A 57,671-nucleotide genomic window follows, 5' to 3' on the forward strand; every position below is an offset into this window, starting at 1 on the left:
AATACTTGTGCTAATTGGGCAGCAAATAATTAGGCCAGTAGATTGATTATATTGTTTTGAAGATAATACAAAAGTAGGGCGATATTTACCAATTTCTTTGCCTTTAGTCGGTTCAAAATCAAGCCATATGATGTGATTTCGATCAGGGATATAGGGCTTAGGCATAATTTTGTTACTCTATCTCGCTTGCTAAAGGCGATGCAAGTAAATCAGCATGTGCTTTTTCAGGAGATAAGTCATCTAATAGTTCAGACTCAGTGAAAGGAAGTTGCCTACATTTTTCAGCTTTTGTAACTGTAAATCCATTCTCAGTTACTTCAATTTCAACTTTAGTGCCTTCTTTGAATTTCGGTAACTCACGAATAATACCAGAGATACGTAATCCAAGGCCATTTCCCCATTTTTGAATTTTTGCATGCGTAGTCATGATATTTATTCCAATATTTTATTTGATATTAATAAGTATACACTATGTATACACTTAATTTCAATCGATGATAAAAAATATTGTAAATCATATATATTGATAAATAAAATAATTATTTATTTTTTAACGTTATACTTATTTTTGCCTTTGTCGAGTAATACACTCATTTCCATTTAGAATATTTTAAGGTAAATTGCTGATTATATCAGTGGTATGACAGATCAATTTTTATTTAAAATGCATCGCAGATTATTTGGTGTTAACGAACAAAATACATTTGATGTTATAGGGTAGTTTTTTATTTAGATGGAAGATGAAATAATAAAATTGGATGGTGGCCAGAGGCAGAATCGAACTGCCGACACGAGGATTTTCAGTCCTCTGCTCTACCGACTGAGCTATCTGGCCGATGTGACGTATTAAACCGAATTCTTATAGCTAGGTCAAGCGCTTTTTGAAGAATTTTTCATAAAAAATTATCTTCGGCTCTGGGCATATTGAATTGACTCTATTATAATGCCGAGCACAAAATATTAAAAAATATGTTTTAATAAAATTTGCTATAAAATGAGGAGAAAAAAATGGCAGTAGAACGTACTTTATCAATTATCAAGCCTGATGCAGTTGCAAAAAATGTAATTGGTGAGATTTATAGCCGCTTTGAAAAAGCAGGTTTAAAAGTTGTTGCATCTAAAATGATGTACTTATCAGAAAGAGAAGCATCTCAGTTTTATGCGGTACATAAAGAACGTCCGTTTTTTAATGACTTAGTGAAATTTATGATCTCAGGCCCTGTCATGGTGCAAGTACTAGAAGGTGAAAATGCAATTTTGAAAAACCGTGAGTTAATGGGAGCTACTAACCCTAAAGAAGCAGCACCTGGAACAATTCGTGCTGACTTTGCTGATAGCATTGACGCTAATGCGGTTCATGGTTCTGATGCACAAGAAACTGCTTCTAATGAAGTTGCTTTTTTCTTTGCTGAGCATGAATTGTATACGCATTAATCAGCAGGAAATAAAAAAGCTTAAAAAGGTTAAATCGAGTGTTGACAATAGGAACTCGCACCGTATAATGACTTTCAGTTTCGCGGGAATAGCTCAGCTGGTAGAGCACAACCTTGCCAAGGTTGGGGTCGCGGGTTCGAGTCCCGTTTCCCGCTCCAATGTGAGCAAATGATTTGAGTGAGCGAAACTTGGAAGTTTAAAGTTTAACTTGGTAGCAATTTTTAAAACTTGCTGCGGGAATAGCTCAGCTGGTAGAGCACAACCTTGCCAAGGTTGGGGTCGCGGGTTCGAGTCCCGTTTCCCGCTCCAGTTGGGCTGAGTAGCAAAGTGGTTATGCAGAGGCCTGCAAAGCCTTGGACACCGGTTCGATTCCGGTCTCAGCCTCCAAAAATATGTTGCCCGGGTGGCGAAATTGGTAGACGCAAGGGACTTAAAATCCCTCGGGAGTAACTCCCGTGCCGGTTCGAGTCCGGCCCCGGGCACCATTTATTTTAATAAATAATCTAGTTTTTAAACATGACGTTATTTTAAACGTAAGTTGTTTTTTTTATGTATATATAATATTTCATTCTCTCTTTAGAAATTGTATATATGCCAAGCTTTATTGCTTTTCATTCAATTAGAAGCCGACTATGATAGTGATTTAAATTACAAAATACATTTTGTTAATAAGATTAAGTTTAAGGTTGTTTTATGAGCAGTGTTGCTGCATTATCAATTGAACAGGTAACAAAAGTATACAAGCCAATTAATGGTCAAACTAAAGGATTTAAAGCGGTTGATGATATCTCATTATCTGTAAATGCAGGCGATTTTTTTGCATTACTAGGGCCTAATGGAGCGGGTAAATCAACAACTATTGGCATGATCTCATCGTTAGTAAATAAAACCAGTGGTAGCATTCGTATTTTTGATGTTGATTTGGATACAGATCCATCTGAGGCAAAATCATTATTAGGTGTAATGCCGCAAGAAGTTAATTTGGCCATCTTTGAGACACCTATTAATATTCTAGTTAATCAAGCAGGTTATTTTGGTATTCGTAGAAGTGAGGCCAAAAAGCGTGCTGAAAAGCGCTTAAAAGAAATGCAGTTGTGGGATAAAAAAAATACGCAAGTCCGCTTTTTATCAGGTGGAATGAAGCGTCGACTAATGGTAGCAAGAGCATTGGTTCATAACCCTAAGCTATTAATATTAGATGAGCCAACAGCGGGCGTTGATGTTGAAATTCGTCATGCAATTTGGGAAGTATTAACCAAATTAAATAAAGAAGAAGGGTTAACAATTATTTTAACGACTCACTATTTAGAAGAAGCAGAAAGTATGTGTAATCGTATTGCTTTGATGAATAAGGGAAAAATTTTTGCTAATACGGATATGAAATCATTATTAAGAAATCTTGATAAAGAAACATTCGTTTTTGATTTGAAAACACCAATAGAATATATTAATCAATTTAATGATGCAGCAGCACTTGAGGTTGAATTGCCAGATCCATTAACACTAGAAGTCACAGTAGATAAATCATACACATTAAATGATATTTTTAGTGTCTTAACCGAGCATCAAGTTCAAGTAATTAGCGCACGAAATAAAAAGGCAAGATTAGAACAGTTGTTTATTGATTTGGTTAGAAAAAATAATGCAACTGTGCAATAAGTAGGGGAATATTATGACATTGCGTGATTATTGGTTTGCATTTTTAGCAATATTTTATAAAGAAGTTACACGAATATTTCGTATTTGGCCTCAAAGTTTATTACCTTCTGTCATTACAATGACATTATATTTTTTAATTTTTGGTAAAGTCATTGGCTCAAGAGTTGGTTATATTCATGGTGTTTCTTATATTCACTATATTACACCTGGACTTATTATTATGGCGGTAACGAATAATACCTATGCCAACATTGTTGGATCATTTTTTGGTGATCGTTTTTCACGCTGTATTGAAGAGATGTATATTGCGCCATTAAATGCACATGTAATGATTCTTGGTTATGTATCAGGTGCTGTATTTCGTGGCCTTATTGTGGGTATCTTAGTCAGTATCGTTGCAATACTTTTTGGCGCTTTAAGTATTTACTCACTGCCGTTGATGATTATTGCCTTATTATTAAGTAGCTTTGCTTTTGCATTAGGTGGTTTAGTTAATGGGATTTTTTCACAGAAATTTGATGACACACAAGTAGTGTCTACCTTCTTTTTGTTGCCATTGACTTATTTAGGTGGTGTCTTTTTTAGTTTGTCTATGCTGCCGCCATTCTGGAAAGCAATTGCACAATTTAATCCGATTTTTTATATTGTTGATTTTTTCCGTTATGCAAGTTTAGGCACTAAAATAATTAGTCCATGGTTTGCATTTGCAATGGTTTGCCTTGTGATTGTTATATTATATGTTATTAGTTACTATTGCATTAAGCGTGGTGTCAAAATTAAATCTTAATTATTTCAAAATAAAAAATAATAAAAATGTGAGCTTATCGATGAAAGTAACATTAGCACAGCTTGATTATATAGTAGGTAACTTTGAATATAATTATCAAAAAATAAAACAAGCAATTGAAAACTATGTTGATCAAAGCGATATCATTGTCTTTTCAGAATTAGCACTAAGTGGATATTATGTATTTGACTTGGTTGAACGAAATGGCTTTATTCAACAACAAAATCAGTATTTACAAAAACTAATTAAATTATCTAATCAGTATGACTGTGCAATTATTTTAGGATGTATTACAGAAAACTTAAACCAGGGTAAGCTGTTTTATAACTCAGCTTTAGTGATTGCTTCAGGTGAAATTATACATACCTATCATAAGCAGTTATTACCTACTTATAACATTTTTAATGAACCAAGGCATTTTCAAGCAGGTGATCAAGCGCCTATTTTTAAGTATAGGGATAAGCATATTGGTATTCTAATTTGTGAAGATTTATGGGATCAAGAAGAAAGATTATATGCTCATCATCCGTTGATAAATTTAAAAGCATATCAGGGGCGACTAGATTATATTATTACCCTTAATAGTTCACCTTCTGAGTATAATAAATACAAAAAAAGAGTTCAATTATTAAAACAGTTAGCCTTAACAATGGAGGCAGATTGTTATTATGTAAATCAAGTTGGTGGTTATGATGATATAGTCTATGATGGTGCAAGCTTTGTAGTCTCAAAAGAGGGTAATCTTAAATATCAATTACCAGCTTTTTCTGAATTAATTGCTATAGTCGATACTGATATGCAATCTGAAATATTAGATTTTAATCAAGATATTAAAGAAGCTTTTTTTCTTGAGCAAATGAAACTTGGTTTGAAAGATTATGTAGAAAAATGCCGCTTTAAAGGTGTTGTGATCGCATTATCTGGCGGTATAGATAGTGCTTTAACATTAACCATTGCAACATTAGCATTAGGTAAAGAGCGTGTATGTGCTATTACAATGCCTTCGACTTATTCATCAATCGGTAGTGTTAGTGACTCTGAGCTACTTTGTCAAAATTTAGGTGTTAAATTATATAATCGACCGATTAGTAAAGACTATCAGCTTAGTTGCAGCCTTTTTAATGATGCCTTTAAAAAAGAGCCTTCTCGTTTAACTTGTGAAAATATCCAAGCAAGAATTCGAGGAAGAGTCGTTATGGAATATGCCAACGAGTTTGGATTGTTAGTTATCTCTTGTGGCAATAAAAGTGAATTATCTGTTGGCTATGCAACACTGTATGGTGATATGAATGGTGGTATTAACATCATAGGAGATTTATATAAAACCGATGTATATCAAGTGGCTGAATATATTAATACTACTGAAGATCATTTAATACCTAAATCGATTATAAAAAAAGCACCCTCTGCTGAATTATCTGAAGGTCAAAAAGACTCTGATAGTCTGCCACCTTATGATTTATTAGATGCAGTACTAAAACTATCGATTGAAGGTGATTTATTAGAAGAAGATGAAGTTATTGAGTTAAAAAGACTTTCATGCCAATTAACCGCAGAAGAAATTCAAGAAATATTATCATTAATTGATCGAGCGGAGTTCAAGCGAAAACAGGCGCCGCCTATTATTCGGCTTCAACATCGCTCGTTTGGCGTAGGCAGAATGATTCCAATTACGCATCAGTTTGCTACAGATCATTGGAAACTTGAAGCTTATGGTGATATCATGTCCAACAATACAATGAAAATGAACTATAGATGATACTAACAGATCATTATGTTATACTTACTGTTGTAATTAGTTATTTTAAGAAGGTAGAGGTCGCTTTTAGATGAAAAATGATATGTGGAAGAATGTCTTATTTTGGGTGGTTGTTGCAGGCATTTTAATTGCTTTATTTTCTAGTTTTAACCGCCAAAGTGCTTCTACGGATACACTAAGTTATTCGAATTTTATCAATCAGATTGACAACAATCAGGTTCGGTCTGTCTATATTGATGGTAGGGCGATTACTGGAAGAACGGCTTCTGGGCAATCATTTAATACTAATTTACCTTGGAATGATCCATTTGTAATTGATCAAATGCTAAAACATAAGGTTGATATTACAGCCAAACCACCTCAAAAAGACAGCCTTTTACTTAGACTGTTAATTAATGGATTTCCAATTATTCTATTAGTGATTATTTGGATTTTCTTAATGCGTGCTATGAGTGGTGGTGGTAAAGGTGGTGCATTCTCCTTTGGTAAAAGTAAAGCTAAGCTATTAGGCGAAGACCAAGTTAAAGTAACACTTGATGATGTTGCAGGTGTTGATGAGGCCAAAGAAGAAGTAGCTGAAATTATTGACTTTCTACGAGACCCAACTAAATATCAACGTTTGGGCGGCAAAATTCCTCGAGGCGTGTTAATGGTTGGTCCTCCAGGAACTGGTAAAACTTTATTAGCTAGAGCCATTGCAGGGGAAGCTAAAGTCCCATTTTTCTCAATTTCTGGATCAGACTTTGTTGAAATGTTTGTTGGTGTTGGTGCTTCTCGCGTACGTGATATGTTTGAGCAAGCCAAAAAGCGTTCACCTTGTATCATATTTATTGATGAAATTGATGCAGTTGGTCGTCATCGTGGTGCAGGCTTAGGTGGAGGTCATGATGAGCGTGAACAAACATTAAATCAGATGTTAGTTGAAATGGATGGCTTTTCAGGTAATGAAGGTGTTATTGTTATCGCAGCAACTAACCGACCTGATGTATTAGATCCAGCACTTTTACGTCCTGGGCGTTTTGACCGTGAAGTAACTGTTGGTTTACCTTCAGTTAAAGGACGTGAGCAGATTTTAAAAGTTCATATGAAAAATGTACCAATTGCTGATGATGTTCGCGCTGACTGGGTTGCTCGTGGTACACCTGGTTTTTCAGGTGCTCAATTGGCAAACCTTGTTAATGAAGCAGCATTATTTGCAGCGCGTTTTAATAAAAACAAAGTTGGTATGGAAGAGCTAGAGCTTGCTAAAGATAAAATTTTAATGGGTACTGAGCGTCGCTCAATGGCAATGAGTGAAGATGAAAAACGTTTAACGGCTTATCATGAAGCAGGCCATGCAATTATTGGACGTCTAGTGCCGTCACATGACCCTGTTTATAAAGTAAGTATTATTCCGCGCGGACGTGCTTTGGGTGTTACTATGTATTTACCTGAAGGGGATCAAGTTAGTCAAAGTAAAGAAGAATTAGAAAGTCGTTTATCATCATTATATGGTGGGCGTATTGCTGAAGCACTTATTTTTGGTGATGAAAATGTCACAACAGGTGCGGCTAATGATATTCAAGTGGCTACGAATATTGCTCGTAGTATGGTAACTAAGTGGGGTCTATCTGATAAAATGGGGCCATTATTATATGCCGAAGAAGATGAACATCCATTCTTAGGCCATTCAATGGGCAGAAACTCAGCACCAGCATTTTCTGAAAAAACAGCAGGTAATATTGATATTGAAGTGCGTGATCTTATTGACCGTAACTATGCACGTGCAAATCGTTTATTAGCTGATAATCTTGATATTTTACATGCAATGGCTGATGCATTAATGAAGTATGAAACTTTAGATGCGGCGCAAGTTGATGACTTAATGGATCGAAAACCAGTTCGTGAGCCTGGAGACTGGACAGTTAATTTGGGCGATAAAAAGAATAATAATAAAACTAAAACAGAAGGTGCCCAAGTGTCTGATGATACAAAAGAGACAAAATCTGAGAAGCCTAATAAAGATTTAGGTGATCCTATACCTCAAGGTGATTAACTTTTACATTATGTTGAAAGGGTTATGTGGAATAAAACATATTTAACACATCGAATAGGAATAAAATATCCAATTATTCAAGCGCCAATGGCTGGTGGTGCTACTACTGCTGAGCTTGTTTCATCTGTCTCTAATTATGGTGCGCTAGGCTCTTTAGGTGCGGGTTATCTATCAGCAGATCAGATTAATAATACAATTAATAATATTTATAAATTAACAGAAAAGCCTTTTTCAGTTAATCTCTTTACGCCAGAGGCACATACTGCAACGACTCAACATATGCAAAAAGTTTGTGATGTAATTAATCAATGTAGTGATATATTGGGTGTTATAACTGAGCCTGTAGCTGCACCTTATGCACCAGTATTTGAAGAGCAAGTGAGTGTGCTTCTAGCAAAAAACGTCCCTGTTGTTAGTTTTACATTTGGTATTCCTAGCTTAGAGATTATTAATCAATTTAAAAAGATTAATTCAGTTGTTATAGCGACGGCAACATCACTTGAAGAGGCTTGTTTGCTTGAAAACTATCAAGTTGATGCTATTGTGATACAAGGTAGCGAAGCTGGTGGACATCGTGGTAGTTTTTTAGATAAGGCAGAAAATTCATTAATTCCATTAGCTGATTTATTAAATCAAGTAATTGCTAAGGTCAATCTTCCAGTCATAGCATCTGGCGGTATTATGAATGGTGCAAGTATTGCAAAATTAATGCGCCTAGGCGCATCAGCTACTCAGTTAGGCAGTGCGTTTTTATGTGCTGATGAGTCTGGTATTCATCAAGCTTATAAGAAATTACTTTTAGAACAAACAGAAGATACAACAACATTAACAAGTGTATTTTCTGGAAAGCTAGCTAGAGGTTTAAATAATCAATTTATTCAATGTATGCAAAAACATAGACAAATAATTTTAGATTATCCGATTCAAAATAAACTAACCACAAAGATGAGAAATGAAGCTAAAAAACAAGGAAATACTGATTATATGTCCTTATGGGCAGGACAAAATATCCACTTAGCAACTCAGTTAAGTGCTAAGGATTTATTAGATAAATTAATTAGTGAAGTCGAAGCTTATATTAGTAATAGATAGTTAAGTTTGAACCAGAAGGCGCATAGAAAAATCCAAATATATCTGATTATTTATGAAACAATATTTTGGTCGATATTTGCACTTTTGTCTGTAAAATAATATTATGACTATAAGCTAAGGCAAGGAATGTGACTCATCAAGAATTTTTAACTTTATTAGCTCATATGAAGAAAAGATATCGTATGACAAGCTCTCCAGAATCTATATTTAGGTATTCAATTAAAAATAGATTTTCAAGTGAGAAACAAAATGGTTACCAAGAGCAAGTAAAATTATATGCAAATAGTTTAGATTGGAAAATAAGAAGTGAATTTGCAGCCTATGATCTTGCTTTAGGACTAAACAGTCAAGGTAGGGGGCAGCTTAATCAAGCACTAGCTTCAGACTTTGATAGGATTACATTTAGAGTAATATCAGATATTTTAAATGCAAACTCAATTGAGGATGCAGCTAGAATATATGCTTTTTGGGTGGATGTAGCAGTCTATGCAGGTAATCAAAATAAAAATTTGCATCTTGAAAATGCAATTGTACTTGGTTTAAATCAATTCTATGTAGATCGTATATTTAGTAAAGGTGATGCCTATACAGCTGATAAGCCAGGTTATGCTTATTTACCTCAAATAACTAAAGATAAGGTTGAAGTATTATCTCAAAACCAACGTTATAGTAATCAATTAGTTCATCAGACTACCTATTTACCACCATTTAGGCTTTACTCCAATTTGTTGGAGACATCTAAAGATGGCAATGGTGGAGTCACTTTAAATGATGGAACAATATCCGTTTTAAGTAATATGTCTTTTTTCCAGCAGAAAATGCAAAACATAGAAATTAGTCAAAATAAGGCGAATGAAACTTGTGACGACTTATTAAATAATACTGGGCTTGGCAATAATATCACTACCTTAAAAGATATAGATGATCATGATGACTTTGTTTTAAATAAGAGTAATCTTTTAAGAAATAATGCTAGAGTTTTTCCAAAAGAAGTTAATGTGCCTGGAATAAATTTTGCAAGTGCCAAATGGAATATTGAAAAATTAGAACAGGGTGTTGATGATGATTTTATAGACAAGCTGGTTAATAAATTTAATTTACTAAGCTTAGAAGCAATTAAATTAGAAAAAATACTTACGCAGTATAAAGATAGTGAAGGTTCAAAAAAGGTATTAGATGAATTAGAGACCCATTTAATGCATTTATTTTCAGCTGATACATTTATTAAATTAATGCAAAATAAAGCTTCAAGAAATTTATTTGAAATAGCTTCTGGGTTAAGAGATTTTAATATTAGTCTTAAAATATTATTAGATCAAGGAGATCCTACTGATATGGCAAAAGAAGTTAGAGTTATGATTGAAGCATATAGTGAGGATACTATATATGCTTCTCAATCAGGGTCTATGCCTGACTTAGAGAATAAAGTGCATAAAAAAGATCAAGAAATGACTAATCAGTTAAGTGGTATTAAGCTACAATCACAAACATCGTTTGTACAAGATCAAATTAGTCAATGGGAGTTATTCTTCCAACAGAATAGTTCACATATTAGCCTATCTGTATCTGAAAGGTGTGTTAATGAGAGCACTTCTAATAATCAACAGTTGCTATTCTTAAGTCATAGAGAGAAACACTCAGATATGCAGATTGAAATCACTAGCGAACACTAAAAAATTCCATGCCTGATTTTCGTAAGCAATGATGTAAAAAGCCTGATATAGTATGCCTAAAAATAGGTAATATAAGGTTAGTGATATGATAGCGGATGAAAATAAGCAACAATACTATCGGGCATTGATTGAAAGAAATTCTAAATATGATGGACTTTTTTATGTTGGTGTGAAAACAACAGGTATTTTCTGTCATGCTTCTTGTCCTGCTAAAAAACCTAAGTTTGAAAATTGTGAATTTTTTGAAACAGCTAAGGAAGCCTTGTTAGCATCTTATAGGCCATGTCAGCGCTGTAAGCCACTTCTACTACCACATCAAATATCTAATGTTATTCAACAACTTATTGATGCGGTTGAAAAAGAGCCGACAAAGCGTTGGAAAGATCAAGATTTCAAAGCTATTGGTATTGATGAGTCAACTGCAAGAAGACAGTTTAAAAAGCGTTTTAATATGACATTTATTGAATATGCAAGATCAAGAAGAATGGGCATTGCAATGAAACAGATTAAATCAGGCTCATCTGTGATAGAGTCTCAATTAAAAGCTGGCTATGAATCAGCCAGTGGCTTTTGTGATGCATTTTCAAAAATTATGGGTACAGTCCCTAATAGAGCGGATGGAAAAGTATTATCAGCGGCTTGGTTAGATACGCCTTTAGGGCCTATGATTGCAATTGCAGATAATGATTATCTATATTTACTTGAATTTATTGAGCGCAGAGGTCTTGAAAAAGAAATTGAACGCTTAAGGAAACGTCTTAAAATCGGAGTTATCCCAGGTAGTACTAAGATTATTGAACAAATTAAAGGTGAATTAAGAGATTATTTTTCAGCTAACTCATTTGAATTCAAAACACCTATTTATTTATTAGGTTCAGAATTTCAGAAAAAAGTTTGGCATACACTGCAAAAAATTCAACCAGGTAAAACACGATCTTACCTAGAAGTAGCTAAAGCAATTGATCACCCTAAAGCATTTCGTGCTGTGGCAAATGCAAATGGTGCGAACCAATTAGCATTAATTATTCCTTGTCATCGAGTTATTAATACTAATGGTGCATTAGGTGGTTATGGTGGTGGTATCTCTAGAAAGGAATGGTTATTAAAACATGAAAAAAAATATGCTCATAAGCTTTAATGATCAGCTTCATTAATCAAATATTGAAAATGCTGTATTGAGTTTAGTCTATTTAGATTTTGATTTAGCCGTTTTTTATAGGAGAGTTCTGAAATAATTTGAATGGTTTCATGTAGCGCAGGTGGTATGATATTACCTTTAATTGGATCACTCCAGCTAAGTCCTGGGCCTTTCTGAATTTCTGTTAGCCATGGTTTTAGATGACTATCGAGTATAAAATCTGCACCATATAGACCAAAGTAACTTCCTTTATATGTTTTATGATTTAGTTTATGTCTAGTTGCTTGGATAACATAAAGTAGTACTTGCTTGATTTGTGGTAAGAGTACTTCTTGGCTAAAGCATTTTTGTTGGGTTATTTGATTGTGTAGTAGATATTGATCTAACTCATCAAATGACCACTTTAACCGTAGATTTTTAGTTTCTTTATTATATTTTTTTTGCTGATAAATATTGGTAATGTGAATCAGTGGATTATCAAAATACGCTAGTTGAAAGGCTACACTATTTAAACGCACTGTACCATGAGGGTAGATTAAAGCAATTAATGGTTCAAGAGAAATAATTAGCCAATAAATTCTTATTTCAGACTTTCTATTATTTAATAATAATGGATTTTTTATGTAACGTTGAGCAATATATTGGCACGGTTTTTGATCATCAAACTGTAGCGTATAATTACTTTGACTTGATAGTAAAGATTTTAAATCATTTATTTGCCATAATATTTTTATACCTCTACCTTTTGATAAGTTATTTGGTTTAAGAATCCACAAGTTTTGTTTATTATCACTTTTTGGCATTTGACTAAAAAATGTATCGATCTCTGTTTCTTTATATAAACAGTAACTTTCTTGATAAAAATCAGAAAGTTTGAGTGTAGATGAATTTAAGTGATTATAAAGCTTTAGATTTTCAGTGAGCTTGCCTTTATTACTGAAGTTGTTTTCACCTGGAAAATGATTTAGGTATTGAAAAGCTTTAAGCTTTTGATAATAGTTACGATATCCTTTTCTAAGCCATAATAGACTTGCATCATTTATATTTGATGTGATTTGAATGTCTGTTTTCTTTAACGCAGAGCGAGCACATATTGATGCAGGATCTAAATATATAATCGGTTTATTATGATCTGTCATTGTGTGTATTACAGCCACATGTTTGTTTTATAGTCTATATCAGTAAATATAGACTATATGCTTAGTAAAATAAAAAATAGTGGTTTTTAAGATGCTGTTTTAAAGCATTGTAGATCAAGTTCTTTTTCACTTTTAGCAACCAGTGTGGTAACAGCTGCATCTCCCGTAATATTAACAGCGGTTCTAACCATATCTAAAATACGATCAATACCAATGATTAATGCAATGCCTTCAACAGGTAAGCCAACTTGAGTTAATACAAGTGTTAATGTAATAAGTCCTACACTTGGTATGCCAGCAGTTCCTATTGAACTTAAAGTTGCTGTAGCAATAATAACTAAATAAGCAGTTAAACTTAGATCGATATTATAAACATGGGCGATAAATACAGTTGCAACACCTTGCATAATCGATGTACCGTCCATATTGATAGTAGCACCAAGTGGAATAGTAAAACCAGAAACGCGTTTATTTACACCTAAATGGTTTTCTACGGTTTCTAATGTTACTGGAATTGTTGCATTACTGCTGGAAGTTGAAAATGCAAATAGTTGAGTGGGTATCATTTTTTTAAAGAATATAATTGGATTTAAGCGTCCAAGTATGCCAAGTAAGAATGAGTTAGTGACAATTAAATGAACAAGAAGTACAAATAAAACAGTGGCAAAATAACCTAATAGGTGGAGAATTTTTTCAGGCTCAGTTGTAATTGCAAGTTTTGCAATTAATGCAAAAACACCATAAGGTGTAAAGCGTAATACAATATGAACTAATGACATAATTACTTCATTAATATCATCAAAAAAGTTTTTGATTCTCACGCCAGCTTCACCACTTAAGCTAATGGAGATGCCAAAAAATAATGAAAATACAATAATTTGAAGCATATTTCCTTCTGCTAAAGCCTCGATTGGGTTAGATGTAAATAAGCTTAAGATCGTATCTTTTACCGTGTTAGGCGCACTGATTTTAATCGTATTTAAATCGATCTGAAAATCAGCACCTTTTCCAATTTGAAATAAACTGGCAAATGTAATAGCAAATGTAATGGCAATGGCTGTTGTTAATAGATACAGCAATAATGTTTTAATACCAATACGGCCAAGTGATTTAGGGTCAGATAGATTGCTAGCACCGCAGACGATGGATACAAAAATTAAAGGGACAACAAGCATTTTCATTAAGGTAATAAAAATACTACCAACCATATCAAATAGCCCATCTGTTAGATACATATCTATCCAACTAACATGAGCAAAAGGATGTAACGCAAGGCCGATAATTAAGCCAAGCACAATGCCAATTAAGATTTTTTTAGTTAAACCTTTTTCTTGCTGCATCCCCTGATATCTCCATCATAGTTGTAATATATCAGACTTTAGCATAAGAAAAATTCACTTGCACGGTTTATTACAGTCAGGCACACTTAGAGCGAAGATAAAAGATGATTAAAATAATTTTGGGATTAGAGAGTATGCTTGATTTTATTTCGCGATGGTATAAATCTCGATTTGATTCAATGGAAACAGCCGTTTTTATTTTAGTTTTAGTTCTAATTTTTTTGTTTTTAAGCTTATTTGGAGAAATATTAGCGCCATTGTTAGCAGGTATTGTGATTGCATTTATTTTAGATACACCCGTTAAATTTCTTCATCATTATTTAAAAATATCTAGGACAGTATCAGTTGTTATTGTTTTTTTACTTTTTTTGGCAGTTGTTTGTGCAGTGATATTATTTTTAGTGCCAATGATTATTCATCAGGCAGTTGAGTTAGCAAGGTCATTACCTGATATTTATGCCTCATTTAAAACACAGCTATATGCCTTATCACAACGTTACCCACAATATATTACAACAGAGCAAATCGATTCTATTTTAAATGCAGGTGCAAATGTACAAATGACTAGATTGGCAAGTTTTGGTAAAACTTTGGTATCTGTTTCTATATCTTCTCTACCGAGTGTTGTTTATTTATTGGTTTATGCATTTTTAGTGCCATTATCAGTCTTTTTCTATTTAAAAGATAAACGTCAACTAATTCGTTGGGTTTCAGGGTTATTACCGCAGCAAAAAGGGGCGGTTATTCAAGTATGGAATGAATTAAAGCCACAGTTATCAAATTATGTTAAAGGAAAATGCCTTGAGTTAGTAATTGTTGGCATTGCAACTTATATTGGCTTTATCATTTTTGGAATGAATTATGCTTTATTATTAGCTGTTGGTGTTGGCTTGTCGGTTATTATTCCATATGTAGGTATGGTGATTATTACAATACCTGTGGTGATTGTAGCTGTCATGCAATTTGGAATCAGTGCAACTTTATTTTATGTATTATTAGTTTATTTTATTATTCAGGCGTTAGATGGTAATTTACTCGTTCCATTATTATTTTCAGAAGCGGTAAATTTACATCCAATAGCAGTGATTGCCGCAGTACTATTTTTTGGTGGTATTTGGGGTTTTTGGGGATTGTTTTTTGCGATTCCTTTAGCTTCACTAGCTAAGGCGACTGTTAATGTTTGTTTTGAGCATATTCAGCGGACTAAACGAAAAAATAGGCAAACAAAAGCATTAGCCAGTGCCTAAAAATCATTTTATACTATATTTAATTAATATCAAACTAGTTGAATTATATGTTAAAACCATCAATTAAAAAGAGAATAGTGAATGATCGGATATATCAAACACTTTGTAGTTCAGGTATGCCAGATTTACTATCAAAAATTATAGCATCACGCCTACCAAGTGACTTTGAGAAGGTAGAACAGGTAGCCAAACCAAAACTTTCATTTTTAGATAATCCATTTTTACTTGCTGATATGGATAAAGCTTCACAACGTTTAATCGAAGCATTAGTCAATAAGGAGGTTATCGGTATTGAAACTGACCATGATTGTGATGGTCAAACATCACATGCTGTGATTATTGAGGCACTAACAAAATGGTTTAATCATCCAAAAGAGAAAATTCGTTCTTATATTGGTCATCGCATGGAAGAAGGTTATGGTTTATCAGAAGCATTAGCTAAACGTATTTTAGATGATAGTTTAAAACCTGATTTAATCATTACTGCCGATAATGGTAGTACGGATGAACCAAGAATTAACTTACTTAAAAGTCATGGTATTGATACGATTGTCACAGATCATCATGCGATTGCATTAGATGGAATTCCTCAAAGTGCAGTTGCTGTTTTAAATCCCACACGCAATGACTGTCAGTTTCCTGATCCTTATATTGCAGGTTGTATGGTGGCTTGGTTATTGATGGCAGCCGTTAGAAAGCGTTTAATTGAAAATGGTTATCTTTCTAAGCCTGTAGATTTAAAAAGTGTACTTGATTTCGTTGCTGTTGGTACTGTGGCTGATTGTGTTTCAATGGCAAAAAGTGTTAATAACCGTGCTGTGGTTAAAGCTGGTTTAAAACAAATTGAAGCGTCAGATAGGCCATGTTGGCAAGCAATGCGTCAACTATTTCCACGTAAGATTAATGCTGAATATTTGGGTTTCACAGTAGGGCCTTTATTAAATAGCGATGGGCGTTTGTCAGATGCTTACTCCTCTGTAAGTTTTTTATTATCAGAATCAAAAAATGAAGCCATATGCTGGGTTGATGAGTTAAGCAAACAGAATCAAAAACGCAAAGCAATTCAAAAGAAAATGTTAGATCAAGCTTTAGCACTTGCTAAGGAACAGGTTGAAAAAGCTAAAACATCGATTTGTTTATATCTTGAAGATGGCCATGCAGGCGTACATGGGATTGCAGCGAGTCGAATTAAAGATACATTTGGTCGCCCTGTTATTTTCTTTTCACCTAAACTTAATGAACCGGAAGTTATTACAGCTTCAGCTAGAAGTATTGAAATGATTCATTTAAAAGAGTTACTTGATCAGATTCATCAGATTAATCCTGATTTATTAATTAAATATGGTGGTCATAAAATGGCTGCGGGATTAAGCATTAAAAAAGATGATTTAGAAGTTTTTGGCGCATTGTTTGAATCTTTGGTTAAAGCACAAGTAGATAATCATTTATTAGGTCCAGAAATATACACAGATGGTGTTATAAGCGATAATTCATTAACGTTAGAGACGATTGAACTTATCAGTCAGATTGAACCATTTGGACGAGAGTTTGATGTACCTATCTTTACACTAAATGCTCAATTGGTTTCTCATCGATTTGTTGGCCAAACTTTGGAGCATTTACAACTATTAGTTCGTAGTGAATCTGGTAAAGAGTATAAAGCAATTTGGTTTTTTGCATCTCGCTATCCTCAGTCGTTTAAATTTGAGAAAAATGATCATTTAGAAGTGGTTTTTCGTTTAAATGAAGAAGAATTTAATAATCGGCGTTCTTTAGGCTTAATCGTTGAGTACTGTGACTATGTCTGATACATGGAAGCCATCTGCTAGTATTGAAATGCTTCAATTTAGAGCTTCAGTAATAAGAAAGATTCGAGCATTTTTTCAAAAGCGAGGTGTATTAGAAGTTGAAACACCTCTGATAATGCCAAGCCCTGTCACTGATCCATATATTGAGACATTTAACTTTGATACAATCTATGGAAGAGCTTATTTGCAGAGTTCTCCAGAGTATGCAATGAAACGTTTATTAGCCGCTGGCAGTGGTAGCATTTATCAAATTTCAAAGGCATTTCGTAATGAAGAAATAAGCCCTAAACACAATCCTGAGTTTAGCATGCTTGAATGGTATCGAGTTGATTTCAATCATTACCAATTAATGGATGAAATAAAGGCTTTATTAAAGGTTTTATCACCTTCAGTTGAGTTTCAAATGATTACATATAAAAATATATTTGAAAAAGTTTTAGCTATTAATCCACATACTGAGAAACTTGAAGTACTTCAAAGTTTAGTGGATCAAAATATAGGTCAAATACAAGGTTTAGAATCAGTGACGCGTTATCATGCATTGGAATTATTGTTTTCTTATTGTATTGAACCAAATTTAGAAAAAGATATATTTTATTTTATTTATCATTACACAAAAGAACAAAGCGCACTGGCACGAATTATTGAGACTGATGAGGGCTTAGTTTCAGCAAGGTTTGAATGTTTTTATCAAGGGTTAGAGTTAGCCAATGGTTATTATGAGCTAATAGATGGAATAGAGCAAAAAAAACGTTTTGATACTGATTTGGAAATCAGGAAAAAGGAAGGTAAAGTTCAAGTGCCAGTTGATGAATATTTATTAGAGGCACTTTCATCAGGCTTACCTGCTTGTGCCGGTGTTGCACTTGGGCTTGATAGGTTAATTATGGGGTTAAGCCATGCAAGCTCTATTGATCAGGTAGTGAGTTTTCGTTAGTAAATTAATTGTTAACCAGATCAATAAAATTACATTTTTTTGATATTGTTTGCATTCTGATTCCTGCTTCATTAGAAGTTTCTTTAGTTATAGGTTTGTTTGCAGGGGTTAGTTGATTTACTCCAGCGCCCAATGCTCAGAACCAGCAAAACAATAAGAACTAGCTAAAATAGTTAAAGCTGTTATTAATATGGTAGGTTTTATCATTGTAATTTTTCACTGTTATAATAAATCTTGACATTATATTAATTGTATAATTAATTGTAGTAGTAGAGTTAAAAATTATCTATTTTCATTGAAAATTATTAAAAATTTGACAAAAATTTGGATATATAAAATATAGTAAAGAGATTTTTTAGTTAAAGTTACTTGTTAAAATAGCTCACTAATACTTATATTTATTCATTAACTAGCGTATAATTCAAGATCGATTTTCAAAAGCATTTAAAAAAAATGCAAATTTAATTAAATAGAAAGTTGTAAAAAATGATAGATATTCAATCAATTAGGAATGAGTTTCCAATATTAAATGAGACAATGCATGGTAGGCCACTATGCTTTTTAGATTCAGCAGCTTCTGCGCAAAAGCCAAACTGTGTTATTAATAAGGTTAATGAAATCTATACAAAAGGTTATGCAAATGTGCATCGTGGTGCTTATCAGATTAGTGATAAAGCCACTGATGAATTTGAAGCATCAAGAAAAGCTGTAGCTGAATTTATTTCTGCTAGTCCTCATCAAATTGTTTTTACTAAAGGAACGACTGAAAGTATTAACCTTGTTGCCCAGTCCTTAAAGCAATTTTATTTCCAAGCTGGTGATGAGATTATTTTAACGGTTATGGAGCATCATGCTAATATTGTGCCTTGGCAGATGATTGCACAAGAAAAAGGTCTTGTAATTAAAGTTATTCCTGTTTTGGATGATGGTTCACTAGATATGGAAGCTTATCTATCATTACTATCAGATAAAACAAAGCTTGTTTCATTAACGCATATTTCTAATGTTTTAGGCACCGTTAATCCAGTAAAAGAAATTATTGATTTAGCTAAAGATTATAATGCTGCAGTGTGTATTGATGGTGCTCAAGGTGTGATTCATGAAACAGTTGATGTCAAAGCGCTTGGTTGCGATTTTTATACATTTTCAGCGCATAAACTCTACGGTCCAACTGGTGTTGGTGTACTTTATGTATCTGAAGCATTTATTGAGAAAATGCCACCTTATCAAGGGGGTGGTAATATGATTGAAAATGTTTCATTTGAAAAGACGACTTATGCTGAATTTCCACATAACTTTGAGGCTGGCACACCGAATATTGCGGGCGTTATTGCATTTAAAGAAGCAATTACCTTTATTCAGGCTATTGGTTTAGATAATATCAAAGCGTATGAAGCAGATTTACTTAATAAAGCAACAGAGCGATTAAATGAGATTGATGGCTTAAGAGTTATTGGAACGGCTAAAGATAAAGCGTCAGTTTTGACATTTGTTATAGAAGGTGCACATGCAAATGATATTGGCATGTTATTAGATACTTATGGTGTTGCTGTACGTACAGGTCATCACTGTGCTCAGCCATTATTAGCGTATTTTCAAGTACCATCAACAGTAAGAGCGTCATTTGGTGTGTATAATACTGTTAAAGAGGCAGAATATTTAGCTGATAGTTTAATGAAAATAACGAAAATGCTAAGATAAGCATATTAAGAGGTGATAAAAATGACTAGTGAAGTATTTGATCCAAAAAAACAATTGGTCACCTTAACGGTAAATGCCCAAGAACATTTTAGAGATTATATTAAAAATAAAGGTGGTGTTGGTGTTCGTTTAGGCGTCAAGAAAATGGGTTGTTCAGGCTTAGGTTATGTTACTGAAGTTATTGATCAAGTTCCTGAAAATCATACTGTATTAGAGTTTGATGAAATTAATGTTTATATAGATAATGATGCAATTTTATATCTAACAGGCTTAGTCGTTGATTTTGTTAAGCAAGAGATGGGGTTATCACAATTGATTTATCATAACCCAAATGAATCTGCACGTTGTGGTTGTGGTGAAAGCTTTACTGTAGCACCAACTGATAGTAATCCTTATATTGAAGAAAATGAGTAAGTGACTCTAAAAGGTAATTTAAATGAATTTTAAAGATGTGGCAATTGTCAGACGAGATGTCGAAGTCACTTTAATCCCTTATGGGCAATCAATTACACTTATGCCAGGTCAAGAAGTCCTTGTTACACAAGCTTTAGGTGGTAGCTATACGCTGAATGTTAATGGTAATTTAGTCCGCCTTGAAGGTAAAGATGCTGATGCAATTGGTAAAGAAATAATTAAGATGCCAGTAGATGATAGTAATATTAAAGCAGGCGACCCAGTTGATGAAGATTTAGTATGGGCACAGTTAAAAACAGTTTATGACCCTGAAATACCAGTTAATATTGTTGATTTAGGGTTGATCTATGATTTACATTATACCTTGTGTGAGGATGGTAATTATCATGTTGGCGTGCAAATGACTTTGACAGCGCCAGGTTGTGGTATGGGACCAGTTTTAGTTGAAGATGTTGAAACACGCCTAAAACAAATTCCAAATATTAATGGCGCTGATGTTGTATTGGTATTTGACCCACCATGGAACTCAGATATGATGTCAGAAGAAGCGAAACTAGAGTTAGGATTATTTTAGATGCGTTGTGTTGTTTATCCCGGAACATTTGATCCTTTAACATTAGGTCATTTGGATTTAATTGAACGTGCATTAAATCTATTTGATCAAGTCATCGTCGCAATTTCAACGGGAACTGGAAAAGCACCACTATTTTCAGCTGATGAGCGTGTTAAAATGGCAAAATCAGCAGTTAGTCAGTATCAAAATGTCATTGTAAAGCCATTTAGTGGGCTTTTGGTTGATTTTTTTGCTCAAGTTGATGCAGATGCTGTATTAAGAGGTTTAAGAGCCGTTTCTGATTTTGAATATGAGTTCCAAATGGCTGCGATTAATCGCAAGTTAAATCATCAGGTAGAAACAATTTTCTTAACGCCTGCAGAAAAATATACTTCAATTTCCTCGACAATGGTTAGAGAAGTCGCTAAAATCGACCCTCATCGTATTACTTCATTAGTACCTGATGTGGTTATAGAAGCACTAAAAGATAAATTTAAATTAAGTATAGACTAGGAATATATGTTGTTATGGCACTTTTAATTACAGAAGAATGCATCAATTGCGATGTCTGTGAGCCTGAGTGCCCAAATGAGGCAATTTTTCAGGGTGAAGAAATTTATGAAATAGAGCCTCAAAAATGTACCGAATGTGTAGGTCATTTCAAAGCTTCTCAATGTACTGAAGTTTGTCCAGTTGGTTGTATCATAATAGATCCAAATTTACGTGAGTCAAAAGAAGAGTTAATGAAAAAATACGAACTACTAACAGGCAAAACTTATCAAGCTGGATTAGAGCAAGGTTAATATTAACTTTGTTCCTAGTATTTAACTATTTATAACAATCGCTTAATTAACCCTCTTAGAATAAAAGCAATTATACCAACGATAAAAATACAAAGCCCAAGTGTAAAAAATACCTTTAAATATTGAGTATTGATCACAGATAAACTGGATCCTTTGGGTGAAACTGTAAATGAAGCAATAAACCCAACGAAAACCGCAGATACGCCCGTAACCATATTCCAAACGCCCATTAATAACCCTTCCTTTCCTTCTGGTGCAAGCTTTCCTGCCATTGCAATACCAATAGGAAGAATCATTAATTCACCTGAAACAAAAAATAAAAATACTAATAACAACCAAAAAACAGTGAAAGTTGAGTTTAAATGAGTAAAGATTAGTAGAGATAAAATAAGATAGCCAATTGATGCAAATATTAATCCTAAAGAAAATTTAGTTGGAAATGAGGGATTTTTACCTTTTTTCTCTAACCTAATCCAAAGCGTACTATAAATTAAACCTAAAAAGATACAATAAAATGCATCAAGAGAAGTAATTTCACCTGCGGGAAGTTGAATTGAACCAATCATAAGATTAATACTACTTTCAGCAAAAATGGGTAAAAGGCCAAATTCAGAGTTAAAAATAATTAGATAAGCAAAGCCAATAAAACATAAACAGACATAAGCAACTAAATGCTTAGATTTTTGTTTATCTTTAATAAAAATACTAAGATAGATAATATACAGAAAAGCAAGTGCAACAATTCCCCACATGATGATGCTATTAATCGTGACAAAGTTTAATAAAAAATAGCATATTGGAACTAAAATAATTGAGATAATAATGATCATCATAGTGCTATGAAGATTACTTTTTCCACGTACTAAAATTTTGCCAGAGATAAGTTCATTATGTGTGCGAATTTTTTTTCGTAACAAAAGCATCAGTAAAAAACCAAAAAATAAAGGAATGATATAAAGAATTAGACCTGGTTTTCCATAGTATTTTAGCATGAACCCTGCTGATATAGCTGATAATAGAAAGCCAATATTAAATAGTAGATAGAAAATAGTGCTACCTGATTCACGTTTTTTATGTTGTTTATGATATAACATACCAACAAGTGACCAAAGAGCTGGCGTACAAAATGCATTACCTACAAGAAAAATAGATAAACCTAATATTAAAAAAGTAAATCCAGGCATCAGTAAGGTTAACATACCCATTGCACTAAATAAAAGGCCAACCATTGCACCATTTCTAAAGCCAAATTTATCACAGAAAAACCCACCTAAAACGGGCAAGCTAAAAGCAAGTGAGTTAAAAGCTGCAAATAAATTGAAAGATTGGTCTTTAGTTAGGCCGTAAACTAATTCTAACATGACCAATAAGTAAGATAAAAATACACCAAATGCAAAGGTGAAAGTCATATAAATTAAGGAAAGTATCCATAGTGACTTTGGTGTTTTATCATCCATGGTAATTATTCTTCTATTATGTGAACTTAATAACTAGTATAGATGATATTTATTTAACTTCGTTTAAATTCCAGTTGTATGACATAAATTCAAAGTCATTAAATGCTTGTAATTTATTTTTAAGTTCAGGGTTGGCATAAAGTTTAATAAATCTTAAAATATTTTTTTTAGAATCTCCAAAGTCAATGCCATACCAATTAAATATTTCAGATAGATAAAGTTTATTATTTTTAATGGAAACACCTTTAGGTGAATTAACAAAAGCTTTAAACGCTTGATTTAATTGTTGATCAATTGTATTGCCTTGATATGTTTTTGCATCTAAATTAGGGCAACTAATTGATGCACAGTTAACTGCTGCATGAATTCTTGGGTCATTGTAAATGGCTCGAATAATACCATGCTCGATATTATTTAAAGATAATTTTTTGCCATCAACGGTTAATAATTCCATATCCCATGGGCCAAATGAGAAAAAACCACTCGATATATCTTTAATTGATTTAACTGGGTAATGTTCAAGAATTAAATAAATCGTTTCCATATTGTATAAATTAATCCAGTAAGCAAGTTGCTCATTACGGTTATACTGATATATTTTAATACTCTCGAGGCGCTTGATTGCATCAGATAATAATTTTTTATCATTTGGTGTTATTTTTTTATAATTAATTAGTGTTTGATGAGGTTTTTCTATTAAATATTGATTAAGAAAGTGTTGCCAAATAGGGTACTGTATATCAGCTTTTGATAAAGGGTCAAATGATACCCAATGGTTAAGTAATTCTTTTTTAGGTGCAGCAAAACTGTTATTAGAAATAATGAAAATCGAAAGACATATAATTAAAGTAAATTTGAATTTTTGAAAACCATAATTAATTAGATTCATAACGTTATCCTTAATGTATTATTACATCGTCTAAGTTGTCCATTGCTCAATTATTTATTATTAATTCAAATAATGATAAAAATAAAGACAAATTTTAGGCTTGAAAAATATCTTATTAGCCCTAATCTTTAGTCTTAATAAAATATAAATTAATAAAAAGAGAGAATAATAGGTATGTCAAACCATTCAGATAGTCATAAAAAAGTGCATGATTTTGATGTCACTGATCTAACAGATGATGAAACCAATGAAACAGTTGATGAAGTAGTTGATGAAAAACCAAAAAGTGAAACGACTAAGTTGGCACAAAAAGTTGATGAGCTTTATGCGCAGCTAGAAAATTCAAAAAAGAAAGTACATGAAGCTGAAGATAAAGCATTAAGATTACATGCTGAAATGGAAAATCTTCGTAGAAGAACACAACGTGATGTTGAACATGCACATAAATTTGCATTAGAGAAGTGTTTAAGAGATTTAATTCCCGTTGTTGATAGTATGGAGCATGCTTGTGATGTTAAAGGTGATGATGAACAAGTTCAAGCAATGCGCCAAGGCGTTGAGTTAACAATGAAAATGTTAATTGATACTTTAGCTAAATATGGTGTTGAACAAATCAACCCAGAAGGTGATTTATTTGACCCGTCATTACATGAGGCGATGTCAATGCAAGTAAATGATCGAGTTGAAGCTAATACAGTTATTGCCGTATTACAAAAAGGATATCGATTAAATGATCGTGTCATTCGACCGGCTCGTGTGGTTGTATCTAAACGATCAGCTTAAAAAATAGAACAAAAATATAAAAAATGAATCATTAAGACTTGAAAAAAAACAAGCTTGACACCATGTTTATAAAGTTCGAAAAATTAATGAGAATATGAAATAACAATTAAATAAGAAAATTTAGGAGATATTCAATGGGTAAAATTATTGGAATCGATTTGGGGACTACTAATTCCTGTGTTGCTGTGATGGATGGTAAAACACCTCGTGTTTTAGAAAATGCAGAAGGGCATCGTACAACACCTTCAATTGTTGCTTATACTGAAAGTGGCGAAATTTTAGTTGGCCAGCCTGCAAAACGCCAAGCTGTAACCAATGCAGCAAATACAGTTTATGCAGTTAAACGTTTAATTGGACGTCGCTTTGATGAAAAAGTGGTTCAAGACGATATTGTTAAAAAAGTACCTTATCAAGTAATTGCAGCAGATAATGGTGATGCTTGGGTTGAAGTAATGAGTAAAAAGTTAGCGCCACCGCAAGTTTCTGCTGAAATATTACGTAAAATGAAAAAAACAGCTGAAGACTTTTTAGGTGAAGAAGTTAAAGAAGCAGTTATTACAGTGCCAGCTTACTTTAACGATGCACAGCGTCAAGCAACTAAAGATGCAGGTAAGATTGCAGGTCTTGATGTTAAGCGTATTATTAATGAGCCAACTGCAGCTGCATTAGCTTATGGTATGGATAAGAAAAAAGGTGATCAAACAATTGCTGTTTATGACCTAGGTGGTGGTACATTTGATATTTCTATTATTGAAATTGCTAATGTTGATGGAGATAGTCAAATTGAAGTATTAGCAACTAATGGTGATACTTTCTTAGGTGGTGAAGACTTTGACGTTGCGTTAATGAATTACTTAATTGATGAGTTCCAAAAAGAGCAAGGCATTGATTTACACAATGACCCACTGGCAATTCAACGTTTACGTGAAGCAGCTGAAAAAGCAAAAATTGAGTTATCATCGACACAACAGACAGATGTAAACTTACCATATATTACAGCAGATGCTTCAGGGCCTAAGCATTTAAATATTAAAGTAACACGTGCAAAATTTGAGTCATTAGTTGAAAGCTTGATTAAGCGTACATTAGAGCCATGCAAAAAAGCATTAAGTGATGCAGGACTTTCAGTATCAGATATTTCTGATGTGATTTTAGTTGGTGGTCAAACTCGTATGCCTAAGGTTCAAGATACAGTAAAAGATCTATTTGGTAAAGAGCCTCGCCGTGATGTTAACCCTGATGAAGCGGTTGCATTAGGTGCTGCCATCCAAGGTGGTGTCTTAGCTGGTGATGTAAAAGATGTCTTATTGCTTGATGTGAATCCATTATCACTTGGTATTGAAACATTAGGTGGTGTGATGACTAAGTTGATTGAACGTAATACAACGATTCCAACACGTAAAACACAAGTGTTTTCAACAGCAGAAGATAATCAAAGTGCAGTGACTATTCATGTTCTTCAAGGTGAACGTGAAATGGCATCAGCAAGTAAGTCACTAGGGCGTTTTGATTTAACAGGTATTCCGCCTGCACCACGTGGTATGCCACAGATTGAAGTAACATTTGATATTGATGCTAATGGTATTTTAAATGTATCTGCAAAAGATAAAGCTTCAGGTAAAGAGCAATCTATTGTTATTCGTGCCTCTAGCGGTTTATCTGATGAAGAAGTGGATAAAATGGTTAAAGATGCTGAAGCAAATGCAGAAAGTGATCGTAAGTTCCATGAGCTAACTCAGGCCCGTAACCAGGCAGATGCATTGGTTCATAGCACAAAGAAATCAATAGAAGAGTTAGGTGATAAAGTACCACAAGAAGATAAAACTAAAATTGAAGCTGCAGCTAAAGAATTAGAAGAAGCAATTAAAGGTGATGATAAAGATGCAATTGAAGCAAAATCTAAAGCTTTAACCGATGCTTCAGCAACATTGATGACATTAATGCAACAACAAGCAGCTGAAGCACAACAGCAAGCACAAAGTGGTCAAGCTACTGATGAACCCGCTGCTTCAGAAAATACCAAATCTGATGAGCAGTCTAAAAATGATGATGTTGTTGATGCTGAATTTGAAGAAGTTAAGGATGATAAATAAAATTATCGTCTCTTTAAGTTAGTATTAATACTTGAAAATGCGGGATTAGCCCGCATTTTTTATATTAGCATAATAATTTAAATGTAGATTGAGCTTAGGATTTAAAAATGGCAACAAGAGATTATTACGAAATATTAGGTGTTTCAAAAGGGGCAAGTGAGGCTGAGATTAAAAAATCATTTCGTCGTCTTGCAATGAAATATCATCCAGATCGTAACAAAGAAAATTTAGAAGAGGCTGAAAATAAGTTTAAAGAAGCTAAAGAGGCTTATGAAATTCTAAGTGATCCACAAAAACGTTCTGCTTATGATCAGTTTGGTCATGCAGGTGTTGATCCAAGTCAAATGGGTGGCGGTGGATTTGGTGGCTTTTCTAGTGGTAATTTTGATGATATCTTTGGTGATATTTTTGGTGATATCTTTGGTGGTAGCCGTTCTCGCTCAAGGGGTGGCGCGCGTCAACCACAATCAGGAAATGATTTGCGTTATACGTTAGATATCACTTTAGAAGAAGCAGTTCATGGAGCCAATAAAAAAATACGTATACCAACGGTTATTGAGTGTAAACGTTGTCATGGTAGTGGCTCAAAAAATAATGGCGGTATGACAACTTGTAATACCTGTGGTGGTGCAGGTGCAGTTAGAATGTCGCAAGGTATTTTTTCAGTTCAGCAAACTTGTCCTAATTGCCATGGGCGTGGTCAGGTAATTAAAGATCCTTGTAATAGTTGTTATGGTCAAGGCAGAGTCCAGGATACAAAAACATTGTCAGTTAAAATCCCAAGTGGTGTCGATACGGGTGATCGTATTAGGTTGACAGGTGAAGGTGAAGCTGGTGAAAAAGGTGCTCCTGCAGGTGATTTATATGTTCAAGTACGTGTTAAAGAACATGCAATCTTTACGCGTGAAGGCAATGATCTTTACTGTGATGTTCCTGTTGATATGGTCATGGCTGCGATTGGTGGCTCTATTGAAGTACCAACCATTGATGGGCGAGTTACTTTAAAAGTTCCTGCTGAATCACAAAATGGTAAATTATTTCGATTACGAGGCAAGGGAGTCAAACCATTGCGCGGTGGTTCAATGGGTGATTTATTTTGTAGGATTAATGTTGAAATTCCAGTCAATTTAAATCATGAACAAAAAGATTTATTGCATCAATTATCTGAGTCTTTAAAAGATGGTAAGCATAAACATTCACCTAAATCAAAAAGTTGGTTTGACAATGTAAAATCTTTTTTTGAAGATATAAGAAAGTAGTAAAAAGCTTTGTTTAATAGATTGAATCAAACTAGAATAGTCAATATTAAGATTAACTTTTTTGGTTGATGTCACTTATGGAATATTTTAAAAAATTATTATTTATTGCTACTTCAGATGAAGAAGCACAACCATTAATTGATTTATTTACAATGGTTCCACTTGAAGATGATATCGATCCTGGATTGCCTGCAAAATGGTATGTTGCAATACAGGCTAAAGTAAAACTATATCTTTTAGTATCTGGAGAGATAAAACGCTATGGCTTTACACGTTGTGGAACTTTAAATGCTTCACTTTTAGCTTGGGAAGGTATTCGAACCATTGATCCTGATTATGTTATTAGTTGTGGCTTTGCAACAGGTTTACCACATGATGCAAAAACAGGTGATTTATACTTATGTAATAACGCACAATATTATGATCGACAGTTTGATTGTGATGAAACAGAGATAAACTATGTGATGATGGAATATGCATTAGGTAATTATCCCTGTGTGGTACCAGCAAGCGTCAACTTTAAATATAAATTAGGTGTGATTGCCTCAGGAAATAATTGCCATGTATCTCAAGATGTGATGGATATTCTTGAAGTAAATCGAGTAAGTTTAATTGATATGTCAACGGCTGCAATTGCAGAGATATGTGAACTAAAACATAAACCTTTAATTGTGCTAAAAGGTGTCCACCAACTAGTTGCAGAGAATGATCAAGAAATTGTATTATCACACGAAGAAGTTAATAAATTAGAAGAAAAAATAAATCTAGCGTTAGAAGAAATTGTCAATTGGGCCGTAACTAAATTAATTCCTCCAGTTAAGAAAAAGACACAAGATGCTAAATATTTCAAAGCTTTCAGTTTCCGTAGATTCAAAAAAAATCCTAAATAATATTTCTTTAGAGATAAATCAAGGTGAGACTTTAGCGATTATAGGGCCTAATGGCGCTGGTAAATCATCCTTGTTAAAAGCAATATTATCATTATATGAAGTTGATGGTAAAATAGAATTTAACAATCTGGATTTATCAAAGTTATCTTTTTTAAAACGAGCTAAGCTCATTGCTTATTTAGCACAAAGTACAACGATGTCACTTAACTTTCAGTCACATGAAGTTATTCGTTTAGGTCTTTATCCTTATCGTCATTTATTATCAAGTCAAGTGATTGGTAAAAAAGTGAATGATATTATGAAATTGACAGATGTATTACATTTAAAGGATCAAGATTATTTTTCATTATCTGGAGGTGAAAAGCAGCGAGTACAATTAGCTCGTGTTTTATTACAATTAAACTTAATAGATGATAACGAACCAAAACTATTATTATTAGATGAGCATGTTAGTCATTTAGATATAGCATACCAACATTCAATTTTATCTTTAATAGAAAACCTTACAAAAGCGAAAAACTTAACTGTGATTATGGTGTTACATGATATGAACTTGGTATTGAAATATGCAAATAAAGTAGCAGTTATTAATCATGGAGAACTTTATAGTGTAGGAAATACAGAAGATGTGATCACCGAAAAAATGATTAATGATGTATATCAGATGAAATTTGTTCTCTTGCCTCAATATAATCAAGGTCTAATTATGCCTTGAAACTATTAACTAGTTGTTAGATGTTAGACTTTTTTTGAAGTATTGAGTTTGTAAGTAATATAATTGATGTAATAATAGAATAAACAATAATAATTATAATTATCCAATACAGTGTATGGTTACTATGTACCCATAAAATTGATGCAATTGCTGAACCAAGCGCTGCCCACAGCCATCGATATGAAGCTAAAATTCCAGAAGCTTTTCCTGCCTGTTTTATAGGGATATTTCTAAGCGCTAGTACATTAGCAAATGGACCAATAAGGCCGCAGCCAAATCCTAAAAAACTAAAGCTAATGCAATAAGTATAAAAAGGCACATCCAATGTTGAAAATAGGCCAAATAAGAGATAACCAATTAAATTAAGACAAACACCGACAAAAGCAATGCTTTCGGCATTTTTATGTTTTAACCAAGTTGCGACAATAATTGGAGCAATAACACACATAGTAGTGAAACTCATTAAGCTTAGTCCAATGAGAGGTAGATTATGTTTAGTGACAATATTAAGCCATATTGATGCAGAAATAAGCCAAGTAGACATAATGGTGTAGTTATAACCACTTAAAAAGCAGCCTGTAAATAATGAAAAAGGAATGTATTGTTGAATACGTATTCTATTTTTTATTGTATCTATGACTTCTATAGCGGTTAATAATGCAAAAATGCTAATTAGTATATGGTAGAATTGGCTATGCCAAAACCGTGCCATTAAAATTAGTAATAAGATTAATAATCCTATCCATAGAATAAATAAACTAAATCTGACTATGGTTATTAGGTATAGCTTCGTATGGTTGGTTTGTTCGATTTTATTTAAATATATAAACACTAAATAAGCAATAATCAATGATACTGGAATGTTAATTATAAAAATAAATTGCCAATTGATATATTTAACAATAAATGCGGTAATAATAGGTGAAACGACAGCACCAAAAGCTGCAATTGCTGCCCAATAGGCTAGCATTTTAACTTTAGCACGCCCATGATATAAGTTGTGTACTAAAGATAAACTGCTAACAAATTTGAAACAGACACTTAATCCCATAAAAGCCCTAAGAATGACCATAATTAGTAAGCTTGATGTGATAGCAATGCCTAAGGAAGTTATACCAAATAAAAGGATGCCAGCAAAAAGAATATATTTTGGATTAATTCGGTCACATAGCATTCCAACAGGAATAAAAAAAACCGCCATAGTAAATGAATAGATCGAAAATACTAATTGTATAATATCAACAGGTTGATCAAAATAGTCAGCAAAATTTTGTAATAACATGCCAACTGCAATTAAATCAAAAGTTACCAAAAATGCAGGAAAACCAAAAATAATACAGTGTTTTATATTAATATTATCTTCTGTATCTTGCATATATCATTCCTAAAAAGATTATAAATAGCTTTATATTTATTCTACTTGTTTTATTAGTTTAAGTTTAGTTTTTAAATGGATTATTATTAAACTTATCTTTCATAAAATGATGACTCTAATGTTGTATGAATTGGTTTTAATAAATATTCTAATACGGTTTTTTGATCTGTAATTACATCAGCTTCAAGTGTCATACCTGGTTTGAGCTTATTACTTATATGATTGACACTTTGAGTATCTAAAGCAACAATACCTTTATAATATGCATTGCCTTTTTGATCTTTAAAACTTGTGGCAGAAATAGCGGCTAATGTTCCAGTAATACTACCATAACGCGCATAATCATATGCCATGATTTTAACAATAACGTGATCATTAATATGAACATGACCAATATCTTTAGGTTGAATTTTAATCTCAGCTTGTAGCATTTGATCTTCAGGTACAATAGTAAAGACTTCACCACCTTGAGGAATTACTTGGCCAATTGTAACCTCAAGTCCTTTAACAACACCGGATATGGGGGCTCTAACTGTTGTACGTTCTACTTTATCTTGTAGGCGTTCGATTTTGTAAACAACTTCATTAAGCTCACTTCTTATATCATCTAATTGACTTGAAGCTTCTTGATGAAGATTAGTTTCAGCACTTTCTTTTGATTGCATGATTTCAACAAGTTTTTGTTTGGCTTGTTTTAGTTGTTGTTTTAATGAGGCCAATTCACTATTACCAGTATTTCTAGTTCTTAGTGCTTGTAGGTATTCACGTTTAGAGACATAACCATCAGCTGCAAGTTCTTCATACATGGCTACTTCTTGATTTAATAGTTCTAAATTTTCATCAGTTGATTTAATTTGCTCTGATAGTTTTACTATTTCTTCTTGTTGGACATTTACTTGGGCTTGAAGAATAGATAACTGATCTTTACGTGCTTCATTTTGTATTGAAAGTAATTGATTTTCTTGATTTAGTAGTGCAATTTCATCAATATTATGTATGTGAGATTTCCCTTCAAGTGATTCTTCTTTGTTAATATATGCTTGTAGGCGCCTTGCATCAATACTTAGAGAAGTTTGTTTTGACTTCAATTGTTTTAATTCAGCTTCATAAGCAGTTAAGCTTAGTTGGACAATGGGTTGGCCTTTTTCAACAGAAGTGTCATTTTCAGCTAAAATATTTTCTATAATACCGCCTTCTAAATGCTGAACAATCTTAACACGGCCTATAGGGATTAATTCACCTTGTGTTACTGATTTTTCATCTACTTTAGCAAGAGAAGCCCAGATCAATAATGCAAGAATTAAACTGCAAATACAAAAAGTTGTTAATACAAGATATTTTCTTGATTGAAACTCTTCAAGGATAATATGTTTGGGTAAATACCAGATTTGTCTTTGCTCAGTGACTTGTTTTTCAACTAATTGTTTTAAACTTTTCTTTGTCATTTTTTTAAGCCTTGAATAATTAGTTTGATCATGTCTTCAGATTTACCTCCAGCGACCATTTTACCTTGATCAAGAATCATAACTTGGTCAGTTACTAATAGGTGAGATGGCCTTTGTGAAATTAAAATGACGGTTACTTTGTTTTTTAGTTTTCTAAGTAAATCAATAAAAAGTTCATCATTTGTCATATCTAATGCATCAGATGCATCATTGATTAGTAGTATTTTTGAATTTTTTAATAATGCTCTGGCAATATTAAGGCGTTGTTGAAAGCTACCTGAAAGCACTTGGGAGTGATCTTTAATTGGTGTTTCTATACCTTTTGGTAGATTTTCTATTTCTGTTTTAAGGCCAACGTCTTCTAATGTATTCCAGATTTTTTCATCACTAACGACTGGATTAACTAAACGTAAATTTTGTTCAATCGTACCATAAAATAGCATTGTCTTTTGAGGGATATAGCTGATTGTTTGACGTAATTCATCTGGGTCAATTTGCTCAATATTACGTCCATCAAGTAAAATCCTACCATTTTGCAGTGGGTAGAGTTTTAAGATAGCTTTTAATAAAGTTGATTTTCCTGAACCACTTTTGCCAGTAATACCTAACATTTTGCCAGGTGGAATTTCAGCAGATATATTAACTAACGCATGATCAGGTTGTCCCGGATATCTAAGGCTTATATTATGAAGCGTGATACGACCTTTAAGATAATTTAATTTGGAAAAATAAACTGATTGTGATTTCTCAGGTGGTATTCTCATTAGATTATTAATTTGGTGGAAGCTTAGTTTAATCTGGTCAAGTTTTGCAAATGTTACAAAAAGTGATTTTAGTGGAATAATAATACGCCATACTAAAATCATACTAGCGATCATTCCACCAATTGTAATTGATTGTGTAAGAATTAAGATAGCGCCAAATGTAAGTACACCTAAAGCAGATAGAATCATAATTGCATCTGATATAGTGATAATAAAATTATCAATATTTGTCATTTTATATTGGACTTGTGCTCTGTCAGCACATAACGTTTTAAAGCGATCCAGCCAGAGTTTTTGAGCTGCACTATATTTTACGGTTCTAAGGTTTGTTAATGCTTCAAGAAGAAATTGATGGTACTGAGATGTGGCATTTGCAGTTTGAACAAGTGATCTACGTACGATAGGGCGCATAATTAAAATAAATAGCCCAAAAACAAATAATGTGATAATTGGCACAATTACCATATAACCAGCTAATGCAGCAATGGTAATAATAAAGATAATAACAAATGGTAAATCAAGAAATAGAACCATTAGTTGGCCAGTAAAAAACTCTCTCACCATATCAAAGTCTTTAATACGAGATAACTGCCCACCAACATTGCCTGATTCGGTATATCTTGCAGGCAAAGATAAGATACGTTTAATAATGGCATTGCCAACATACAGATCAAGTTTTGCACCAATATAAGCGAGTAATTTTGCTCGGATAATTTGTAGGGTAAATATACCAATAAAGGCAATCACTGCACCAATAGCAAAAGCAATAAGCATATAATAAGATGCAGTAGAGATTACAAGGTCATATACAGACATAACGAAAAAAGGAGTTGTAAGAACAAGCATATTCAGTATTAATCCAATGACAAATACTTGTATGAAAAGGCCTTTAAATAATTTTAGCAATGATGATAACCAATTAGCATCAACTGACTTTGATGAGATATCATGTTCTTCTTTTATTTCTTCAAAAATATAAATTCGACCAGTTTCATTAATATCAATAATCATTTCTTGATTTTCAATCGGGTTATAGACTAGCCATCCTGATTCCATTTTTTCTTTTAGTAGGTACACTTTTTGATGGTCGTCACTGATATATAGACAGGGAGCAAACCGTGGATCAAGATATTGAATTGTAGCTTTAAATGTTCTAGCTTGAAAACCAAGCAGTCGCATTACACGTAGAAGGCCTGAAAGATTTAGTGCAGGATAAAGATGTGGTAAGGCTTGAGCTAATTGATGGTCTGTACCATGCCATTTTAACGATTCTAGTAATGGCCGTAATGTGCGTAAAAATAGACTATCAGTTTTAAAGACGGAAGAAAATAAAACATCTTCTGTTGATTGATCAAGTATACCAGCTGGATGATAACTCATGATGAAATCACCTCATGTAGTTGATGATTCTTAATCTCAATCAGTCTATTAGAAAGCCTAAGGTATGATGGTCTATGAGTGATCATGATAATGGTTGCTTGATCTTTATAAGTTTCTAATAGTTGTTGGCATTTGTTATCAGATGCTAGATCTAAGGTTGTATTGGCTTCATCAAATAAAATAATTTTAGGTCCTTTTAAAAGGCTTCTAGCAATTGTAATTAATTGGTTAATACCTGATGGAAGTAATTCAGTTACGGTATTGCCTAGTGGCGTATCAAAGCCTTGTGGTAGTCGATTAATAATAATATCTAACCCTAGTTTTTCTGCAATTGATAAAGCTCGTTGATCATACTCAGGGCGAAACATTGTGATATTTTCTAATACAGTACCAGAAAAAATAACAGAAGTTTGTGGTAAATAAGCGATGTGTTTAGCCAAAAATTCAGGGTCGTAGTGTTCTATGGGTTCTCCATCTAGTAAAATTTCTCCTGAAGTTGGTTTAACCAAGCCAGCTAAAATAGATAATAGTGTACTTTTTCCTGATAAGTTTGCACCAGTAATTGCAATGATTTCATTTGGTTTGATATTGATTGATAAATTATTAAATAGCAAATTATTTTCAATTTCAATATTTATATTATTTAGTTGTAAATGCCCTTTAATTATTTTATCGGTAATAGGCGTATCAATTGTTATCATTGGCTGTAATGAATCAAGCTCTTGAATGGACTGTTCAGCTTGTTTAATGGTACCTAAGCGGTGCCATATACCAATTGATCTTCCAACTGGTTGAAGCACTCTTGATGCCAGTAGGGTACAAGCAGCAAGGCCACCAACGGTTAAGTTTCCATTAATCACAGAGATAGCGCCAAAAGCAACAACGAGAATAACCGTAAGTTGTGATATTGTTGATGTGTTATTTTGTAAATCAGCATTAACTAAGCTTAATTCATAATTAACTTCTGATGTTTTATCTTGTAGTCGTTCATAACGTCTAAGCATAAATGATTCAAGTGCAAGGGACTTCACAGTATGAATATTTTTGAAAATTTCGACTAAAAAGTTCATTCTGCGATTATTACTACTTTGCTTTTCTTGAATCCCTTCTTGAAGTGAATTAGCATTTTTGAATACTAATGCTAATAAAACAATTAGTGTACATAATGGAACAAAAATCAACGCACCTGCAATATAATAAATAAGCCATAGAAAAATAAAAACAAATGGAACATCTAATACACTGGTTAAAACTTGGTTGCCATAAAAGTTTTTTATATCATTGACTGCTCTAATTCTTTCTAAGTGTACGCCAACACCACAGGTTTCAAATTTAGTTAAATCACAATCAAGTATTTTTTTAAACAGTTTAAAGTTTGTTTCATAATCAAAGCGAGCATCCGTCCACGAGATAATTAGGCCTCTAGCAATTTTTAAAAAAGATTCAGCTAAAATGGCAATAATAACAATTAACACAAGCAAAAATAGTGTAGTTGTTGATTCATTTGGGATAATTCGATCATACACTTGAAGTAAAACTAGTGGGAATGCAAGGGCTAAAACATTAATTACAAAAGATGGCAATATAAGCCCACCTACGATGGTTTTTTTGTCATACCATTGTTTAATATGTGTCCAAAGGTGCGTTATAAATGTTCTAATTATCTTATTCTGTTTCATAGCATACATTTATAATACTCTTAAATAAATAATGTTAAGTTTAGGTCGTCCATATAATATTGTCCAATTTAGTTAGTTAACATACCTAGTCTAACATGATAAATTCAACCTTTAAAGTAATGTGTATGAAACTTAATTTATTGATTTTTAATAATATTAGTTATCCATTTTTATATAGTTAATTATGATGTCCATACAATTTTTTCAATTTCATCAAAGTCTAACTCTTCTCCTGAATTAAGAACAATGCTACCAGATGCAGAAGAATCAAAGACAACCGTATTAGTTTCAGAGTCTACGGTAAAGTTAGCATTATTTGTAACAGTTAAGGTCCAATCACCTGAATTAGGAGCTGAATCGATACCTTGAAGTTCTATAGTATCAGTCCAGTTACCAGTACCTCCATGGAAGCTATCATCATCATCGCCAGCTTGATAAATATAAGTATCTTCACCACCTAATCCATAGACAGTATCATCACCAGCACCACCAATGATAATATTGTCATTATCATCACCCGTGATCGTATCATCTTTAGATGAACCAGTAACATTTTCTATATTAGTAATGGTATCACCTTTAGCATCTCCTTTGGAGCCACTACCATCACTTAGATCTACCGTAATCCCTTTAGATGCATCTGCATAACTTAAAGTATCAGTGCCACTACCGCCATCAATTGTATCTTTACCAGAACCTCCAATAATATAGTCATCACCAGAACCACCTAAAATGATGTCATCTTTATCTCCACCGTCAAGATAATCATCACCAGCACCACCATCAAGCGTATCTTTATCTTTACCGCCAATTAAGATATCATCGCCATCACCGCCATAAAGTTCATCCTTTTCTCTCCCACCTTCAAGGTAGTCATCACCAGCACCACCATAAAATGTATAGTCACCACGATCACCAATTAATACATCATTTCCACCATTACCATAGAGGGTAAAGTCATCATTACCATCCATTCTGACATAATCACCTTCATTAGATAAAGAGAAGCTAGAGTTCGAATAGTTATCTGTAATAATTAAATAATATCCTAAATCAGTAAGGCTTATATCAACATTAGCCGTATCTTGATATCCTTGATCATTTTCAATGGTATAATTGATTGTTGTATTAGCATTTTCAGGGAATGCATAATAAATCATGTTATAATAATTTGAAGTTTGATCATCAAAATCTGGAATATAAACGATTTGATTGTTTATTATTTCTATTGTTCCTTCTAAGTCTCCTGTTACAGTTGCTGATGTAATTGTCAGAGTTGATCCATTTGGATCATAATCATTAGCTAAGACATCAATAACAGCACTATAGCCAGTTGAGGTATAAGTATCATTAATAGCTACAGGATCATAATTAACACCAGTAACTGTAACCGTTACAGTTGAAGTTGATTGAGCGCCATGGTTATCTTCTATGATGTAACTAATTGTCACATCTTGTGTTTCACCATACGCTAAATGATTAAAATCGTCACCTGGATCAAATACAAGTTCACCATTAGTAATAGATACGCTGGCATTATTACCACTATCGTCATCATCGTCATCATCATCACCATCGCTTCCACCTAAATCATCAATGGTCGCTGAAATAATAGTTAGTGTATCATTTGTATCTGGATCTGTATCATTGGCAAGGACATCAATTGTAATACTTGAATCAGCCGTTGTTGTTGTGGTATCTATAACTGCAGTTGGTGTGTCATTCGTACCAGTAACAGTTACAGTTACAGAAGCTGTACTTTGTGCGCCATTATTATCTTCAATTGTATAATTGATCGTAATATTTCGAGATTCATTAACAGCTAAATCATCAAAATCAAATCCAGGATTAAAGACTAATTCATTATCAATAATTGTAACAGAGCCATTATTAGAACCAATAATAGAGGCAGACTCAATAGATAAATTATCACCTGTATCTATATCTGTATCATTAGCAAGAACTTCAATGGGTAAGCTAGTATTCTCAGATGTTGTAGCTGTATCAGCAACTGCTACAGGAGCATCATTGGTACCGATAACTGTAATGGTAACGGTTGATGAATCAGAGCCACCATTACCATCTTCAATGGTATAGTTAATGGTAATATCGCGTGATTCACCGACGGCTAAATCATCAAAATCACTACCTGGATTAAAGACTAATTCATTATTATCAATTAAAACGGAACCATTATCATCACCAACAATCGTAGCTGAGGCAATGCTTAAACTATCTGATGTATCCAAATCGGTATCATTGGCTAACACATCAATAGTCAGACTAGCATTTTCTAAAGTTGTCGCAGTATCAGCAACAGCTACAGGAGTATCATTAGTTCCTGTAATTGTAATTGTTACGGTTTCAGTATCAGTTGCACCGTGCTCATCTGTTATTGTATAAGTAAATGTATCAGTAGCTGTTTCACCAACTGCTAAATAATCAAAATTATCACCTGGGTCATATTCTATAGATGAAATTTGTGAATCTGGTATTGCTGTTGGTGAAGAAATTAATTCAGCAGTTAATAAACCACTTCCTGCAATGGCAAAGAAGTTGGCAATTTCTGTTGTATGGCTAGTTTCACTATCTTGTGTTGTATCTTCTTCGACATTAAATTGTGTTGAAGTGGAAGTTGTACCAACTCCACGTAACGATGCATCATTGGGGCCATCAAATGTAGCAAGCTGTCCAATCATATTAATATCGCCAACACCTAAATCAACAGCAAAGTTTTGTGTATAATTTGAATGAGTTACTGAATCAGAAGTATTGCCTACAACAAAATTATGGCCGGCCCATGAGCCAGATGACTCTTCAATAGCAAAGTAGGCTATAGATTCATCTAAAGAAAGGTCAGAGCTATTGCTTTCAGAGCGTTCAATACCAATATCCATTTCATCAGAGTTTGGAGTTTTTTGTCTTGTTTTTATAAAGTCAACGTTATTATTTGAGGTTTGAATTTGGCTAAAAACAATAGGGGATTCGTCAAAATCATTTGAAAATGAAACGCTTTCAAAATCAGATGAACTGCCAATTACATTTGATGTATCATAGGTACCAATTTCAATTTTGGAACCATCTGGTAATTCCCATATACCTTCTTCTAGTACTATATAACTAACAGTTTCTGTTGTATGAACACCATCCATATTATCAGCTTCTATTAAACTTAGATCAAATGAGGATTGTGTTACATTATCAACGCGCGCAATAACAGGATCTGATCCATTCTCTGTATTAACAAATGCAAAGACAACTGGATTAGTAAAGCTTGATGAAAATTCTATTGTTGTTGATGATGATAAATCAACTTGGCCAACTTCTCCCATATTATATAGCATACTTAAATCACCAGTAGTGCTACTAGAGTCAATATCTGTTAAATTAAAGGCATCACCTTCAACATCAAAATCATTATCAGTAAGATCAGATACTTCTATCGTTAAATTTTCATTTTCAGAAGTAGTCAGTGAATCAGCAACAGCAGTAGGATCATCATTAGTACCTGTAATGGTAATGGTAATATCTTGGGTTGTACCATCATCTGAAGTTACAGTAATTGTATCAGTAAGGGTCTCGCCGTCACCTAAAGCTTGAATGGCAGATTGAGAGTTATCAGCAGAATAAGACCAGTCACCATCCGCTTCGATGGTTAAGTCACCATAGGTACCAGAGATGGTTTCAGCATTAAAGACAGCTTCACCTGTATCGGTATCAGAAATGGTTAAGCTACCAGAAGTGGTTAAAGTAGCCGCTGCATCTTCAGTCACGCCACCAGTTGTGTCGCCACCAATGGTAGGATCATCATTAGTACCTGTAATGGTAATGGTAATATCTTGGGTTGTACCATCATCTGAAGTTACAGTAATTGTATCAGTAAGGGTGTCACCGTCACCTAAAGCCTGAATCGCAGATTGAGAGTTATCAGCAGAATAAGACCAGTCACCATCCGCTTCGATGGTTAAGTCACCATAGGTACCAGAGATGGTTTCAGCATTAAAGACAGCTTCACCTGTATCGGTATCAGAAATCGTTAATGTACCAGAAGTGGTTAAAGTAGCTGCTGCATCTTCAGTCACGCCACCAGTTGTGTCGCCACCAATGGTAGGATCATCATTAGTACCTGTAATGGTAATGGTAATATCTTGAGTTGTACCATCATCTGAAGTAACCGTAATTGTATCGGTAAGGGTATCGCCGTCACCTAAAGCTTGAATGGCAGATTGAGAGTTATCAGCCGAATAAGACCAGTCACCATCCGCTTCGATAGTTAAGTCACCATAGGTACCAGAGATGGTTTCAGCATTAAAGACAGCTTCACCTGTATCGGTATCAGAAATCGTTAATGTACCAGAAGTGGTTAAAGTAGCCGCTGCATCTTCAGTCACGCCACCAGTTGTGTCGCCACCAATGGTAGGATCATCATTAGTACCTGTAATCGTAATGGTAATATTTTGGGTTGTACCATCATCTGAAGTAACCGTAATTGTATCGGTAAGGGTATCGCCTTGACCTAAAGCCTGAATCGCAGATTGAGAGTTATCAGCCGAATAAGACCAGTCACCATCCGCTTCGATGGTTAAGTCACCATAAGTCCCAGAGATGGTTTCAGCATTAAAGAGGGCTTCACCTGTATCGGTATCAGAAATCGTTAATGTACCAGAAGTGGTTAAAGTAGCTGCTGCATCTTCAGTTACAGAGCCTGACGTATCACCACCAATGGTAGGATCATCATTAGTACCTGTAATGGTAATGGTAATATCTTGGGTTGTACCATCATCTGAAGTTACAGTAATCGTATCAGTAAGGGTGTCACCGTCACCTAAAGCCTGAATCGCAGATTGAGAGTTATCAGCAGAATAGCTCCAGTCACCATCCGCTTCGATGGTTAAGTCACCATAAGTACCAGAGATGGTTTCAGCATTAAAGACAGCTTCACCTGTATCGGTATCAGAAATGGTTAAGCTACCAGAAGTGGTTAAAGTAGCTGCTGCATCTTCGGTTACGCTACCGGTTGTATCACCACCAATGGTGGGATCATCATTAGTACCTGTAATGGTAATGGTAATATCTTGGGTTGTACCATCATCTGAAGTTACAGTAATCGTATCAGTAAGGGTATCACCGTCACCTAAAGCCTGAATCGCAGATTGAGAGTTATCAGCAGAATAGCTCCAGTCACCATCCGCTTCGATGGTTAAGTCACCATAAGTGCCAGAGATGGTTTCAGCATTAAAGAGGGCTTCACCTGTATCGGTATCAGAAATCGTTAATGTACCAGAAGTGGTTAAAGTAGCTGCTGCATCTTCGGTTACGCCACCAGTTGTGTCGCCACCAATGGTAGGATCATCATTAGTACCTGTAATGGTAATGGTAATATCTTGGGTTGTACCATCATCTGAAATTACAGTAATTGTATCAGTAAGGGTATCGCCGTCACCTAAAGCTTGAATCGCAGATTGAGAGTTATCGGCAGAATAAGACCAGTCACCATCCGCTTCGATGGTTAAGTCACCATAAGTGCCAGAGATGGTTTCAGCATTAAAGAGGGCTTCACCTGTATCGGTATCAGAAATCGTTAATGTACCAGAAGTGGTTAAAGTAGCCGCTGCATCTTCAGTCACAGAGCCTGACGTATCGCCACCAATGGTAGGATCATCATTAGTACCTGTAATCGTAATGGTAATATCTTGAGTTGTGCCATCATCTGAAGTTACAGTAATTGTATCAGTAAGGGTATCGCCGTCACCTAAAGCCTGAATGGCAGATTGAGAGTTATCAGCCGAATAAGACCAATCACCATCCGCTTCGATGGTTAAGTCACCATAGGTACCAGAGATGGTTTCAGCATTAAAGACAGCTTCACCTGTATCGGTATCAGAAATCGTTAATGTACCAGAAGTGGTTAAAGTAGCCGCTGCATCTTCAGTCACGCCACCAGTTGTGTCGCCACCAATGGTAGGGTCATCATTAGTACCTGTAATGGTAATGGTAATATCTTGGGTTGTACCATCATCTGAAGTTACCGTAATTGTATCAGTAAGGGTGTCGCCAGCGCCTAAGGCTTGTATTGCAGATTGGCTATTATCGGCAGAATAGCTCCAGTCACCATCCGCTTCGATGGTTAAGTCACCATAAGTGCCAGAGATGGTTTCAGCATTAAAGACAGCTTCACCTGTATCGGTATCAGAAATCGTTAATGTACCAGAAGTGGTTAAAGTAGCTGCTGCATCTTCGGTTACGCTACCGGTTGTATCACCACCAATGGTAGGGTCATCATTAGTACCTGTAATGGTAATGGTAATATCTTGGGTTGTACCATCATCTGAAGTTACAGTAATTGTATCAGTAAGGGTATCGCCGTCACCTAAAGCTTGAATGGCAGATTGAGAGTTATCAGCTGAATAAGACCAGTCACCATCCGCTTCGATGGTTAAGTCACCATAAGTCCCAGAGATGGTTTCAGCATTAAAGAGGGCTTCACCTGTATCGGTATCAGAAATCGTTAATGTACCAGAAGTGGTTAAAGTAGCTGCTGCATCTTCGGTTACGCTACCGGTTGTATCACCACCAATGGTGGGATCATCATTAGTACCTGTAATGGTAATGGTAATATCTTGGGTTGTACCATCATCTGAAGTTACAGTAATTGTATCAGTAAGGGTCTCGCCGTCACCTAAAGCTTGAATGGCAGATTGAGAGTTATCGGCAGAATAGCTCCAGTCACCATCCGCTTCGATAGTTAAGTCACCATAGGTGCCAGAGATGGTTTCAGCATTAAAGACGGCTTCACCTGTATCGGTATCAGAAATCGTTAATGTACCAGAAGTGGTTAAAGTAGCTGCTGCATCTTCGGTTACGCCACCAGTTGTGTCGCCACCAATGGTAGGATCATCATTAGTACCTGTAATGGTAATGGTAATATCTTGGGTTGTACCATCATCTGAAGTAACCGTAATTGTATCGGTAAGGGTGTCACCGTCACCTAAAGCCTGAATGGCAGATTGAGAGTTATCAGCCGAATAAGACCAGTCACCATCCGCTTCGATGGTTAAGTCACCATAAGTGCCAGAGATGGTTTCAGCATTAAAGACGGCTTCACCTGTATCGGTATCAGAAATCGTTAATGTACCAGAAGTGGTTAAAGTAGCCGCTGCATCTTCGGTTACGCCACCAGTTGTGTCGCCACCAATGGTAGGATCATCATTAGTACCTGTAATGGTAATGGTAATATCTTGGGTTGTACCATCATCTGAAGTTACAGTAATTGTATCAGTAAGGGTATCACCGTCACCTAAAGCCTGAATGGCAGATTGAGAGTTATCAGCTGAATAAGACCAGTCACCATCCGCTTCGATGGTTAAGTCACCATAAGTCCCAGAGATGGTTTCAGCATTAAAGAGGGCTTCACCTGTATCGGTATCAGAAATCGTTAATGTACCAGAAGTGGTTAAAGTAGCTGCTGCATCTTCGGTTACGCTACCGGTTGTATCACCACCAATGGTGGGATCATCATTAGTACCTGTAATGGTAATGGTAATATCTTGGGTTGTACCATCATCTGAAGTTACAGTAATTGTATCAGTAAGGGTCTCGCCGTCACCTAAAGCTTGAATGGCAGATTGAGAGTTATCGGCAGAATAGCTCCAGTCACCATCCGCTTCGATGGTTAAGTCACCATAGGTACCAGAGATGGTTTCAGCATTAAAGACAGCTTCACCTGTATCGGTATCAGAAATGGTTAAGCTACCAGAAGTGGTTAAAGTAGCCGCTGCATCTTCAGTCACGCCACCAGTTGTGTCGCCACCAATGGTAGGATCATCATTAGTACCTGTAATGGTAATGGTAATATCTTGGGTTGTACCATCATCTGAAGTTACAGTAATTGTATCAGTAAGGGTGTCACCGTCACCTAAAGCCTGAATCGCAGATTGAGAGTTATCAGCAGAATAAGACCAGTCACCATCCGCTTCGATGGTTAAGTCACCATAGGTACCAGAGATGGTTTCAGCATTAAAGACAGCTTCACCTGTATCGGTATCAGAAATCGTTAATGTACCAGAAGTGGTTAAAGTAGCTGCTGCATCTTCAGTCACGCCACCAGTTGTGTCGCCACCAATGGTAGGATCATCATTAGTACCTGTAATGGTAATGGTAATATCTTGAGTTGTACCATCATCTGAAGTAACCGTAATTGTATCGGTAAGGGTATCGCCGTCACCTAAAGCTTGAATGGCAGATTGAGAGTTATCAGCAGAATAAGACCAGTCACCATCCGCTTCGATAGTTAAGTCACCATAGGTACCAGAGATGGTTTCAGCATTAAAGACGGCTTCACCTGTATCGGTATCAGAAATCGTTAATGTACCAGAAGTGGTTAAAGTAGCCGCTGCATCTTCAGTCACAGAGCCTGAGGTATCGCCACCAATGGTAGGGTCATCATTAGTACCTGTAATGGTAATGGTAATATCTTGGGTTGTACCATCATCTGAAGTTACAGTAATTGTATCAGTAAGGGTGTCACCGTCACCTAAAGCCTGAATGGCAGATTGAGAGTTATCAGCAGAATAGCTCCAGTCACCATCCGCTTCGATGGTTAAGTCACCATAAGTACCAGAGATGGTTTCAGCATTAAAGACAGCTTCACCTGTATCGGTATCAGAAATCGTTAATGTACCAGAAGTGGTTAAAGTAGCTGCTGCATCTTCGGTTACGCCACCAGTTGTGTCGCCACCAATGGTAGGATCATCATTAGTACCTGTAATGGTAATGGTAATATCTTGGGTTGTACCATCATCTGAAGTTACAGTAATTGTATCAGTAAGGGTCTCGCCGTCACCTAAAGCCTGAATCGCAGATTGAGAGTTATCAGCCGAATAAGACCAGTCACCATCCGCTTCGATGGTTAAGTCACCATAAGTACCAGAGATGGTTTCAGCATTAAAGACGGCTTCACCTGTATCGGTATCAGAAATCGTTAATGTACCAGAAGTGGTTAAAGTAGCCGCTGCATCTTCAGTTACAGAGCCTGACGTATCACCACCAATGGTAGGGTCATCATTAGTACCTGTAATGGTAATGGTAATATCTTGGGTTGTACCATCATCTGAAGTAACCGTAATTGTATCAGTAAGGGTATCACCGTCACCTAAAGCCTGAATGGCAGATTGAGAGTTATCAGCAGAATAAGACCAGTCACCATCCGCTTCGATAGTTAAGTCACCATAGGTACCAGAGATGGTTTCAGCATTAAAGACAGCTTCACCTGTATCGGTATCAGAAATCGTTAATGTACCAGAAGTGGTTAAAGTAGCTGCTGCATCTTCAGTTACAGAGCCTGACGTATCACCACCAATGGTAGGATCATCATTAGTACCTGTAATCGTAATGGTAATATCTTGAGTTGTGCCATCATCTGAAGTTACAGTAATTGTATCAGTAAGGGTATCGCCGTCACCTAAAGCCTGAATGGCAGATTGAGAGTTATCAGCAGAATAAGACCAATCACCATCCGCTTCGATGGTTAAGTCACCATAAGTACCAGAGATGGTTTCAGCATTAAAGACAGCTTCACCTGTATCGGTATCAGAAATCGTTAATGTACCAGAAGTGGTTAAAGTAGCTGCTGCATCTTCGGTTACGCCACCAGTTGTGTCGCCACCAATGGTAGGATCATCATTAGTACCTGTAATGGTAATGGTAATATCTTGGGTTGTACCATCATCTGAAGTTACAGTAATTGTATCAGTAAGGGTATCGCCTTGACCTAAAGCTTGAATGGCAGATTGAGAGTTATCAGCAGAATAGCTCCAGTCACCATCCGCTTCAATGGTTAAGTCACCATAAGTACCAGAGATGGTTTCAGCATTAAAGACAGCTTCACCTGTATCGGTATCAGAAATCGTTAATGTACCAGAAGTGGTTAAAGTAGCCGCTGCATCTTCAGTCACGCCACCAGTTGTGTCGCCACCAATGGTAGGCTCATCATTAGTACCTGTAATGGTAATGGTAATATCTTGGGTTGTACCATCATCTGAAGTAACCGTAATTGTATCAGTAAGGGTATCGCCAGCGCCTAAAGCCTGAATCGCAGATTGACTATTATCAGCAGAATAGCTCCAATCACCATCAGCTTCGATAGTTAAGTCACCATAAGTACCAGAGATGGTTTCAGCATTAAAGACAGCTTCACCTGTATCGGTATCAGAAATCGTTAATGTACCAGAAGTGGTTAAAGTAGCTGCTGCATCTTCAGTCACAGAGCCTGACGTATCGCCACCAATGGTAGGGTCATCATTAGTACCTGTAATGGTAATGGTAATATCTTGGGTTGTACCATCATCTGAAGTTACAGTAATTGTATCAGTAAGGGTATCACCGTCACCTAAAGCCTGAATCGCAGATTGAGAGTTATCAGCAGAATAGCTCCAGTCACCATCCGCTTCGATGGTTAAGTCACCATAAGTACCAGAGATGGTTTCAGCATTAAAGACAGCTTCACCTGTATCGGTATCAGAAATCGTTAATGTACCAGAAGTGGTTAAAGTAGCTGCTGCATCTTCGGTTACGCTACCGGTTGTATCACCACCAATGGTAGGATCATCATTAGTACCTGTAATGGTAATGGTAATATCTTGGGTTGTACCATCATCTGAAGTTACAGTAATCGTATCAGTAAGGGTATCACCGTCACCTAAAGCCTGAATGGCAGATTGAGAGTTATCAGCCGAATAAGACCAGTCACCATCCGCTTCAATGGTTAAGTCACCATAAGTACCAGAGATGGTTTCAGCATTAAAGACAGCTTCACCTGTATCGGTATCAGAAATCGTTAATGTACCAGAAGTGGTTAAAGTAGCCGCTGCATCTTCAGTCACGCCACCAGTTGTGTCGCCACCAATGGTAGGGTCATCATTAGTACCTGTAATGGTAATGGTAATATCTTGGGTTGTACCATCATCTGAAGTTACCGTAATTGTATCAGTAAGGGTGTCGCCAGCGCCTAAGGCTTGTATTGCAGATTGGCTATTATCGGCAGAATAGCTCCAGTCACCATCCGCTTCGATGGTTAAGTCACCATAAGTGCCAGAGATGGTTTCAGCATTAAAGACAGCTTCACCTGTATCGGTATCAGAAATCGTTAATGTACCAGAAGTGGTTAAAGTAGCTGCTGCATCTTCGGTTACGCTACCGGTTGTATCACCACCAATGGTAGGGTCATCATTAGTACCTGTAATGGTAATGGTAATATCTTGGGTTGTACCATCATCTGAAGTTACAGTAATTGTATCAGTAAGGGTATCGCCGTCACCTAAAGCTTGAATGGCAGATTGAGAGTTATCAGCAGAATAAGACCAATCACCATCCGCTTCGATGGTTAAGTCACCATAAGTACCAGAGATGGTTTCAGCATTAAAGACAGCTTCACCTGTATCGGTATCAGAAATCGTTAATGTACCAGAAGTGGTTAAAGTAGCTGCTGCATCTTCGGTTACGCCACCAGTTGTGTCGCCACCAATGGTAGGATCATCATTAGTACCTGTAATGGTAATGGTAATATCTTGGGTTGTACCATCATCTGAAGTTACAGTAATCGTATCAGTAAGGGTCTCGCCGTCACCTAAAGCCTGAATCGCAGATTGAGAGTTATCAGCCGAATAAGACCAGTCACCATCCGCTTCGATGGTTAAGTCACCATAAGTCCCAGAGATGGTTTCAGCATTAAAGACGGCTTCACCTGTATCGGTATCAGAAATCGTTAATGTACCAGAAGTGGTTAAAGTAGCCGCTGCATCTTCAGTTACAGAGCCTGACGTATCACCACCAATGGTAGGGTCATCATTAGTACCTGTAATGGTAATGGTAATATCTTGGGTTGTACCATCATCTGAAGTAACCGTAATTGTATCGGTAAGGGTGTCACCGTCACCTAAAGCCTGAATCGCAGATTGAGAGTTATCAGCAGAATAGCTCCAGTCACCATCCGCTTCGATAGTTAAGTCACCATAAGTACCAGAGATGGTTTCAGCATTAAAGACAGCTTCACCTGTATCGGTATCAGAAATGGTTAAGCTACCAGAAGTGGTTAAAGTAGCCGCTGCATCTTCAGTCACGCCACCAGTTGTGTCGCCACCAATGGTAGGATCATCATTAGTACCTGTAATGGTAATGGTAATATCTTGGGTTGTACCATCATCTGAAGTAACCGTAATTGTATCAGTAAGGGTATCACCGTCACCTAAAGCTTGAATCGCAGATTGAGAGTTATCAGCTGAATAAGACCAGTCACCATCCGCTTCGATGGTTAAGTCACCATAAGTCCCAGAGATGGTTTCAGCATTAAAGAGGGCTTCACCTGTATCGGTATCAGAAATCGTTAATGTACCAGAAGTGGTTAAAGTAGCTGCTGCATCTTCGGTTACGCTACCGGTTGTATCACCACCAATGGTGGGATCATCATTAGTACCTGTAATGGTAATGGTAATATCTTGGGTTGTACCATCATCTGAAGTTACAGTAATTGTATCAGTAAGGGTCTCGCCGTCACCTAAAGCTTGAATGGCAGATTGAGAGTTATCGGCAGAATAGCTCCAGTCACCATCCGCTTCGATGGTTAAGTCACCATAAGTCCCAGAGATGGTTTCAGCATTAAAGACGGCTTCACCTGTATCGGTATCAGAAATCGTTAATGTACCAGAAGTGGTTAAAGTAGCCGCTGCATCTTCGGTTACGCCACCAGTTGTGTCGCCACCAATGGTAGGGTCATCATTAGTACCTGTAATGGTAATGGTAATATCTTGGGTTGTACCATCATCTGAAGTTACAGTAATTGTATCAGTAAGGGTATCACCGTCACCTAAAGCTTGAATGGCAGATTGAGAGTTATCAGCCGAATAAGACCAGTCACCATCCGCTTCGATGGTTAAGTCACCATAAGTGCCAGAGATGGTTTCAGCATTAAAGACAGCTTCACCTGTATCGGTATCAGAAATCGTTAATGTACCAGAAGTGGTTAAAGTAGCTGCTGCATCTTCAGTCACGCCACCAGTTGTGTCGCCACCAATGGTAGGATCATCATTAGTACCTGTAATGGTAATGGTAATATCTTGAGTTGTACCATCATCTGAAGTAACCGTAATTGTATCGGTAAGGGTATCGCCGTCACCTAAAGCTTGAATGGCAGATTGAGAGTTATCAGCAGAATAAGACCAGTCACCATCCGCTTCGATAGTTAAGTCACCATAGGTACCAGAGATGGTTTCAGCATTAAAGACAGCTTCACCTGTATCGGTATCAGAAATCGTTAATGTACCAGAAGTGGTTAAAGTAGCCGCTGCATCTTCAGTCACGCCACCAGTTGTGTCGCCACCAATGGTAGGATCATCATTAGTACCTGTAATCGTAATGGTAATATTTTGGGTTGTACCATCATCTGAAGTAACCGTAATTGTATCGGTAAGGGTATCGCCTTGACCTAAAGCCTGAATCGCAGATTGAGAGTTATCAGCCGAATAAGACCAGTCACCATCCGCTTCGATGGTTAAGTCACCATAAGTCCCAGAGATGGTTTCAGCATTAAAGAGGGCTTCACCTGTATCGGTATCAGAAATCGTTAATGTACCAGAAGTGGTTAAAGTAGCTGCTGCATCTTCAGTTACAGAGCCTGACGTATCACCACCAATGGTAGGATCATCATTAGTACCTGTAATGGTAATGGTAATATCTTGGGTTGTACCATCATCTGAAGTTACCGTAATCGTATCAGTAAGGGTGTCACCGTCACCTAAAGCCTGAATCGCAGATTGAGAGTTATCAGCAGAATAGCTCCAGTCACCATCCGCTTCGATGGTTAAGTCACCATAAGTACCAGAGATGGTTTCAGCATTAAAGACAGCTTCACCTGTATCGGTATCAGAAATGGTTAAGCTACCAGAAGTGGTTAAAGTAGCTGCTGCATCTTCGGTTACGCTACCGGTTGTATCACCACCAATGGTGGGATCATCATTAGTACCTGTAATGGTAATGGTAATATCTTGGGTTGTACCATCATCTGAAGTTACAGTAATTGTATCAGTAAGGGTCTCGCCGTCACCTAAAGCTTGAATGGCAGATTGAGAGTTATCGGCAGAATAGCTCCAGTCACCATCCGCTTCGATAGTTAAGTCACCATAGGTGCCAGAGATGGTTTCAGCATTAAAGACGGCTTCACCTGTATCGGTATCAGAAATCGTTAATGTACCAGAAGTGGTTAAAGTAGCTGCTGCATCTTCGGTTACGCCACCAGTTGTGTCGCCACCAATGGTAGGATCATCATTAGTACCTGTAATGGTAATGGTAATATCTTGGGTTGTACCATCATCTGAAGTTACAGTAATTGTATCAGTAAGGGTATCGCCGTCACCTAAAGCCTGAATGGCAGATTGAGAGTTATCAGCCGAATAAGACCAGTCACCATCCGCTTCGATGGTTAAGTCACCATAAGTGCCAGAGATGGTTTCAGCATTAAAGACGGCTTCACCTGTATCGGTATCAGAAATCGTTAATGTACCAGAAGTGGTTAAAGTAGCCGCTGCATCTTCAGTCACAGAGCCTGAGGTATCGCCACCAATGGTAGGGTCATCATTAGTACCTGTAATGGTAATGGTAATATCTTGGGTTGTACCATCATCTGAAGTTACAGTAATTGTATCAGTAAGGGTGTCACCGTCACCTAAAGCCTGAATGGCAGATTGAGAGTTATCAGCAGAATAGCTCCAGTCACCATCCGCTTCGATGGTTAAGTCACCATAAGTACCAGAGATGGTTTCAGCATTAAAGACAGCTTCACCTGTATCGGTATCAGAAATCGTTAATGTACCAGAAGTGGTTAAAGTAGCTGCTGCATCTTCGGTTACGCCACCAGTTGTGTCGCCACCAATGGTAGGATCATCATTAGTACCTGTAATGGTAATGGTAATATCTTGGGTTGTACCATCATCTGAAGTTACAGTAATTGTATCAGTAAGGGTATCACCGTCACCTAAAGCCTGAATCGCAGATTGAGAGTTATCAGCCGAATAAGACCAGTCACCATCCGCTTCGATGGTTAAGTCACCATAAGTCCCAGAGATGGTTTCAGCATTAAAGACGGCTTCACCTGTATCGGTATCAGAAATCGTTAATGTACCAGAAGTGGTTAAAGTAGCCGCTGCATCTTCAGTTACAGAGCCTGACGTATCACCACCAATGGTAGGGTCATCATTAGTACCTGTAATGGTAATGGTAATATTTTGGGTTGTACCATCATCTGAAGTTACAGTAATTGTATCAGTAAGGGTGTCACCGTCACCTAAAGCCTGAATCGCAGATTGAGAGTTATCAGCAGAATAGCTCCAGTCACCATCCGCTTCGATAGTTAAGTCACCATAAGTACCAGAGATGGTTTCAGCATTAAAGACAGCTTCACCTGTATCGGTATCAGAAATGGTTAATGTACCAGAAGTGGTTAAAGTAGCTGCTGCATCTTCGGTTACGCTACCGGTTGTATCACCACCAATGGTAGGATCATCATTAGTACCTGTAATGGTAATGGTAATATCTTGGGTTGTACCATCATCTGAAGTTACAGTAATCGTATCAGTAAGGGTGTCACCGTCACCTAAAGCCTGAATCGCAGATTGAGAGTTATCAGCAGAATAGCTCCAGTCACCATCCGCTTCGATAGTTAAGTCACCATAAGTACCAGAGATGGTTTCAGCATTAAAGACAGCTTCACCTGTATCGGTATCAGAAATCGTTAATGTACCAGAAGTGGTTAAAGTAGCTGCTGCATCTTCAGTTACAGAGCCTGACGTATCACCACCAATGGTAGGATCATCATTAGTACCTGTAATGGTAATGGTAATATCTTGGGTTGTACCATCATCTGAAGTTACCGTAATTGTATCAGTAAGGGTGTCGCCAGCGCCTAAGGCTTGTATTGCAGATTGGCTATTATCGGCAGAATAGCTCCAGTCACCATCCGCTTCGATGGTTAAGTCACCATAAGTCCCAGAGATGGTTTCAGCATTAAAGACGGCTTCACCTGTATCGGTATCAGAAATGGTTAATGTACCAGAAGTGGTTAAAGTAGCTGCTGCATCTTCGGTTACGCCACCAGTTGTGTCGCCACCAATGGTAGGCTCATCATTAGTACCTGTAATGGTAATGGTAATATCTTGGGTTGTACCATCATCTGAAGTTACAGTAATTGTATCAGTAAGGGTATCACCGTCACCTAAAGCTTGAATGGCAGATTGAGAGTTATCAGCCGAATAAGACCAGTCACCATCCGCTTCGATGGTTAAGTCACCATAAGTGCCAGAGATGGTTTCAGCATTAAAGACAGCTTCACCTGTATCGGTATCAGAAATCGTTAATGTACCAGAAGTGGTTAAAGTAGCCGCTGCATCTTCAGTCACAGAGCCTGACGTATCGCCACCAATGGTAGGATCATCATTAGTACCTGTAATCGTAATGGTAATATCTTGAGTTGTACCATCATCTGAAGTAACCGTAATTGTATCAGTAAGGGTATCGCCAGCGCCTAAAGCCTGAATCGCAGATTGAGAGTTATCAGCAGAATAAGACCAGTCACCATCCGCTTCGATAGTTAAGTCACCATAGGTACCAGAGATGGTTTCAGCATTAAAGACGGCTTCACCTGTATCGGTATCAGAAATGGTTAATGTACCAGAAGTGGTTAAAGTAGCTGCTGCATCTTCGGTTACGCCACCAGTTGTGTCGCCACCAATGGTAGGCTCATCATTAGTACCTGTAATGGTAATGGTAATATCTTGGGTTGTACCATCATCTGAAGTTACCGTAATTGTATCAGTAAGGGTCTCGCCGTCACCTAAAGCTTGAATGGCAGATTGAGAGTTATCGGCAGAATAGCTCCAGTCACCATCCGCTTCGATAGTTAAGTCACCATAAGTACCAGAGATGGTTTCAGCATTAAAGAGGGCTTCACCTGTATCGGTATCAGAAATGGTTAAGCTACCAGAAGTGGTTAAAGTAGCCGCTGCATCTTCGGTTACGCTACCGGTTGTATCACCACCAATGGTGGGATCATCATTAGTACCTGTAATGGCAATGGTAATATCTTGGGTTGTACCATCATCTGAAGTTACAGTAATTGTATCAGTAAGGGTATCACCGTCACCTAAAGCTTGAATGGCAGATTGAGAGTTATCAGCCGAATAAGACCAGTCACCATCCGCTTCGATAGTTAAGTCACCATAAGTCCCAGAGATGGTTTCAGCATTAAAGACAGCTTCACCTGTATCGGTATCAGAAATCGTTAATGTACCAGAAGTGGTTAAAGTAGCCGCTGCATCTTCAGTTACAGAGCCTGACGTATCACCACCAATGGTAGGGTCATCATTAGTACCTGTAATGGTAATGGTAATATCTTGAGTTGTACCATCATCTGAAGTAACCGTAATTGTATCGGTAAGGGTATCGCCAGCGCCTAAAGCCTGAATCGCAGATTGACTATTATCAGCAGAATAGCTCCAGTCACCATCCGCTTCAATGGTTAAGTCACCATAAGTACCAGAGATGGTTTCAGCATTAAAGACAGCTTCACCTGTATCGGTATCAGAAATCGTTAATGTACCAGAAGTGGTTAAAGTAGCTGCTGCATCTTCAGTTACAGAGCCTGACGTATCACCACCAATGGTAGGATCATCATTAGTACCTGTAATGGTAATGGTAATATCTTGGGTTGTACCATCATCTGAAGTAACCGTAATTGTATCAGTAAGGGTATCACCGTCACCTAAAGCCTGAATGGCAGATTGACTATTATCGGCAGAATAGCTCCAGTCACCATCCGCTTCGATAGTTAAGTCACCATAAGTGCCAGAGATGGTTTCAGCATTAAAGAGGGCTTCACCTGTATCGGTATCAGAAATCGTTAATGTACCAGAAGTGGTTAAAGTAGCCGCTGCATCTTCAGTCACGCCACCAGTTGTGTCGCCACCAATGGTAGGCTCATCATTAGTACCTGTAATGGTAATGGTAATATCTTGGGTTGTACCATCATCTGAAGTTACAGTAATCGTATCAGTAAGGGTGTCACCGTCACCTAAAGCCTGAATGGCAGATTGAGAGTTATCAGCAGAATAGCTCCAGTCACCATCCGCTTCAATGGTTAAGTCACCATAAGTACCAGAGATGGTTTCAGCATTAAAGACAGCTTCACCTGTATCGGTATCAGAAATCGTTAATGTACCAGAAGTGGTTAAAGTAGCTGCTGCATCTTCGGTTACGCCACCAGTTGTGTCGCCACCAATGGTAGGATCATCATTAGTACCTGTAATGGTAATGGTAATATCTTGGGTTGTACCATCATCTGAAGTTACCGTAATTGTATCAGTAAGAGTGTCGCCAGCGCCTAAGGCTTGTATTGCAGATTGGCTATTATCGGCAGAATAGCTCCAGTCACCATCCGCTTCGATGGTTAAGTCACCATAAGTGCCAGAGATGGTTTCAGCATTAAAGACAGCTTCACCTGTATCGGTATCAGAAATCGTTAATGTACCAGAAGTGGTTAAAGTAGCTGCTGCATCTTCGGTTACGCTACCGGTTGTATCACCACCAATGGTAGGATCATCATTAGTACCTGTAATGGTAATGGTAATATCTTGGGTTGTACCATCATCTGAAGTAACCGTAATTGTATCGGTAAGGGTATCGCCGTCACCTAAAGCTTGAATCGCAGATTGACTATTATCAGCAGAATAAGACCAGTCACCATCCGCTTCGATAGTTAAGTCACCATAGGTACCAGAGATGGTTTCAGCATTAAAGACGGCTTCACCTGTATCGGTGTCAGAAATCGTTAATGTACCAGAAGTGGTTAAAGTAGCCGCTGCATCTTCAGTCACAGAGCCTGAGGTATCGCCACCAATGGTAGGCTCATCATTAGTACCTGTAATGGTAATGGTAATATCTTGGGTTGTACCATCATCTGAAGTTACAGTAATCGTATCAGTAAGGGTGTCACCGTCACCTAAAGCCTGAATCGCAGATTGAGAGTTATCAGCAGAATAGCTCCAGTCACCATCCGCTTCGATGGTTAAGTCACCATAAGTACCAGAGATGGTTTCAGCATTAAAGACAGCTTCACCTGTATCGGTATCAGAAATCGTTAATGTACCAGAAGTGGTTAAAGTAGCCGCTGCATCTTCAGTCACGCCACCAGTTGTGTCGCCACCAATGGTAGGCTCATCATTAGTACCTGTAATGGTAATGGTAATATCTTGGGTTGTACCATCATCTGAAGTTACAGTAATCGTATCAGTAAGGGTGTCACCGTCACCTAAAGCCTGAATGGCAGATTGAGAGTTATCAGCAGAATAGCTCCAGTCACCATCCGCTTCAATGGTTAAGTCACCATAAGTACCAGAGATGGTTTCAGCATTAAAGACAGCTTCACCTGTATCGGTATCAGAAATCGTTAATGTACCAGAAGTGGTTAAAGTAGCTGCTGCATCTTCGGTTACGCCACCAGTTGTGTCGCCACCAATGGTAGGATCATCATTAGTACCTGTAATGGTAATGGTAATATCTTGGGTTGTACCATCATCTGAAGTTACCGTAATTGTATCAGTAAGAGTGTCGCCAGCGCCTAAGGCTTGTATTGCAGATTGGCTATTATCGGCAGAATAGCTCCAGTCACCATCCGCTTCGATGGTTAAGTCACCATAAGTGCCAGAGATGGTTTCAGCATTAAAGACAGCTTCACCTGTATCGGTATCAGAAATCGTTAATGTACCAGAAGTGGTTAAAGTAGCTGCTGCATCTTCGGTTACGCTACCGGTTGTATCACCACCAATGGTAGGATCATCATTAGTACCTGTAATGGTAATGGTAATATCTTGGGTTGTACCATCATCTGAAGTAACCGTAATTGTATCGGTAAGGGTATCGCCGTCACCTAAAGCTTGAATCGCAGATTGACTATTATCAGCAGAATAAGACCAGTCACCATCCGCTTCGATAGTTAAGTCACCATAGGTACCAGAGATGGTTTCAGCATTAAAGACGGCTTCACCTGTATCGGTGTCAGAAATCGTTAATGTACCAGAAGTGGTTAAAGTAGCCGCTGCATCTTCAGTCACAGAGCCTGAGGTATCGCCACCAATGGTAGGCTCATCATTAGTACCTGTAATGGTAATGGTAATATCTTGGGTTGTACCATCATCTGAAGTTACAGTAATCGTATCAGTAAGGGTGTCACCGTCACCTAAAGCCTGAATCGCAGATTGAGAGTTATCAGCAGAATAGCTCCAGTCACCATCCGCTTCGATGGTTAAGTCACCATAAGTACCAGAGATGGTTTCAGCATTAAAGACAGCTTCACCTGTATCGGTATCAGAAATGGTTAAGCTACCAGAAGTGGTTAAAGTAGCTGCTGCATCTTCGGTTACGCTACCGGTTGTATCACCACCAATGGTGGGATCATCATTAGTACCTGTAATGGTAATGGTAATATCTTGGGTTGTACCATCATCTGAAGTTACAGTAATTGTATCAGTAAGGGTCTCGCCGTCACCTAAAGCTTGAATGGCAGATTGAGAGTTATCGGCAGAATAGCTCCAGTCACCATCCGCTTCGATAGTTAAGTCACCATAAGTACCAGAGATGGTTTCAGCATTAAAGACGGCTTCACCTGTATCGGTATCAGAAATCGTTAATGTACCAGAAGTGGTTAAAGTAGCTGCTGCATCTTCAGTCACAGAGCCTGACGTATCGCCACCAATGGTAGGGTCATCATTAGTACCTGTAATGGTAATGGTAATATCTTGGGTTGTACCATCATCTGAAGTTACCGTAATCGTATCAGTAAGGGTATCACCGTCACCTAAAGCCTGAATCGCAGATTGACTATTATCAGCAGAATAGCTCCAGTCACCATCCGCTTCAATGGTTAAGTCACCATAGGTGCCAGAGATGGTTTCAGCATTAAAGACGGCTTCACCTGTATCGGTATCAGAAATCGTTAATGTACCAGAAGTGGTTAAAGTAGCTGCTGCATCTTCGGTTACGCCACCAGTTGTGTCGCCACCAATGGTAGGATCATCATTAGTACCTGTAATGGTAATGGTAATATCTTGGGTTGTACCATCATCTGAAGTTACAGTAATTGTATCAGTAAGGGTATCGCCGTCACCTAAAGCCTGAATGGCAGATTGAGAGTTATCAGCAGAATAGCTCCAGTCACCATCCGCTTCGATGGTTAAGTCACCATAAGTGCCAGAGATGGTTTCAGCATTAAAGACGGCTTCACCTGTATCGGTATCAGAAATCGTTAATGTACCAGAAGTGGTTAAAGTAGCCGCTGCATCTTCAGTCACAGAGCCTGAGGTATCGCCACCAATGGTAGGGTCATCA

At 36.5% G+C, this 57,671-nt stretch carries 32 protein-coding genes and 5 tRNA genes (2 of these 37 cut by a window edge); 25 read left to right on the forward strand and 12 right to left on the reverse strand.

The window, feature by feature from the left end; genetic code table 11:
• From KFE69_03905 to KFE69_03915, 3 genes are all read right to left on the reverse strand, one after another.
• Positions 1–165: the start of a type II toxin-antitoxin system PemK/MazF family toxin gene (locus KFE69_03905; GenBank protein ID UTW43294.1), read on the reverse strand. Its footprint begins 195 nt before the window's first position; 165 of the gene's 360 nt are visible here — the first part of the coding sequence; its start codon is at positions 163–165; its stop codon lies off the left edge, out of view.
• A gap of 7 nt (positions 166–172) precedes the next feature.
• A complete protein-coding gene (locus tag KFE69_03910) occupies positions 173–427 on the reverse strand; it encodes a transcriptional regulator (GenBank protein UTW43295.1) in 255 nt (84 codons plus the stop codon).
• Positions 428–759: 332 nt separating this feature from the next.
• A tRNA-Phe gene (locus KFE69_03915) sits at positions 760–835 on the reverse strand.
• 173 nt (positions 836–1,008) lie between these two features.
• Between KFE69_03915 and ndk the strand changes: the two genes are divergently transcribed.
• The 12 genes from ndk (at position 1,009) to KFE69_03975 (ending at position 11,577) form a co-directional block, all read left to right on the forward strand.
• Positions 1,009–1,434 carry a nucleoside-diphosphate kinase gene (gene ndk, locus KFE69_03920; protein ID UTW43296.1) on the forward strand — a complete coding sequence of 142 codons (426 nt, stop codon included), beginning with the start codon at positions 1,009–1,011 and terminating at the stop codon, positions 1,432–1,434.
• A gap of 82 nt (positions 1,435–1,516) precedes the next feature.
• Positions 1,517–1,592 (forward strand) — tRNA-Gly (locus KFE69_03925).
• A 75-nt stretch (positions 1,593–1,667) separates the two neighbouring features.
• Positions 1,668–1,743: transfer RNA gene (locus KFE69_03930), tRNA-Gly, on the forward strand.
• Positions 1,744–1,747: 4 nt separating this feature from the next.
• A tRNA-Cys gene (locus KFE69_03935) sits at positions 1,748–1,821 on the forward strand.
• A 10-nt stretch (positions 1,822–1,831) separates the two neighbouring features.
• A tRNA-Leu gene (locus KFE69_03940) sits at positions 1,832–1,919 on the forward strand.
• Positions 1,920–2,127: 208 nt separating this feature from the next.
• Positions 2,128–3,093 carry an ABC transporter ATP-binding protein gene (locus tag KFE69_03945; protein UTW43297.1) on the forward strand — a complete coding sequence of 322 codons (966 nt, stop codon included), beginning with the start codon at positions 2,128–2,130 and terminating at the stop codon, positions 3,091–3,093.
• Between the two features lie 13 nt (positions 3,094–3,106).
• Positions 3,107–3,880, forward strand: coding sequence for an ABC transporter permease (locus KFE69_03950; GenBank protein ID UTW43298.1), 774 nt, complete (start codon positions 3,107–3,109; stop codon positions 3,878–3,880).
• Between the two features lie 40 nt (positions 3,881–3,920).
• A complete protein-coding gene (locus KFE69_03955) occupies positions 3,921–5,639 on the forward strand; it encodes an NAD+ synthase (protein UTW43299.1) in 1,719 nt (572 codons plus the stop codon).
• An 82-nt stretch (positions 5,640–5,721) separates the two neighbouring features.
• Positions 5,722–7,674 (forward strand): ATP-dependent zinc metalloprotease FtsH, encoded by a 1,953-nt coding sequence (gene ftsH, locus KFE69_03960; protein ID UTW43965.1) that lies wholly within the window; start codon positions 5,722–5,724, stop codon positions 7,672–7,674.
• 24 nt (positions 7,675–7,698) lie between these two features.
• Positions 7,699–8,766 carry a nitronate monooxygenase gene (locus KFE69_03965; GenBank protein ID UTW43300.1) on the forward strand — a complete coding sequence of 356 codons (1,068 nt, stop codon included), beginning with the start codon at positions 7,699–7,701 and terminating at the stop codon, positions 8,764–8,766.
• A 128-nt stretch (positions 8,767–8,894) separates the two neighbouring features.
• On the forward strand, positions 8,895–10,439 hold the full coding sequence (locus KFE69_03970) for a hypothetical protein (protein UTW43301.1): 1,545 nt from the start codon (positions 8,895–8,897) through the stop codon (positions 10,437–10,439).
• Between the two features lie 85 nt (positions 10,440–10,524).
• Positions 10,525–11,577 carry a bifunctional transcriptional activator/DNA repair protein Ada gene (locus KFE69_03975; protein ID UTW43302.1) on the forward strand — a complete coding sequence of 351 codons (1,053 nt, stop codon included), beginning with the start codon at positions 10,525–10,527 and terminating at the stop codon, positions 11,575–11,577.
• Here KFE69_03975 and KFE69_03980 read toward each other — a convergent pair.
• Together KFE69_03980 and KFE69_03985 are read right to left on the reverse strand one after the other, a co-directional pair.
• Positions 11,574–12,716 carry a hypothetical protein gene (locus tag KFE69_03980; protein ID UTW43303.1) on the reverse strand — a complete coding sequence of 381 codons (1,143 nt, stop codon included), beginning with the start codon at positions 12,714–12,716 and terminating at the stop codon, positions 11,574–11,576. The two genes, KFE69_03975 and KFE69_03980, sit on opposite strands and share 4 nt — an antisense overlap.
• Before the next feature lie 86 nt (positions 12,717–12,802).
• Positions 12,803–14,056 (reverse strand): dicarboxylate/amino acid:cation symporter, encoded by a 1,254-nt coding sequence (locus KFE69_03985; GenBank protein ID UTW43304.1) that lies wholly within the window; start codon positions 14,054–14,056, stop codon positions 12,803–12,805.
• 134 nt (positions 14,057–14,190) lie between these two features.
• Here KFE69_03985 and KFE69_03990 point away from each other — a divergent pair, with 134 nt between their 5' ends.
• The 8 genes from KFE69_03990 (at position 14,191) to KFE69_04025 (ending at position 21,519) form a co-directional block, all read left to right on the forward strand.
• Complete coding sequence (locus KFE69_03990; GenBank protein UTW43305.1) at positions 14,191–15,303, forward strand: AI-2E family transporter; 1,113 nt, start codon at positions 14,191–14,193, stop codon at positions 15,301–15,303.
• Positions 15,304–15,341: 38 nt separating this feature from the next.
• Positions 15,342–17,111 carry a single-stranded-DNA-specific exonuclease RecJ gene (gene recJ, locus KFE69_03995; GenBank protein UTW43306.1) on the forward strand — a complete coding sequence of 590 codons (1,770 nt, stop codon included), beginning with the start codon at positions 15,342–15,344 and terminating at the stop codon, positions 17,109–17,111.
• Positions 17,104–18,048, forward strand: coding sequence for an EF-P lysine aminoacylase GenX (gene genX, locus KFE69_04000; protein UTW43307.1), 945 nt, complete (start codon positions 17,104–17,106; stop codon positions 18,046–18,048). The genes recJ and genX overlap by 8 nt, the downstream gene beginning before the upstream one ends.
• Before the next feature lie 486 nt (positions 18,049–18,534).
• Entirely contained in the window at positions 18,535–19,749 is a 1,215-nt protein-coding gene (locus KFE69_04005) for a cysteine desulfurase (protein UTW43308.1), read from the forward strand.
• Between the two features lie 21 nt (positions 19,750–19,770).
• Positions 19,771–20,163, forward strand: a complete 393-nt coding sequence (locus KFE69_04010; protein UTW43309.1) for an iron-sulfur cluster assembly accessory protein — start codon at positions 19,771–19,773, stop codon at positions 20,161–20,163.
• A 22-nt stretch (positions 20,164–20,185) separates the two neighbouring features.
• Positions 20,186–20,737 (forward strand): putative Fe-S cluster assembly protein SufT, encoded by a 552-nt coding sequence (sufT, locus tag KFE69_04015; GenBank protein UTW43310.1) that lies wholly within the window; start codon positions 20,186–20,188, stop codon positions 20,735–20,737.
• On the forward strand, positions 20,738–21,229 hold the full coding sequence (gene coaD / locus KFE69_04020; GenBank protein ID UTW43311.1) for a pantetheine-phosphate adenylyltransferase: 492 nt from the start codon (positions 20,738–20,740) through the stop codon (positions 21,227–21,229).
• Positions 21,230–21,243: 14 nt separating this feature from the next.
• Positions 21,244–21,519 (forward strand): YfhL family 4Fe-4S dicluster ferredoxin, encoded by a 276-nt coding sequence (locus tag KFE69_04025; GenBank protein ID UTW43312.1) that lies wholly within the window; start codon positions 21,244–21,246, stop codon positions 21,517–21,519.
• Between the two features lie 29 nt (positions 21,520–21,548).
• Here the strand turns inward: KFE69_04025 and KFE69_04030 are convergent, their stop codons facing one another.
• Both KFE69_04030 and KFE69_04035 read right to left on the reverse strand, forming a co-directional pair.
• A complete protein-coding gene (locus tag KFE69_04030) occupies positions 21,549–22,976 on the reverse strand; it encodes an oligopeptide:H+ symporter (protein UTW43313.1) in 1,428 nt (475 codons plus the stop codon).
• 49 nt (positions 22,977–23,025) lie between these two features.
• Positions 23,026–23,865: a DUF547 domain-containing protein gene (locus tag KFE69_04035; protein UTW43314.1), complete on the reverse strand. Its 840-nt coding sequence runs from the start codon at positions 23,863–23,865 to the stop codon at positions 23,026–23,028.
• A gap of 174 nt (positions 23,866–24,039) precedes the next feature.
• Here KFE69_04035 and grpE point away from each other — a divergent pair, with 174 nt between their 5' ends.
• From grpE to KFE69_04060, 5 genes are all read left to right on the forward strand, one after another.
• Positions 24,040–24,648 (forward strand): nucleotide exchange factor GrpE, encoded by a 609-nt coding sequence (gene grpE, locus KFE69_04040; protein UTW43315.1) that lies wholly within the window; start codon positions 24,040–24,042, stop codon positions 24,646–24,648.
• 134 nt (positions 24,649–24,782) lie between these two features.
• Positions 24,783–26,741 (forward strand): molecular chaperone DnaK, encoded by a 1,959-nt coding sequence (dnaK, locus tag KFE69_04045; GenBank protein UTW43316.1) that lies wholly within the window; start codon positions 24,783–24,785, stop codon positions 26,739–26,741.
• Positions 26,742–26,848: 107 nt separating this feature from the next.
• Complete coding sequence (gene dnaJ / locus KFE69_04050) at positions 26,849–28,000, forward strand: molecular chaperone DnaJ (protein ID UTW43317.1); 1,152 nt, start codon at positions 26,849–26,851, stop codon at positions 27,998–28,000.
• A gap of 77 nt (positions 28,001–28,077) precedes the next feature.
• Entirely contained in the window at positions 28,078–28,890 is an 813-nt protein-coding gene (locus KFE69_04055; protein UTW43318.1) for a hypothetical protein, read from the forward strand.
• Positions 28,835–29,605, forward strand: a complete 771-nt coding sequence (locus KFE69_04060) for an ATP-binding cassette domain-containing protein (GenBank protein ID UTW43319.1) — start codon at positions 28,835–28,837, stop codon at positions 29,603–29,605. The genes KFE69_04055 and KFE69_04060 overlap by 56 nt, the downstream gene beginning before the upstream one ends.
• 16 nt (positions 29,606–29,621) lie before the next feature.
• Here KFE69_04060 and KFE69_04065 read toward each other — a convergent pair whose 3' ends face one another.
• The 5 genes from KFE69_04065 to KFE69_04085 all read right to left on the reverse strand — a co-directional run.
• A complete protein-coding gene (locus KFE69_04065; protein ID UTW43320.1) occupies positions 29,622–30,980 on the reverse strand; it encodes an MFS transporter in 1,359 nt (452 codons plus the stop codon).
• Positions 30,981–31,072: 92 nt separating this feature from the next.
• Positions 31,073–32,425, reverse strand: a complete 1,353-nt coding sequence (locus KFE69_04070) for an HlyD family type I secretion periplasmic adaptor subunit (GenBank protein ID UTW43321.1) — start codon at positions 32,423–32,425, stop codon at positions 31,073–31,075.
• Positions 32,422–34,569 (reverse strand): peptidase domain-containing ABC transporter, encoded by a 2,148-nt coding sequence (locus KFE69_04075; protein UTW43322.1) that lies wholly within the window; start codon positions 34,567–34,569, stop codon positions 32,422–32,424. Before KFE69_04075 ends, KFE69_04070 begins: the two co-directional genes overlap by 4 nt.
• A complete protein-coding gene (locus KFE69_04080) occupies positions 34,566–36,257 on the reverse strand; it encodes an ATP-binding cassette domain-containing protein (GenBank protein UTW43323.1) in 1,692 nt (563 codons plus the stop codon). The genes KFE69_04075 and KFE69_04080 overlap by 4 nt, the downstream gene beginning before the upstream one ends.
• Positions 36,258–36,430: 173 nt before the next feature.
• A protein-coding gene (locus KFE69_04085) for a VCBS domain-containing protein (GenBank protein ID UTW43324.1) crosses the window boundary here: on the reverse strand, positions 36,431–57,671 show its 3' portion. It continues 4,907 nt past the right edge of the window; 21,241 of the gene's 26,148 nt are visible here — the last part of the coding sequence; its start codon lies off the right edge, out of view — the gene reads right to left on this strand; the stop codon is at positions 36,431–36,433.

This window comes from bacterium SCSIO 12844 (genome assembly GCA_024397935.1).
Classification (GTDB): Bacteria; Pseudomonadota; Gammaproteobacteria; order Francisellales; family Francisellaceae; genus M0027.

Bases quoted from the DNA above. Each gene is read 5' to 3' on its own strand.
- genX (UTW43307.1), top strand. From the start codon at position 17,104: ATGTCTGATACATGGAAGCCATCTGCTAGTATTGAAATGCTTCAATTT.
- KFE69_04005 (UTW43308.1), top strand. From the start codon at position 18,535: ATGATAGATATTCAATCAATTAGGAATGAGTTTCCAATATTAAATGAG.
- KFE69_03950 (UTW43298.1), top strand. From the start codon at position 3,107: ATGACATTGCGTGATTATTGGTTTGCATTTTTAGCAATATTTTATAAA.
- KFE69_03985 (UTW43304.1), bottom strand. From the start codon at position 14,056: ATGCAGCAAGAAAAAGGTTTAACTAAAAAAATCTTAATTGGCATTGTG.
- KFE69_03990 (UTW43305.1), top strand. From the start codon at position 14,191: ATGCTTGATTTTATTTCGCGATGGTATAAATCTCGATTTGATTCAATG.
- KFE69_03955 (UTW43299.1), top strand. From the start codon at position 3,921: ATGAAAGTAACATTAGCACAGCTTGATTATATAGTAGGTAACTTTGAA.
- grpE (UTW43315.1), top strand. From the start codon at position 24,040: ATGTCAAACCATTCAGATAGTCATAAAAAAGTGCATGATTTTGATGTC.
- KFE69_04010 (UTW43309.1), top strand. From the start codon at position 19,771: ATGACTAGTGAAGTATTTGATCCAAAAAAACAATTGGTCACCTTAACG.
- KFE69_04030 (UTW43313.1), bottom strand. From the start codon at position 22,976: ATGGATGATAAAACACCAAAGTCACTATGGATACTTTCCTTAATTTAT.
- coaD (UTW43311.1), top strand. From the start codon at position 20,738: ATGCGTTGTGTTGTTTATCCCGGAACATTTGATCCTTTAACATTAGGT.
- KFE69_03965 (UTW43300.1), top strand. From the start codon at position 7,699: ATGTGGAATAAAACATATTTAACACATCGAATAGGAATAAAATATCCA.
- KFE69_04060 (UTW43319.1), top strand. From the start codon at position 28,835: ATGCTAAATATTTCAAAGCTTTCAGTTTCCGTAGATTCAAAAAAAATC.
- KFE69_04055 (UTW43318.1), top strand. From the start codon at position 28,078: ATGGAATATTTTAAAAAATTATTATTTATTGCTACTTCAGATGAAGAA.
- dnaJ (UTW43317.1), top strand. From the start codon at position 26,849: ATGGCAACAAGAGATTATTACGAAATATTAGGTGTTTCAAAAGGGGCA.
- ftsH (UTW43965.1), top strand. From the start codon at position 5,722: ATGTGGAAGAATGTCTTATTTTGGGTGGTTGTTGCAGGCATTTTAATT.
- KFE69_04075 (UTW43322.1), bottom strand. From the start codon at position 34,569: ATGAGTTATCATCCAGCTGGTATACTTGATCAATCAACAGAAGATGTT.
- KFE69_04035 (UTW43314.1), bottom strand. From the start codon at position 23,865: ATGAATCTAATTAATTATGGTTTTCAAAAATTCAAATTTACTTTAATT.
- ndk (UTW43296.1), top strand. From the start codon at position 1,009: ATGGCAGTAGAACGTACTTTATCAATTATCAAGCCTGATGCAGTTGCA.
- dnaK (UTW43316.1), top strand. From the start codon at position 24,783: ATGGGTAAAATTATTGGAATCGATTTGGGGACTACTAATTCCTGTGTT.
- KFE69_04065 (UTW43320.1), bottom strand. From the start codon at position 30,980: ATGCAAGATACAGAAGATAATATTAATATAAAACACTGTATTATTTTT.
- KFE69_04070 (UTW43321.1), bottom strand. From the start codon at position 32,425: ATGACAAAGAAAAGTTTAAAACAATTAGTTGAAAAACAAGTCACTGAG.
- sufT (UTW43310.1), top strand. From the start codon at position 20,186: ATGAATTTTAAAGATGTGGCAATTGTCAGACGAGATGTCGAAGTCACT.
- KFE69_04025 (UTW43312.1), top strand. From the start codon at position 21,244: ATGGCACTTTTAATTACAGAAGAATGCATCAATTGCGATGTCTGTGAG.
- KFE69_04080 (UTW43323.1), bottom strand. From the start codon at position 36,257: ATGTATGCTATGAAACAGAATAAGATAATTAGAACATTTATAACGCAC.
- KFE69_03980 (UTW43303.1), bottom strand. From the start codon at position 12,716: ATGACAGATCATAATAAACCGATTATATATTTAGATCCTGCATCAATA.
- KFE69_03910 (UTW43295.1), bottom strand. From the start codon at position 427: ATGACTACGCATGCAAAAATTCAAAAATGGGGAAATGGCCTTGGATTA.
- KFE69_03945 (UTW43297.1), top strand. From the start codon at position 2,128: ATGAGCAGTGTTGCTGCATTATCAATTGAACAGGTAACAAAAGTATAC.
- KFE69_03975 (UTW43302.1), top strand. From the start codon at position 10,525: ATGATAGCGGATGAAAATAAGCAACAATACTATCGGGCATTGATTGAA.